The sequence below is a fragment of the Herbaspirillum sp. NPDC101396 genome (genome assembly GCF_044767365.1).
Lineage (GTDB): Bacteria > Pseudomonadota > Gammaproteobacteria > Burkholderiales > Burkholderiaceae_D > Herbaspirillum.
The window spans coordinates 57,224-114,398 of sequence record NZ_JBIWNT010000001.1; the positions used below are offsets into that span (position 1 = coordinate 57,224).

The 57,175-nt window shown below is 60.1% G+C and carries 50 protein-coding genes and 2 tRNA genes (2 of these 52 cut by a window edge); 37 read left to right on the forward strand and 15 right to left on the reverse strand.

Annotated elements, in window-relative coordinates:
* From ACIROY_RS00275 to rlmD, 6 genes are all read left to right on the forward strand, one after another.
* Positions 1-617: the 3' portion of a flagellar brake protein gene (locus tag ACIROY_RS00275; RefSeq protein WP_402338862.1), read on the forward strand. Its footprint begins 334 nt before the window's first position; only the last 617 of its 951 coding nucleotides appear in the window; its start codon lies beyond the left edge, outside the window; its stop codon occupies positions 615-617.
* Positions 618-728: 111 nt separating this feature from the next.
* Positions 729-1,466: a 5'/3'-nucleotidase SurE gene (gene surE / locus ACIROY_RS00280; protein ID WP_402338864.1), complete on the forward strand. Its 738-nt coding sequence runs from the start codon at positions 729-731 to the stop codon at positions 1,464-1,466.
* Positions 1,463-2,380: a protein-L-isoaspartate(D-aspartate) O-methyltransferase gene (locus ACIROY_RS00285; protein ID WP_402272307.1), complete on the forward strand. Its 918-nt coding sequence runs from the start codon at positions 1,463-1,465 to the stop codon at positions 2,378-2,380. Before surE ends, ACIROY_RS00285 begins: the two co-directional genes overlap by 4 nt.
* 124 nt (positions 2,381-2,504) lie before the next feature.
* Positions 2,505-3,515 (forward strand): peptidoglycan DD-metalloendopeptidase family protein, encoded by a 1,011-nt coding sequence (locus ACIROY_RS00290; protein ID WP_402338865.1) that lies wholly within the window; start codon positions 2,505-2,507, stop codon positions 3,513-3,515.
* Between the two features lie 3 nt (positions 3,516-3,518).
* Positions 3,519-4,544 (forward strand): RNA polymerase sigma factor RpoS, encoded by a 1,026-nt coding sequence (rpoS, locus tag ACIROY_RS00295; protein WP_402272303.1) that lies wholly within the window; start codon positions 3,519-3,521, stop codon positions 4,542-4,544.
* Positions 4,545-4,621: 77 nt separating this feature from the next.
* The gene (gene rlmD / locus ACIROY_RS00300) at positions 4,622-5,980 is read left to right on the forward strand and encodes a 23S rRNA (uracil(1939)-C(5))-methyltransferase RlmD (RefSeq protein ID WP_402338867.1); all 1,359 of its coding nucleotides are present in this window, start codon (positions 4,622-4,624) and stop codon (positions 5,978-5,980) included.
* A 72-nt stretch (positions 5,981-6,052) separates the two neighbouring features.
* Here rlmD and ACIROY_RS00305 read toward each other — a convergent pair whose 3' ends face one another.
* On the reverse strand, positions 6,053-6,745 hold the full coding sequence (locus ACIROY_RS00305; protein WP_402338869.1) for a Bax inhibitor-1/YccA family protein: 693 nt from the start codon (positions 6,743-6,745) through the stop codon (positions 6,053-6,055).
* A 225-nt stretch (positions 6,746-6,970) separates the two neighbouring features.
* Here ACIROY_RS00305 and ndk point away from each other — a divergent pair, with 225 nt between their 5' ends.
* The 16 genes from ndk to ACIROY_RS00385 all read left to right on the forward strand — a co-directional run bounded on the left by ndk (position 6,971) and on the right by ACIROY_RS00385 (position 23,697).
* Complete coding sequence (gene ndk / locus ACIROY_RS00310) at positions 6,971-7,396, forward strand: nucleoside-diphosphate kinase (RefSeq protein WP_016834972.1); 426 nt, start codon at positions 6,971-6,973, stop codon at positions 7,394-7,396.
* 67 nt (positions 7,397-7,463) lie between these two features.
* Positions 7,464-8,645 (forward strand): 23S rRNA (adenine(2503)-C(2))-methyltransferase RlmN, encoded by a 1,182-nt coding sequence (rlmN, locus tag ACIROY_RS00315; protein WP_402338871.1) that lies wholly within the window; start codon positions 7,464-7,466, stop codon positions 8,643-8,645.
* 20 nt (positions 8,646-8,665) lie between these two features.
* Positions 8,666-9,460, forward strand: a complete 795-nt coding sequence (gene pilW / locus ACIROY_RS00320) for a type IV pilus biogenesis/stability protein PilW (protein WP_402338872.1) — start codon at positions 8,666-8,668, stop codon at positions 9,458-9,460.
* Positions 9,461-9,542: 82 nt separating this feature from the next.
* Positions 9,543-10,511 (forward strand): helix-turn-helix domain-containing protein, encoded by a 969-nt coding sequence (locus ACIROY_RS00325; protein ID WP_402338874.1) that lies wholly within the window; start codon positions 9,543-9,545, stop codon positions 10,509-10,511.
* A gap of 27 nt (positions 10,512-10,538) precedes the next feature.
* On the forward strand, positions 10,539-11,807 hold the full coding sequence (ispG, locus tag ACIROY_RS00330; RefSeq protein WP_402272290.1) for a flavodoxin-dependent (E)-4-hydroxy-3-methylbut-2-enyl-diphosphate synthase: 1,269 nt from the start codon (positions 10,539-10,541) through the stop codon (positions 11,805-11,807).
* Between the two features lie 75 nt (positions 11,808-11,882).
* Positions 11,883-13,229, forward strand: coding sequence for a histidine--tRNA ligase (gene hisS, locus ACIROY_RS00335; RefSeq protein ID WP_402338876.1), 1,347 nt, complete (start codon positions 11,883-11,885; stop codon positions 13,227-13,229).
* Between the two features lie 27 nt (positions 13,230-13,256).
* The gene (locus ACIROY_RS00340) at positions 13,257-13,907 is read left to right on the forward strand and encodes a YfgM family protein (RefSeq protein ID WP_402338877.1); all 651 of its coding nucleotides are present in this window, start codon (positions 13,257-13,259) and stop codon (positions 13,905-13,907) included.
* A 54-nt stretch (positions 13,908-13,961) separates the two neighbouring features.
* Complete coding sequence (bamB, locus tag ACIROY_RS00345; RefSeq protein ID WP_402338879.1) at positions 13,962-15,134, forward strand: outer membrane protein assembly factor BamB; 1,173 nt, start codon at positions 13,962-13,964, stop codon at positions 15,132-15,134.
* Positions 15,135-15,140: 6 nt separating this feature from the next.
* Complete coding sequence (gene der / locus ACIROY_RS00350) at positions 15,141-16,481, forward strand: ribosome biogenesis GTPase Der (protein ID WP_402272280.1); 1,341 nt, start codon at positions 15,141-15,143, stop codon at positions 16,479-16,481.
* Positions 16,482-16,600: 119 nt separating this feature from the next.
* Entirely contained in the window at positions 16,601-16,840 is a 240-nt protein-coding gene (hfq, locus tag ACIROY_RS00355; RefSeq protein WP_034297704.1) for an RNA chaperone Hfq, read from the forward strand.
* A 39-nt stretch (positions 16,841-16,879) separates the two neighbouring features.
* Complete coding sequence (gene hflX / locus ACIROY_RS00360; protein WP_402272278.1) at positions 16,880-18,052, forward strand: GTPase HflX; 1,173 nt, start codon at positions 16,880-16,882, stop codon at positions 18,050-18,052.
* A 102-nt stretch (positions 18,053-18,154) separates the two neighbouring features.
* Complete coding sequence (gene hflK, locus ACIROY_RS00365) at positions 18,155-19,477, forward strand: FtsH protease activity modulator HflK (protein ID WP_402338881.1); 1,323 nt, start codon at positions 18,155-18,157, stop codon at positions 19,475-19,477.
* Entirely contained in the window at positions 19,477-20,361 is an 885-nt protein-coding gene (hflC, locus tag ACIROY_RS00370) for a protease modulator HflC (protein ID WP_116435657.1), read from the forward strand. Before hflK ends, hflC begins: the two co-directional genes overlap by 1 nt.
* 295 nt (positions 20,362-20,656) lie before the next feature.
* The gene (locus ACIROY_RS00375; protein ID WP_402272271.1) at positions 20,657-21,808 is read left to right on the forward strand and encodes an ATP phosphoribosyltransferase regulatory subunit; all 1,152 of its coding nucleotides are present in this window, start codon (positions 20,657-20,659) and stop codon (positions 21,806-21,808) included.
* Between the two features lie 3 nt (positions 21,809-21,811).
* On the forward strand, positions 21,812-23,125 hold the full coding sequence (locus ACIROY_RS00380) for an adenylosuccinate synthase (protein ID WP_402272269.1): 1,314 nt from the start codon (positions 21,812-21,814) through the stop codon (positions 23,123-23,125).
* A gap of 35 nt (positions 23,126-23,160) precedes the next feature.
* Complete coding sequence (locus tag ACIROY_RS00385; protein ID WP_116435660.1) at positions 23,161-23,697, forward strand: phosphoribosyltransferase; 537 nt, start codon at positions 23,161-23,163, stop codon at positions 23,695-23,697.
* 105 nt (positions 23,698-23,802) lie between these two features.
* Here ACIROY_RS00385 and ACIROY_RS00390 read toward each other — a convergent pair whose 3' ends face one another.
* Both ACIROY_RS00390 and ACIROY_RS00395 read right to left on the reverse strand, forming a co-directional pair.
* A complete protein-coding gene (locus ACIROY_RS00390) occupies positions 23,803-24,858 on the reverse strand; it encodes an SDR family oxidoreductase (RefSeq protein WP_402338884.1) in 1,056 nt (351 codons plus the stop codon).
* A 48-nt stretch (positions 24,859-24,906) separates the two neighbouring features.
* The gene (locus ACIROY_RS00395; RefSeq protein WP_402338886.1) at positions 24,907-26,091 is read right to left on the reverse strand and encodes an MFS transporter; all 1,185 of its coding nucleotides are present in this window, start codon (positions 26,089-26,091) and stop codon (positions 24,907-24,909) included.
* A gap of 102 nt (positions 26,092-26,193) precedes the next feature.
* Here ACIROY_RS00395 and ACIROY_RS00400 point away from each other — a divergent pair, with 102 nt between their 5' ends.
* The 3 genes from ACIROY_RS00400 to pbpC all read left to right on the forward strand — a co-directional run bounded on the left by ACIROY_RS00400 (position 26,194) and on the right by pbpC (position 35,209).
* A complete protein-coding gene (locus ACIROY_RS00400; protein ID WP_402338888.1) occupies positions 26,194-27,075 on the forward strand; it encodes a LysR substrate-binding domain-containing protein in 882 nt (293 codons plus the stop codon).
* Between the two features lie 122 nt (positions 27,076-27,197).
* A complete protein-coding gene (locus tag ACIROY_RS00405) occupies positions 27,198-33,008 on the forward strand; it encodes an MG2 domain-containing protein (protein ID WP_402338890.1) in 5,811 nt (1,936 codons plus the stop codon).
* Entirely contained in the window at positions 33,008-35,209 is a 2,202-nt protein-coding gene (gene pbpC, locus ACIROY_RS00410) for a penicillin-binding protein 1C (RefSeq protein WP_402338891.1), read from the forward strand. Before ACIROY_RS00405 ends, pbpC begins: the two co-directional genes overlap by 1 nt.
* Positions 35,210-35,297: 88 nt before the next feature.
* On the opposite strand, the gene ACIROY_RS00415 is transcribed toward pbpC, so the two are convergent.
* The 3 genes from ACIROY_RS00415 to ACIROY_RS00425 all read right to left on the reverse strand — a co-directional run bounded on the left by ACIROY_RS00415 (position 35,298) and on the right by ACIROY_RS00425 (position 35,709).
* Positions 35,298-35,382 (reverse strand) — tRNA-Leu (locus ACIROY_RS00415).
* Positions 35,383-35,413: 31 nt separating this feature from the next.
* Positions 35,414-35,605 (reverse strand): hypothetical protein, encoded by a 192-nt coding sequence (locus tag ACIROY_RS00420; protein WP_402338893.1) that lies wholly within the window; start codon positions 35,603-35,605, stop codon positions 35,414-35,416.
* Between the two features lie 19 nt (positions 35,606-35,624).
* Positions 35,625-35,709 (reverse strand) — tRNA-Leu (locus ACIROY_RS00425).
* Between the two features lie 270 nt (positions 35,710-35,979).
* On the opposite strand from ACIROY_RS00425, the gene rnr reads away from it, so the two are divergent.
* The 3 genes from rnr to cysE all read left to right on the forward strand — a co-directional run bounded on the left by rnr (position 35,980) and on the right by cysE (position 40,182).
* The gene (gene rnr, locus ACIROY_RS00430; protein WP_402338895.1) at positions 35,980-38,463 is read left to right on the forward strand and encodes a ribonuclease R; all 2,484 of its coding nucleotides are present in this window, start codon (positions 35,980-35,982) and stop codon (positions 38,461-38,463) included.
* 79 nt (positions 38,464-38,542) lie between these two features.
* Complete coding sequence (rlmB, locus tag ACIROY_RS00435) at positions 38,543-39,280, forward strand: 23S rRNA (guanosine(2251)-2'-O)-methyltransferase RlmB (RefSeq protein WP_265213077.1); 738 nt, start codon at positions 38,543-38,545, stop codon at positions 39,278-39,280.
* A 152-nt stretch (positions 39,281-39,432) separates the two neighbouring features.
* Positions 39,433-40,182, forward strand: coding sequence for a serine O-acetyltransferase (cysE, locus tag ACIROY_RS00440; protein ID WP_402272251.1), 750 nt, complete (start codon positions 39,433-39,435; stop codon positions 40,180-40,182).
* Positions 40,183-40,241: 59 nt separating this feature from the next.
* Here the strand turns inward: cysE and ACIROY_RS00445 are convergent, their stop codons facing one another.
* The 5 genes from ACIROY_RS00445 to ACIROY_RS00465 form a co-directional block, all read right to left on the reverse strand.
* Positions 40,242-41,036, reverse strand: a complete 795-nt coding sequence (locus tag ACIROY_RS00445; protein WP_402338897.1) for a UDP-2,3-diacylglucosamine diphosphatase — start codon at positions 41,034-41,036, stop codon at positions 40,242-40,244.
* A gap of 23 nt (positions 41,037-41,059) precedes the next feature.
* Positions 41,060-41,548 carry a peptidylprolyl isomerase gene (locus tag ACIROY_RS00450; RefSeq protein WP_402272247.1) on the reverse strand — a complete coding sequence of 163 codons (489 nt, stop codon included), beginning with the start codon at positions 41,546-41,548 and terminating at the stop codon, positions 41,060-41,062.
* 74 nt (positions 41,549-41,622) lie between these two features.
* Positions 41,623-42,207 (reverse strand): peptidylprolyl isomerase, encoded by a 585-nt coding sequence (locus ACIROY_RS00455; RefSeq protein ID WP_402338899.1) that lies wholly within the window; start codon positions 42,205-42,207, stop codon positions 41,623-41,625.
* A gap of 95 nt (positions 42,208-42,302) precedes the next feature.
* Entirely contained in the window at positions 42,303-43,559 is a 1,257-nt protein-coding gene (locus tag ACIROY_RS00460; protein ID WP_402272242.1) for a murein L,D-transpeptidase family protein, read from the reverse strand.
* Positions 43,559-44,809, reverse strand: a complete 1,251-nt coding sequence (locus ACIROY_RS00465) for a tetratricopeptide repeat protein (RefSeq protein WP_402338901.1) — start codon at positions 44,807-44,809, stop codon at positions 43,559-43,561. Before ACIROY_RS00465 ends, ACIROY_RS00460 begins: the two co-directional genes overlap by 1 nt.
* Before the next feature lie 207 nt (positions 44,810-45,016).
* On the opposite strand from ACIROY_RS00465, the gene cysS reads away from it, so the two are divergent.
* The 4 genes from cysS to tilS all read left to right on the forward strand — a co-directional run bounded on the left by cysS (position 45,017) and on the right by tilS (position 49,771).
* Positions 45,017-46,420 (forward strand): cysteine--tRNA ligase, encoded by a 1,404-nt coding sequence (gene cysS / locus ACIROY_RS00470; protein WP_402272237.1) that lies wholly within the window; start codon positions 45,017-45,019, stop codon positions 46,418-46,420.
* A 5-nt stretch (positions 46,421-46,425) separates the two neighbouring features.
* Positions 46,426-47,070 carry a DNA-3-methyladenine glycosylase family protein gene (locus tag ACIROY_RS00475; protein ID WP_402272234.1) on the forward strand — a complete coding sequence of 215 codons (645 nt, stop codon included), beginning with the start codon at positions 46,426-46,428 and terminating at the stop codon, positions 47,068-47,070.
* A 111-nt stretch (positions 47,071-47,181) separates the two neighbouring features.
* Positions 47,182-48,162, forward strand: a complete 981-nt coding sequence (locus ACIROY_RS00480; protein WP_053197449.1) for an acetyl-CoA carboxylase carboxyltransferase subunit alpha — start codon at positions 47,182-47,184, stop codon at positions 48,160-48,162.
* Between the two features lie 172 nt (positions 48,163-48,334).
* Positions 48,335-49,771 (forward strand): tRNA lysidine(34) synthetase TilS, encoded by a 1,437-nt coding sequence (gene tilS, locus ACIROY_RS00485; protein WP_402338903.1) that lies wholly within the window; start codon positions 48,335-48,337, stop codon positions 49,769-49,771.
* 129 nt (positions 49,772-49,900) lie between these two features.
* Here the strand turns inward: tilS and ACIROY_RS00490 are convergent, their stop codons facing one another.
* Both ACIROY_RS00490 and ACIROY_RS00495 read right to left on the reverse strand, forming a co-directional pair.
* Entirely contained in the window at positions 49,901-50,182 is a 282-nt protein-coding gene (locus ACIROY_RS00490; RefSeq protein ID WP_402272229.1) for a hypothetical protein, read from the reverse strand.
* A 158-nt stretch (positions 50,183-50,340) separates the two neighbouring features.
* On the reverse strand, positions 50,341-50,496 hold the full coding sequence (locus tag ACIROY_RS00495; protein WP_083457757.1) for a DUF3096 domain-containing protein: 156 nt from the start codon (positions 50,494-50,496) through the stop codon (positions 50,341-50,343).
* 132 nt (positions 50,497-50,628) lie between these two features.
* Here ACIROY_RS00495 and ACIROY_RS00500 point away from each other — a divergent pair, with 132 nt between their 5' ends.
* On the forward strand, positions 50,629-51,264 hold the full coding sequence (locus ACIROY_RS00500) for a LysE family transporter (protein WP_402272227.1): 636 nt from the start codon (positions 50,629-50,631) through the stop codon (positions 51,262-51,264).
* Positions 51,265-51,380: 116 nt separating this feature from the next.
* Here the strand turns inward: ACIROY_RS00500 and ACIROY_RS00505 are convergent, their stop codons facing one another.
* The gene (locus ACIROY_RS00505) at positions 51,381-51,686 is read right to left on the reverse strand and encodes a PsiF family protein (protein ID WP_402272225.1); all 306 of its coding nucleotides are present in this window, start codon (positions 51,684-51,686) and stop codon (positions 51,381-51,383) included.
* Positions 51,687-51,836: 150 nt separating this feature from the next.
* On the reverse strand, positions 51,837-52,241 hold the full coding sequence (locus tag ACIROY_RS00510) for a lysozyme inhibitor LprI family protein (RefSeq protein WP_402272223.1): 405 nt from the start codon (positions 52,239-52,241) through the stop codon (positions 51,837-51,839).
* A gap of 187 nt (positions 52,242-52,428) precedes the next feature.
* Here ACIROY_RS00510 and ACIROY_RS00515 point away from each other — a divergent pair, with 187 nt between their 5' ends.
* The 4 genes from ACIROY_RS00515 to rmuC form a co-directional block, all read left to right on the forward strand.
* Entirely contained in the window at positions 52,429-52,785 is a 357-nt protein-coding gene (locus ACIROY_RS00515) for a hypothetical protein (RefSeq protein ID WP_402272221.1), read from the forward strand.
* A 141-nt stretch (positions 52,786-52,926) separates the two neighbouring features.
* The gene (locus ACIROY_RS00520; RefSeq protein WP_402338905.1) at positions 52,927-55,437 is read left to right on the forward strand and encodes an ABC transporter permease; all 2,511 of its coding nucleotides are present in this window, start codon (positions 52,927-52,929) and stop codon (positions 55,435-55,437) included.
* 53 nt (positions 55,438-55,490) lie between these two features.
* A complete protein-coding gene (locus tag ACIROY_RS00525; RefSeq protein WP_402338907.1) occupies positions 55,491-55,892 on the forward strand; it encodes a group II truncated hemoglobin in 402 nt (133 codons plus the stop codon).
* Between the two features lie 15 nt (positions 55,893-55,907).
* A protein-coding gene (gene rmuC, locus ACIROY_RS00530; RefSeq protein ID WP_402338909.1) for a DNA recombination protein RmuC crosses the window boundary here: on the forward strand, positions 55,908-57,175 show its 5' portion. 208 nt of this gene lie beyond the right edge of the window; the window shows 1,268 of its 1,476 coding nt (coding positions 1-1,268); its start codon is at positions 55,908-55,910; its stop codon lies off the right edge, out of view.

A 57,175-nucleotide genomic window follows, 5' to 3' on the forward strand; every position in this document is an offset into this window, starting at 1 on the left:
GCTGGCAGATCGGCGATGCCGTCACGCTGCAGCTCAAGGAAGCACCCGAGCTGCGTTACAACATCAGTCTGATCGGCAGCCTGGCGGGCAAGAGCGTGCTGGTGTCGGCGCCGGTCAAGGACGGCAAGTACATTCATTTGCGCGACGGCCAGATCGTGATCGTGCGCGCCTTGTCAGGCCGACGCGCCTACGCCTTTGCAACCAGCGTGCTCAAGTATCAGAACCTGCCTTATCCCTACCTGCATCTGGCCTGCCCGCGCGAAGTGCGCTGCACCGTGATCCGCCAGGACGCGCGCGTGGAAGTCGACCTGGATGCCTTCCTGACCATTGGCACGGCGCCGCCGGCAAAGATCAGCCTGCTGGATATCAGCGTCGGCGGCGTATCCGGCATCGGCACCTTTCTTGGCAGCGGCAAGGATGCCAGCGGTCGTTTGCGCTTCATCGTCAATGTCGCCGGCGAAGAGCGCGGGCTGGATCTTGATGTGGTGTTGCGAATGGTGGAGGCCGACGCTGATCCTCACTACGCCAAATACGGTCTGGAATTCGTCGACGTGTCGGCGCGCGACCGTGTCATCCTGTCGGCGTTCGTCTATCAGACCGCCAGCGAAACGGACTGACGTCGTGCCTGCAAAGCAGGTTTCTCTGCAAGGCTGGAGATGCTGCTTTTTTGCGTCGAACGGTCGCATTTCTCCCTGAATTGAGCCGGGCGCTTCGGGTAAAATGGCGGGATGAAAATTCTCATCAGCAACGACGACGGTTACCTTGCTCCAGGCCTCATTGCGCTGGCTGACGCCTTGTCCGCCATCGCCGAAATCACCGTGGTCGCGCCCGGCAGCAACCGCTCCGGCAGCTCCAATTCGCTGACGCTGGACCGGCCGTTATGGGTTGAGCGCGCCGGCAATGGTTTTTATTACCTTAACGGCACGCCGTCCGACTGCGTGCACGTCGCGCTGACCGGTTTGCTGCCGGATCGTCCCGACCTGATCGTCTCCGGCATCAATCAGGGCCAGAACATGGGCGACGACACCTTGTATTCCGGCACGGTTGCCGCAGCGACCGAAGGTTTCCTGTTTGGCATCCCGGCCATCGCGTTTTCGCAATTGCACAAAGGCTGGGAACATCTGGATAGCGCCGCACGCATCGCCCGCGAAGTGATTGAGCGCCAGTTCGACGCCATCGCTAAACCGTATCTGCTGAACGTCAACATTCCCAACCTGCCGTATGCCGAACTCAAGTCCTGCGTAGCGACGCGACTGGGCAAGCGCCATATGTCGGAGCCGGTCTACAAAATGCGTGATCCGCACGGCAAGGACATTTACTGGATCGGCCCGCCCGGTGGCGTCAAGGATGCCGGTGAGGGCACCGACTTCCATGCGACCGCGAACGGCCACGTGTCGATCACACCGTTGCAGATCGACCTGACGCACACCAGTCAGTTGGCCGACCTGAAGAAAGCGCTCGTATGACCGGCAAACCTAGCCGCTTCCCGCTGTCCTTGTCTTCCGTGGTGGAGAAGAAGGGCAAGACCGCCTCTGGCGCACCTGCGCGCACCGTGGTGACGCCGCAAACGGCAACGCGCAATGCCGCACTGGACTCTGGTCGCCTGGCTGCGAAGGCGCAGGCGGCGCGTGCTGCGCAGCAGCCGACGCCAGCTTCGCAAGCCGGCAAGCCTGCTGCAACGCCAGTCTCGCGCACGGCATTGCCGACGCCGATTGCCACGTCCAATCGCTCGGCGCCGCTGGTGTCCGAAGCGGTCCGCAAGGCCATGGTGGCGCGCGTGGCAAAGCAGGGCGTCAGCGATCAAAAGGTATTGGCGGCGATGGAGGCAGTGCCGCGCCACATGTTCATGGAGCCGGGCCTGTCGAGTCAGGCCTATATCGATGCCTCGTTGCCGATTGGACATCACCAGACCATTTCACAGCCGTATATCGTGGCGCGCATGATCGAGATCATGCGCGACAATAATAAGGGCAAGGTGCTCGATCGCGTGCTGGAAATCGGCACCGGTTGCGGCTACCAGGCGGCCGTTCTTTCGCTGGTCGCGAAAGAGGTATTCTCGATCGAGCGCATCAAGCCTCTGCACGAACTGGCCAAAACCAATTTGCGGCCGCTGCGTATCGCCAACATCCGCTTGCATTACGGAGATGGTATGCTAGGCCTGCCGCAGGTGGCGCCGTTCGACGGCATCATTCTGGCGGCGGCCGGACTGGAAGTGCCGCAGGCGCTGCTGGAACAGCTGGCGATCGGCGGGCGCCTGGTGGCGCCGGTCGGGGGGCGTCAGCAGATGTTGCAGCTCATCGAACGTATTAGTAAATTCGAGTGGACCAGCGAAACCCTGGAAGAATGCCATTTTGTGCCGCTGCGTCCGGGCACGGTGTAACAAGAAATAAAACAAGCTATTCAGAATACGGCGGCGAGCGGTTTTTTGCCTCGCCGATCCCGATGAACTTCTCGCGCAGGACGCGGGTCAACGTTATCGTTGTACAAAATTTAATGTAATGAGCATGAAAAATAATCGTCTGGTCTGGTTGGGGATTGTCGTGAGTCTGCTGGCAGGGTGTACTACCACTCCGCGCACTGCAGCTCCTGTGGTGGAACGTACGACCAGCTCGGCCAAGCCGGCGGTAGACCCCACCAAGATCGCAGCAGCGGCACCGGCGCGCCCTGAGGGAAAAGGCTATTACACGGTGAAGAAGGGCGATACGCTGTATCGCATCGCGCTGGAATCGGGGCAGAGCTATCGCGACATCGTGGCCTGGAACAATCTGACCAACGCGAACGACATCAAGGTTGATCAGGTGCTGCGCGTCTTGCCGCCTGACGGCGTTCAAACCGGCGCCGTGGTTGCTCCGGCGGCAGGCGCATCGGGTATTGAGGTCCGTCCATTGGGTGCGTCGCCTTCTGCCGGTGCTGCGCCTGCAGCGGCTGGTACAGGCGCCGGTGCCAACAAGACGGGTCCGCGCGGCGACAAGCGCGCCTATTCGGACAGCACGCTGGCCGAGCTCGAGAAGCCGGACGCCGCGCCGTCGACTGCGTCGACGGCTCCGGCAGCAGCGCCTGCTATCGCTTCTACTGCCCAAACTCCGGCCAAGGCCGATGTTGCGCATCCGGCCGAGAAGCCGGCTGCTGCTGCGGCGGCTGGTGACGACGAAGCCGTATCATGGATGTGGCCCGCCGAAGGCAAGGTTGTCGGGACTTTCGACGGTGGCAAGAAGGGTGTCGATATCGCCGGCAAGAGCGGCCAGCCGGTCATGGCGGCGGGTGCCGGGAAGGTCATGTATGCCGGCGCCGGCATCCGTGGTTACGGTAACCTCGTGATCGTCAAGCATTCCAATAATCTCTTGTCGGCTTATGCGCACAACAAGACGATACTGGTGAAGGAAGGGCAAGCTGTAACCAAGGGACAGAAGATTGCCGAGATGGGAAATTCGGATAGCGACAGCGTCAAGTTGCACTTCGAGATTCGCCAGCAGGGCAAGCCTGTCGATCCGTCGAAATACCTGCCGCCACGTTAGCGTATGAGCCCAAGCCCTCGCGATCACCTGCCAGATGATGAGTCCCGATCGGACGATCCGGTCGAGCCGTTGGAAGCAGTCGACGATCTGGAAGTCATTGACGAGGGTGAAGAGGCTGATGCCGAGGGCGAAGCAGAAGTCGTCGTCGTTGCCGAGGGCGTAGAAGAGCTCAAGAAGGTGCTGGCAGCCGAGCTGTCCACCGACACCACCCAGCACTACCTCAACCAGATCGGCACCCGGCCGCTGCTGACCGCGCCGGAAGAGCTGTATTTCGCCACGCTGGCAAAGCAGGGCGATTTCGCTTCGCGCCAGAAGATGATCGAGCATAACCTGCGCCTGGTCGTGTCGATCGCCAAACACTACATCAACCGCGGCGTTGCCTTGCTCGACCTGATCGAAGAGGGCAATCTCGGCCTCATGCGCGCTATCGACAAGTTCGAGCCTGAACGCGGATTCCGTTTCTCGACCTACGCCACCTGGTGGATTCGCCAGAGTATCGAACGCGCCATCATGAACCAGGCACGCACGGTGCGGCTGCCGGTGCACATGGTGCGCGAGCTGAATCAGATCCTGCGGGCGAAATACCATCTGGAAGCACAGCATCACGATGGCCGCGACGCTACTGCCGAAGACATTGCCCATCTGGTCGATCGCCCGGTCGAAGACGTACAGGACGTGCTGGCACTGTCCGAACATGCGGCTTCGCTGGACACGCCACTCGACAACGATCCGCAGGCCAGCCTGATCGACCTGTTGCCGGGCTCGCTCGACGAGAGTCCCGACACCAAGGCCGAATACCACGAAGTATCAATACTGATCCGCGACTGGCTTAAAAATTTGCCTGACAAGCAACGAATCGTCATTACCCGGCGCTTCGGCCTCGACAACGACGATCCCTCCACGCTGGAACAACTCGCTTCGGAGATGGGCATCACCCGTGAACGCGTGCGCCAGGTTCAGCAAGAAGCCCTTATCAAGCTCAAACGCAGCCTGCTGGCCCGTGGCGTTGGCAAGGACGCGCTGTTTTAGCTTCCCTCCGCCGACGGTATCGCCGACAATAGCGTTTTTGGTCTTTTGGCCGCGACGGCGGTCGCATCTATTTTTCTATGCAGCAAAATATCATCAATATCAAAGCCCTCGACATGGATGGGCGCGGCGTCGGTCATCTGGCGAACGAAGACGGCACCCAGGGCAAGGTGATTTTCGTCGAAGGCGCATTGCCCGGCGAACAGGTCAGCTTCCAGTCTTATCGGCGGAAACCAAAATGGGAAGCCGCCACCATGACCGCTCTGCACCGTGAATCGTCCTTGCGCGTCAAGCCGCAATGCGACTACTTCGGTCTCTGCGGCGGCTGCGCCATGCAGCATCTGGAGCCGTCGGCCCAAGTCGCGATGAAACAGCGCGTGCTCGAAGACAATCTCTGGCATCTCAGCAAACTCAAGGCGGAAACCATGTTGCGGCCGATTTACGGGCCGACCTGGGGCTACCGTTATCGCGCGCGGATTTCAGTCAAGAACGTGGTCAAGAAGGGCACCGTTCTGGTCGGTTTCCATGAAAAGAAATCGCCGTTCGTCAGCGACATGAAGACGTGCGAAATTCTGCCGCCGCACGTCTCGGCAATGCTGATGCCGTTGCGCGCGCTGATCGGTTCGCTGAGCATCATCGACCGTCTGCCGCAGATTGAACTGGCCATCGGCGAGGGCGACAACGGCGTGAAAACCACGGTCATGGTGTTGCGCGTGATGGAGCCGCCCAGCGCCGACGACGAGCTCAAGCTCAAGGCTTTTGCTGACGAGTACAAGGTTGAGTGGTGGTTGCAGCCGAAAGGTCCGGACACGGCGCATCCGTTCTATCCACCACAATCGAACTTGCACTACACGCTGCCGGAATTCGGCATCCGCATGCCGTTCAAGCCTACCGATTTCACTCAGGTCAATCACCAGATCAACCGCGTGCTGGTCGCCCGGGCCCTGCGTTTGCTCGATGTGCAGCCGGAAGATCGCGTTGCCGATCTGTTTTGCGGCCTGGGTAATTTCACCTTGCCGATCGCGACACTGGCCAGGGAAGTCGTCGGCATCGAGGGCAGCACCGCCTTGACCGAGCGCGCCGCCGAGAATGCCAAGGTCAACGCCGTTGCCGGCAAGACGGCCTTCTACTGCCGCAACCTGTTCGAGGCAAGCACGGAAGACTTCGTCGCACTGGGTAAATTTGATCGCATGTTGATCGATCCTCCACGCGAAGGTGCGCTGGAAGTCTGTAAGGCGATTGCGGGACTAGCCGGGGAGCATGCCCATCTGAAGCCGAAGCGCATCGTCTATGTTTCCTGCAATCCCGCCACGCTGGCGCGTGATGCCGGTGAGTTGGTCAGTCTGGGCGGTTATCGTCTGACACTGGCGGGCGTGGTGAACATGTTCCCGCACACGGCGCACGTGGAATCCATGGCGGTGTTTGATTTGCCCGAATGAGTTTTCCCGGAGACGCCATGAAAAAAGCCGACCTGAAGGTCGGCTTTTTATTTGAGGCTGTCTGCTGCGCGATCAGTCGCGATTGCCGCCCACGATGCCAAGGATCGAGAGCAGGTTGACGAACACGTTATAGACATCCAGGTAGATCGCCAAAGTGGCCGAAATGTAATTGGTTTCGCCGCCGTTGATGACTTGTTGCACATCAAACAGGATATACGCCGAGAAAATCGCGATGGCCACCACCGAAATGGTCAGTTGCAGCGCCGGCAGTTGCAGGAAGATATTGGCCAGGGATGCAACGATAATCACCAGCACGCCGGCGAACAGCCATTTGCTCATGCCCGAAAAATCACGTTTGGACACGGTCGCCACCGTCGCCATAACGCCGAAAATCAGCGCGGTGCCGCCGAATGCAGTCATGATCAGCTGGGCTCCATTGGAGTAGCCCAGCGTGTATTCGATCAGGCGCGACAGCATCAGGCCCATGAAGAAGGTGAAGCCGAGCAGGACGGCGACGCCCAAACCGGAATTCTTGGTCTTTTCGATTGCGTAGAAGAAACCGAAGGCCACCGCCATGAACACCACGAAACCGATCATCGGGCTGCCGGCGAACAGGCTCAGATGGAACTGTACTCCCAGCCATGCGCCCAGAACGGTCGGGATCATCGACAATGCGAGCAGCCAGTATGTGTTGCGCAGCACGCGATTGCGGGCCACGGCGCCTGTGTTCAGGTTTTCAAGTGTGTTTTGCGAGTAATTGTTCATTCGTCCTCCGGTAGCGTTAAATGCGAACAGAGCATAGCACGACGCTCACCGCATGAGACATCGCCGCAAGAGTGAAGTTCGGCAGTGGAAGCGGGTAATTTTTGTCAGTTTGTCATGCTTTAACGCGAATTAGGCTGATAAATGGTCGTTTCGTGGTAGAATTAAAGGTTGATTGAATTGTTAATTAACGGCTTTAACCCTTTCTTTTTATTGGAGTTTTTACACATGGCAATTGAACGCACCCTGTCGATTATCAAACCGGACGCAGTTGCGAAAAACGTGATCGGTCAGATTTATACCCGTTTCGAAAACGCCGGCCTGAAAATCATCGCTGCGCGCATGATTCACTTGTCGCGTGCCGAAGCTGAAGGTTTCTACGCGGTTCACCGCGAGCGTCCATTCTTCAAGGATCTGGTCGACTTCATGGTCTCCGGTCCTGTGATCGTGCAAGCCCTGGAAGGCGAAAACGCCATCCTGAAGCACCGCGACCTGATGGGCGCAACCGATCCGAAGAAGGCAGAAAAAGGCACAATCCGCGCCGATTTCGCTGATTCGATCGACGCCAACGCAGTGCACGGTTCCGACGCAGCAGAAACAGCCAAGGTTGAAATTTCGTATTTCTTCCCAGCGCTGAACATCTACTCGCGTTAATTTGTAGCAAGTTGTCCTTGATGTTTAGTGATCTATGCATCAAGGTTAACGAAAAGTGGTACATGTCATGACAACAGCTCTCACCAATCTGCTGGATCTGGATCCCGCGCAACTCGTCGCTTACTGTGGCGAGTTGGGTGAGAAGCCGTTTCGCGCCAAACAATTGCAACGTTGGATACACCAATACGGCGTTGCCGATTTTGCCGAGATGACCGATCTCGCCAAGTCGCTGCGTGAAAAGCTGTCGACGCGGGCCCATGTGACCGCTCCGGCCATCATCAGCGACCATACTTCTACCGACGGCACTCGCAAATGGCTGGTGGATGTCGGCAACGGCAATGCCGTTGAAACCGTATTCATTCCCGAAGAAAACCGCGGCACCCTGTGCATTTCGACCCAGGCCGGCTGTGCGGTCAATTGCCGTTTCTGTTCGACTGGCAAGCAAGGCTTCAACCGCAATCTGAGCGTCGGCGAAATCATCGGCCAGTTGTGGATGGCCGAGTTTGAGCTGCGCAAGACCAAGGGTGTCGAAGCGGGCCCCAAAGGCGAGCGCCAGATCACCAACGTGGTGATGATGGGCATGGGTGAGCCTTTATTGAATTTTGAACCTACCGTTACCGCCTTGAAGCTGATGCTCGACGACAACGCGTACGGTCTTTCGCGCCGCCGCGTGACCTTGTCCACCAGCGGCGTGGTGCCGATGATCGACAAGCTGTCGCAGGAATGTGCGGTGGCGCTGGCGGTGTCGCTGCATGCGTCCAACGATACATTGCGCGACGGCCTGATCCCCTTGAACAAGAAGTACCCGCTGCATGAATTGATGGCGGCGTGCAAGCGCTATCTCGAATTCGCGCCGCGTGATTTCGTGACGTTCGAATATTGCATGCTGGACGGCGTCAACGACAGCGACGCGCATGCGCGCGAACTGGTGGCGCTGGTGCAGGGCGGCGGCGACGCCAAGGCTGCAGTGCCATGCAAGTTCAATCTGATTCCGTTCAATCCATTCCCTGAATCGGGATTGAAGCGCTCGCACAATCCGCGTATCAAGGCGTTTGCCCAGATCCTCATGGATGCCGGTATCGTCACGACGATTCGCAAAACCCGCGGCGATGATATCGATGCCGCATGCGGTCAGTTGGCCGGCGAGGTCAAAGATCGCACCCGCGTGCAGGAGCGTATGCAGAAGATGACCGAATATCAGCAAAAATTCGGCAAGGATTTTGGCCGCATCGTGGAGATATCCGAGTGAGGAAACACTGGCAGACCAGCGTGATTGTCTTGCTGCTGGCGCCTGCTTTGCTGCTGACCGGATGTGCTTCTGCCAAAACGGACAAGACTGCTGCCGGCGACGATATGCCAGTGTCGCCGTACCGTGCAAACGTTCAGGCTGACGCTCAGAAGCGTGCCGATATTCGTTTGCAACTGGCGATCGGTTATTACGAGCAGCGCCAGTTTGCCGTGACGGTTGAAGAGGCCGGCCTGGCATTGCAGGCGGTCCCCGATTTTGCCGAGGCCTATGGCATGCGCGCGCTGGCGTTCATGGAAATGGGCCGCAGCAGGCAGGCTGAAGCCGATTTCCGCCAGGCGCTGAATCTCTCGCCCGGCAATCCGGATTTCGCCAATAATTACGGCTGGTTCCTTTGCAATAATGGCCGCGCAGCCGATGCGATACCGTACTTCGAGGCGGCAGTCGCGCAGCCGGCTTATCGTTCGCCGGGCAAGGCGCTCGCCAATGCCGGTGCATGCAGCCTGAAGCTGCAGAATGCCGCAGCGGCAGAGCGTTATTTTGCACAGGCGTTCCAGTATGAGCCGGCCAGTCTGGCGACCAATGTGAATTTGACCAGGATTTACTTTGACCGGAATGAGTTCGAGCGTGCGCGCTTCCACATCGGTCTGGCGGCAAAAAATGATGTCTTGAATGTCGATGCACTATGGCTAGCCATCAAGATTGAACGTAAACTAGGCAATCAATCAGCCGAAAATGAACTGGCGGTGCAGTTGCGCCGTCGCTATCCGTCTTCGTCAGAATACGCGGCTTATCAACGTGGAGCATTTGATGAGTGATCAGCAGGGAAATGAAGCGCCAATCTCCGGTTTCGGATCGGAGGCAGAAGAGGTAAGGCAAGTGGCATTACCCGGAGCGCTATTGGCTGCGCAACGTCAGGCCAAGGGGTGGTCTGTGGAACACGCCGCGAGTCAGTTGAAATTCGCCACGCGTCAGGTGATCGCGCTGGAGGACGACAATTATGCGGCGTTGCCGGGGCCGGTCATCGTACGCGGCTTTGTGCGCGCCTATGCCAAGCTGCTGGGGCTGGACGCCAACGCGCTGGTGGCATTGTTGCCGCAGGACGGTCCTGCACACACAGGACATATAACACCACAGCGCACACTGTCGACGCCGTTTTCGGAGTCGCCGCTTCCGCTGGGTAATCGCAGCAGGGTGTCGCCAGGTCTGGTGATTGGGGGTGTGCTGGTGGTATTGCTGGTCGGCGCTGCCGCAGTAATCCATCGAACCGATGCGTTCAACGATGTGCCGCAATTGGCATGGTTGAAGCAGGTCCCCAAGACAACTTCGGAAGAGCCGGCGGCAGCGCCGGTGCAAGCCGATGCCCAGCAGGACTTGCCGCCTGAAGTACAGGATGGTTCCGACAAGAGCAAGCTCGAAAAGGTTGAATCGGCCGTGACGAGTGCTGCCGGCTCGGCCAGTTCGGCGATTACCAATGTTTCCGAGCGCGTGGCCAGCGCGGTGGCGCCAAGTGCGCCGCAGCCGGGGCCGGCCGCTGTCAAGCCGGTCGCCGAGTCGGCACAACCGAAAGTCGCGGTAGCGCCGGTAAGCTCCGGATCGCCGGTGACCGGAAGCCTGAACATCAGCAACAGCAAGGATTTGCTTCGCCTTACCTTCCGCGAGGATTCGTGGGTGGAAATCCGCCGTGGCGACAAGTCGACCATGATTTCTCGCCTGCTCAAGGCCGGCACCACCGAGTCGTTTGATATCAACGAGCCGGTGACGCTGGTGGTCGGTAATGCGGCCGGCGTCGACGCCAGTCTGCGTGGTTCCAGACTGGATCTGGAAACCGGCAGCAGCAGCAACGTGGCTCGTCTGAGCCTGAAATGAATTTGAAGAATTTGAAATAACGCACGTATGTCATCTTCGCCTTTCCCGATCGCATCCGGCCCGTTGGGTCGCCGTCAAAGTCGCCGCGCCGTCATCCGGTACGGTGAGCGCGAAGTGGCGGTCGGCGGCGGTGCGCCGGTCATGGTGCAATCCATGACCAATACGGACACCGCCGACGCCATCGGCACGGCGATCCAGATCAAGGACCTGGCCCGCGCCGGCTCGGAAGTGGTGCGCATCACCGTCAATTCGCCGGAAGCGGCAGCGGCGGTGCCGGCGATTCGCGAGCAACTTGATCGCATGGGCGTGGACGTGCCGCTGGTGGGCGATTTCCATTACAACGGCCACACGCTGCTCAACGACTATCCCGATTGCGCCAAGGCGCTGTCGAAGTACCGCATCAACCCCGGCAATGTCGGTAAGGGCGCCAAGCGCGACAGTCAATTCGCGCAGATGATCGAAGCGGCTTGCCGCTACGACAAGCCGGTGCGCATCGGCGTCAACTGGGGCAGCCTGGATCAGGCGCTGCTGGCGCGCATCATGGATGAAAATGCCGGACGCGCGGAACCATGGCCGGCGCAGGCCGTGATGTACGAAGCGTTGGTGACTTCGGCTATCGAAAACGCCCAGCGTGCGGAAGAACTGGGCTTGGCTGGCGACAAGATCATCTTGTCGTGCAAGGTATCAGGCGTTCAGGATCTGATCGCGGTGTACCGCGAACTGGCGCGTCGTTGCGACTATCCGCTGCATCTCGGTCTGACCGAAGCAGGTATGGGCAGCAAGGGTATCGTCGCCTCGACGGCGGCCCTGTCGGTGTTGCTGCAAGAAGGCATCGGCGACACCATCCGCATTTCGCTGACGCCGGAACCGGGCGGCGACCGCACCCGTGAAGTCATTGTCGGCCAGGAAATCCTGCAGACGATGGGCTTGCGCAAGTTCACGCCGATGGTAATCGCTTGCCCCGGCTGCGGTCGTACGACATCGACCGTGTTCCAGGATCTGGCGGACAAGATCCAGACCTACCTGCGTGAGCAAATGCCGCAGTGGAAGGGCGTGTATCCCGGCGTCGAAAGCATGAACGTCGCCGTCATGGGCTGCATCGTCAACGGCCCCGGTGAATCCAAGCATGCGAACATCGGCATCAGCTTGCCCGGCACCGGCGAATCGCCTGCCGCGCCGGTATTCATCGATGGTGAGAAGCGCATGACCTTGCGCGGTGAACGCATCGCCGAAGAATTCCAAACCATTGTGCTGGATTACGTACAAACGCATTACGGCAAGCAAACCGCGGCCTGAGCTGTTATCGGAGGCGCCGCCTGGACAGGCTGCCGCCGGCTGGCCTGTGACTGAATAAACCTGAAAATCATTAGCATGTCTGAAAACAAGAAAATCGAAAAAATTGTCGGCGTCAAAGGAATGAACGACATCCTCCCGGCTGACGCGCCGCTGTGGGAACTGTTCGAGAACACCGTGCATTCGGTGCTCAAGAGTTACGGATTTCAGCAGATCCGCACGCCGATCGTCGAACCGACCGCCTTGTTCTCGCGGGGCCTCGGAGAAGTCACCGACATCGTCGAGAAAGAAATGTATTCCTTCACCGATTCGATGAACGGCGACAACCTGACCCTGCGTCCGGAAAGCACCGCCAGCGTGGTGCGCGCGGCGCTCGAGCACAACCTCACTTACGATGGTCCGAAGCGTCTCTGGTACGCGGGTCCGATGTTCCGCCATGAACGCCCGCAGCGCGGACGCTATCGTCAGTTCCATCAGGTCGGTGCGGAAGCGCTCGGTTTCACCGGTCCGGACATCGACGCCGAACTGATCATGATGTGCCAGCGCCTGTGGGATGACCTTGGTCTGGAAGACATTCGTCTGGAGCTGAACTCCATCGGTGACGCCGAAGAGCGCAGCAAGCATCGTGCCGACCTGATTGCTTATTTCGAGCAGCACCAGGAGCTGCTTGATACCGATGCCCAGCGTCGCCTGCATTCGAACCCGCTGCGCATTCTCGACACCAAGAATCCGACCATGCAAGACATGGTCAACGGAGCGCCCAAGCTGCTCGACTATCTCGGTGAGGAATCGCGCGCGCACTTCGAAGGCGTGCAAAAGATCCTGAATCACAACAACATTCCGTTCACGATCAATCCGCGCCTGGTGCGCGGCATGGACTATTACAACCGCACGGTGTTCGAGTGGGTCACCGACCAGCTCGGTTCGCAAGGCACGGTATGCGGCGGCGGACGCTACGATCCGCTGATCGAAATGTTCGGCGGCAAGCCGACGCCGGCCTGCGGTTTCGCCATGGGCGTGGAGCGTTTGCTGGAACTGATGAAAGCAAGCGGCGAGCAATACGCACCGAACCAATGCGACGTCTACATGGTCCACCAGGGCGACGAAGCACAGCTGCAATCCTTCGTGCTGGCGGAAAGATTACGCGGTGCCGGGCTGGATGTTGTGCTACATTGCGCATCGGCGAGCGCGGGCGGCAGCTTCAAGTCGCAGATGAAGAAAGCCGACGCCAGCGGCGCGGCATTTGCGGTCATTCTCGGTGAAGACGAGGTCAATAACGCGACGGCCACCGTCAAGACCCTGCGTGCAGTCGAAGGCGAAAGCAATCAGGTCACGATTCCATTTGACGGCGTGACCGACTATGTCGTTGAACAAATCGTCGGCGACCACGACCACGATCATGATCACGTGCATTACCACCCTTAATTTCTGAACCACTTTTAGACTTATTTCATGGCATACGATCTCGAAGAACAAGAACAGCTTGCTTCCATCAAGGCATGGTGGAGCAAGTACGGCAATCTTCTGACCTGGGTGTTGATCGTCGCGCTGGCCGCCTACGGTGCCTGGAGCGGCTGGAATTTGTATCAACGCAAGCAATCCCAGCAAGCTTCGCAGCTCTATGAAGAGCAGCAAAAGGCGGCCGAGGCCAAAGACGGTGCCAAAGTGCTGCGCGCAGCGACCGACATGCAGGACAAGTTCAGTGGTACGGCTTACGCACAGATGAGCGCGCTGGTCGCCGCCAAGTCAGCTTTCAACGCCAACGACACCCAAACCGCCAAGAAACAATTGCAATGGGTCATCGACCATGGTCGTGACGCCGAGTACAAGGCGATCGCATCGATCCGCCTGGCCGGTTTGCTGCTGGATGCAAAGGCTTATGATGATGCGCTCAAGCTGCTGGCGGGTGATTTTCCGGTGCAGTTTGCCGGTGCCGTTGCCGATCGCAAGGGCGACATTCTGGTGGCACAGGACAAGCGCGACGAAGCACGCGTCGCTTACCAACTGGCGCTGGACAAGACCGATGAGCGCAATCCGGGCCGCCAGTTGATTCAACTGAAGCTCGACGCCATCGGTGGTACGCCGGCCAAGGCTGCAGCCTGAGCATCGCCATAAAAACACTCCAACATCGTGAAATCCGGTAAGAGGAAAAACCATATGCGTCGTGAGTCACAAGTCGTATCCAAGCGCACAGCGTCCCTGGCGATCAAGCTGAGCGCGCTGGCGGCTGTAGCCTTGTTGTCGGGCTGCTCGCTGTTTTCGAGCAAGAAGGAAGTCAATCCGCCTGCAGCGCTGGTCGAGTTCAAGCAAACCTTACGTACGCAAACCGTCTGGACTGCATCCGTCGGAAAAGCCGGCGTGTTCCAGTTCAGCCCGGTCTTCGCCGGCGGCAGCGTGTTCGCTGCAGGCGCCGATGGCGCCGTGGTACGGCTGAATGCATCCACCGGTCAGACTGTGTGGCGCGTCAATGCCGGTTCGTCCCTGACGGCCGGTGTCGGCAGCGATGGCAACGTGATTGCGGTGGTGGGTGAAAAGGGCGTTGTACAGGCCTTTGACGGCAACGGCAAGTCGCTCTGGAAAGCCCAGGCGCCCAGCGAAGTCCTGTCGGCGCCAGTCGTAGGTTCGGGGCTGGTGCTGGTGCGCAGCATCGACAATCGTGTTACCGCATTTGACGCCGAAAACGGCGCCCGTCGCTGGACCGTGCTGCGTCCTTTGCCGGCGCTGACACTGCGCACTGCGCCGGGCATCGTGCTCGATTCGCAAACCGCCTACGTCGCATTGCCGGGCGGCCGCTTGTCGGCGCTGGCACTGAACAACGGCGGCCCACGCTGGGAAGTCGCCGTCGGTGATCCGAAGGGCACTACCGAACTTGAGCGTATCGCTGACGTGTCGGGCGTGCCGGGATTGGGCGTGCGCGATGTCTGCGCGGTGGCTTATCAAGGTCGCATCGGCTGCTTCGATGTCGCTAACGGCAATGTACGCTGGGTCAAGGATTTCTCCAGCGAATCGGGTCTGACGCTGGATGACCGTTTCGTGTTTTCGGCCGATGACAAGGGTGGCGTGACGGAGTTTGCCCGTGACACCGGCGCCGCGCTGTGGCGCAACGCCAAACTGGCCTATCGACGCCTGTCGCCGCCGATTGCAGTTGGCAAAGCAGTCGCAGTAGGCGATTATCAGGGTTATATCCATTTCCTGTCGCGCGATGACGGTTCGTTCGTCGCCCGTACAAGCACCGACGGCAGCCCGATTCAGGTGACGCCGATTGCCGCTGGGCAAGCCGTCGTTTTTCAAACTCAAGCAGGAACAGTCGTCGCCTTGGCGGCAGAATAATATTTAATGAAGCCGGTTATTGCACTTGTTGGTCGTCCCAATGTCGGTAAGTCGACATTGTTTAATCGGCTCACCCGTTCACGTGATGCGCTGGTCGCAGACATGCCCGGGCTGACCCGGGATCGTCACTACGGCGAAGGCCGGGTCGGCGAACGCCCCTTTTTGGTGATTGACACCGGCGGTTTCGAGCCGGTGGCCAAAGAGGGCATCATGTTTGAAATGGCCAAACAGACCAAGCAGGCGGTGGTCGAGGCCGATGTCGTGATATTCATTGTCGATGGTCGTCAAGGCCTGACGCCGCACGATAAAACCATTACTGATTTCCTGCGCAAGTCGGGCCGTTCGGTCATGCTGGTGGTCAATAAGGCCGAGGGCATGAAGTACACGTCCGTCACCGCCGACTTCTACGAGCTGGGCCTGGGCGATCCGTATGTGATTTCCGCTGCGCACGGCGATGGCGTCGCCGACTTGGTGGATGAAGCACTGGATATCGCGCTGGCCCAACGTCCGGATCTCGGCGAAGAAGTCGATACCGCGCGCGGCATCAAGATCGCCATTGTCGGTCGTCCGAACGTGGGAAAATCGACGCTGGTCAATACCTTGCTTGGCGAAGAACGCGTCATCGCTTTCGACATGCCGGGGACGACTCGCGACTCGATCGAAATTCCCTTCGAGCGCGATGGCAAGCAATATACGCTGATCGACACCGCCGGTATCCGCCGGCGCGGCAAGGTGTTCGAAGCAATCGAGAAATTCTCGGTGGTGAAGACCCTGCAATCGATTTCGGAAACCAACGTGGTCTTGCTGCTGCTCGATGCGCAACAGGACATTTCGGAGCAGGACGCGCATATTGCCGGCTTCGTGCTGGAGTCCGGCCGCGCACTGGTGGTGGGCGTCAACAAGTGGGACGGCCTGCAAAGCGATCGCCGCGACGAGATCAAGATGGACCTGGAGCGCAAGCTCAGTTTCCTGTCGTTCGCCAAGTTCCACTTCATCTCCGCGCTGAAGTCGACCGGCATCGGCCCGGTCATGAAATCCATCGACTCGGCCTATGCCGCAGCGATGTCCAATCTGACTACGCCGAAGCTCACGCGGGCGCTGATCGAAGCGGTCGAACATCAACAGCCGCGCCGCAAAGGCTCGATCCGACCCAAATTGCGCTACGCCCACCAGGGCGGCATGAATCCTCCGATCGTGGTGATCCACGGCAACGCCCTTGAAGGCGTGGATGACAGCTACAAACGTTATCTCGAAAAGCATTTTCGTGAAACTTTCTCGTTGGTTGGCACTCCACTCCGTATCGAGTTCCGCTCGAGCAAGAATCCTTTCGCGCGCCCAGATAAATAATCTCGAATCTTGGCGGTCGGTTGGAAATCGTTTACATTCATAACGCATAGATTGGTAAAGCACTTGAAATTTTGTCAGGTGCCTCCAAATCCTAATCACAACAACACAGTGGAGCTGCCATGAGCAACAAAGGGCAATTGTTACAAGACCCATTTCTTAATGCCTTAAGAAAAGAACACGTCCCCGTCTCGATCTATCTGGTCAACGGGATCAAGCTGCAAGGTCATGTTGAGTCGTTCGACCAATATGTCGTTCTCCTGCGCAATACAGTCACTCAAATGGTGTACAAGCACGCCATTTCTACCGTCGTACCAGCCCGCGCTGTGAATCTGAGCCTCGATTCGGCAGAAGCGGAATAATGGTTTATCCAGCCGGCGCCACGCCGTGTGCATACTGATATGCGTGCCGCGCTAGTCGGCCTGGATTTCGGCAAAAGTGATTTTGCCGCGAGTCTGGATGAGTTATTCCTGCTGGCCAAGTCCGCTGGCGCGGAGCCTGTTACCACCGTAACAGGCAAACGCGCCAGTCCGGATGCCGCCCTGTTTGTCGGGTCCGGCAAGGCGCAAGAGATTGCGGATGCAGTCGCTGATCTGCAATTGGACATCGTCATCTTCAATCACGCCTTATCGCCTGCGCAACAGCGCAATCTCGAACGGGTGCTGAAAACACGGGTGCTTGATCGCACCAGCCTGATCCTCGATATTTTCGCCCAACGCGCCAAGAGCCATGAAGGCAAGGTGCAGGTTGAACTTGCCCAGTTACAGCATCTGGCGACGCGCCTGATTCGCGGCTGGACTCACTTGGAGCGACAAAAGGGCGGTATCGGCTTGCGCGGCCCGGGCGAAACCCAGCTCGAAACCGACCGTCGCCTGCTCGGCGATCGCGTCAAGGCCTTGCGCGCGCAACTGGCCAAGTTGCATCGCCAGCATGCCACACAGCGACGGGCCCGTGGCCGCAATGACACCTTCTCGGTGTCGCTGGTCGGTTACACCAACGCCGGCAAATCCACGGTGTTCAATGCCATGGCCAAAGCCGGTGTCTATGCCGCCAATCAGCTGTTCGCGACGCTCGATACGACGTCGCGCCGGGTGTATCTTGGTGAGGTAGGCCATGTTGTCATTTCCGATACGGTCGGTTTCATTCGTGAGTTGCCTCACCAACTGGTGGCGGCGTTTCGCGCCACGCTCGAAGAGACCATTCACGCTGATCTGCTGCTGCATGTTGTCGATGCGGCAAGCCCGGTGCGCATGGAGCAAATCGAGCAGGTGAATCTGGTTCTTAAGGAGATCGGCGCTGATCATATTCCTCAGATTCTGGTCTGGAACAAGATCGATGCCGCTGAGCTGGAACCGGCAATTGAGCATGATGAGTATGGTAGAATCCACCGGGTTTTTGTCAGTGCAAAAACCGGTGCCGGCCTGGATTTGTTGCGGCAGGCAATTGCCGACTCACTCAGGTCGTCGATCGAGGCACGCAGGGGCGCCCGGTCTCAGATTCCCGATTCTCAAGATGTGCGTGACGTGTACGATGTGCGCGATACACACGACACAAACGATACGCACGCGCATTAATCTGTTGGCTTGAACCGCCACAGCTGGTCGTCCAGGCGGTTCTCGAAGTTGGCGGGCATTCCCTCTTTTGATTTTTTCAATTACTAAGCCGGATCGCAACGCATGCTCGTTTCTCTATTCAAAAAACTCGGTATAAAGTTTTCGTTGAACGACCCTCAATGGGGGCGCGGTTCACAAGACGACAACAACCGTCAAAATCAGAACAACGGCAACAATGGCAAAAAGCCGGAAGATGGTCCTCCCGACCTCGATCAGCTATGGCGTGATTTCAATCAACGCCTGAGCCGGCTGTTTGGCAAACGCGGTGGCGGCGGTTCGGATAACGGCGACGGCGGCGGCTTCAATCGCGGCGATATCAAGGGCGCCGGTATCGGCGCCGGCGTGATCGCCGTCATCGTCGCATTCCTGTGGCTGGCCAGCGGCTTCTTCATCGTGCAGGAGGGGCAGACCGCAGTCGTCATGACCTTCGGCAAATACAGCCACACCACCTTGCCGGGTTTTAACTGGCGCTGGCCTTATCCGGTGCAAAGCCACGAGATCGTCAACGTCTCGCAGGTGCGCACGGCGGAAATCGGCTATCGCAGCAACGCCAAGAACAAGCAGTTGAAGGAAGCGTTGATGCTGACTGACGATGAGAACATCATCGACATCCAGTTCGCCGTTCAATACAAGCTCAAGAACGCCGCAGAATGGCTGTTCAACAACCGCGACCAGGACGAGACCGTACGTCAGGTCGCCGAGACCGCGATTCGCGAGATCGTCGGCCGCAGCAAGATGGACTTCGTGTTGTACGAAGGCCGTGAAAAGGTGGCGCTCGACGTTGGTCAACTGATGCAGCAAATCCTTGATCGCTATAAATCGGGTGTGCAGATCACCAACGTCACTATGCAGGGTGTGCAACCGCCTGAACAGGTGCAGGCGGCATTCGACGACGCCGTCAAGGCAGGGCAGGACCGCGAGCGTCAGAAGAATGAAGGCCAGGCCTATGCCAACGATGTGATTCCGAAGGCTAGCGGCGCGTCTTCACGCCTGTTGGAAGAAGCCGAAGCCTACCGTTCGCGCATCGTCGCCAACGCCGAAGGCGATGCCGCGCGCTTCAAGCAAGTGCTCGAGGAATACCAGAAAGCGCCGGCTGTGACGCGTGACCGTATGTATCTGGAAACCATGCAGCAGATCTTCTCCAACACGACTAAGGTCATGGTGGATGCCAAGAGCGGCAACAACTTGCTGTATCTGCCGCTGGACAAGCTGATCCAGCAATCCGATAACGCCGCCGCGGCAGCAAAGCCTGCGACTGCGCCTGCAGGATCATCATCCGCTGCTTCGCCAACACTTCCAGGAACAGATCCAGTGTATTCCACAGATGCCCAACGTGATTCCCGCAACCGGGATGCGCGTGATTCCCGCGATCGGGAGGTACGCTAATGAGCCGCCTGATTACCAGCATCATCGTCGCCGTCATCGCCATCTGGCTGGTGTCGACCACCGTTTTCATCGTTGAGCAGCGCCAGTCGGCCATCGTCTTCGCCCTTGGTGAAGTCAAGCAGGTGGTGACCGAGCCGGGTCTGCACTTCAAGCTGCCGCCGCCGTTCCAGAACGTGATCTACATCGACAAGCGCATCCAGACCCTGGATACGCCTGACGCCGACCGTTTTATCACGGCCGAAAAGAAAAACGTCCTGGTGGACTCCTTCGTCAAATGGCGCATCGTTGATCCACGCCTGTACTTCATCAGCTTCGGTGGCGATGAGCGTCGCGCTCAAGATCGCCTGTCGCAAATCGTCAAGGCTGCATTGAACGAAGAAATCACCAAGCGCACCGTGCGCGAAGTGATCTCTGGTGAGCGCGGCAAGGTGATGGACGCGATCCAGCGCAAGGTCGCTCTTGAGGCCAAGCAGATCGGCGCCGAGATTATCGACGTGCGCCTGCGCCGCGTCGACTATGTCGACCAGATCAATAATTCGGTGTACGACCGCATGAAATCCGAGCGTGCCCGCGTTGCCAACGAATTGCGTTCCACCGGCGCCGCCGAGTCGGAAAAGATTCGCGCCGATGCCGACCGCCAGCGCGTGGTTATCCTGGCTGAAGCTTATCGTGATGCGGAAAAGATCCGCGGCGCAGGCGATGCCAAGGCTTCGCAGGTCTACGCCCAGGCATTCGGACAGAATCCCGAGTTCTTCAAGTTCTATCGCAGCCTCGAGGCTTATCGCGCCAGTTTCAAGAACCGTCACGACCTGATGGTAGTGGACCCCAACTCCGAGTTCTTCAAATATTTCAAGGGCGTGGGAGGCGTGAGCGCCAAGAAATAAGCCACGACCCGTTCGTGGTATACAATATCGGGTTGCGCGAACAGAAAAACGGATGCCGCCGGCATGGGGTGTCCTTCTGTTTTTGTTGACCTGAATTGTTGTCTGCTGTTTCTGTCGTTTCTTTTCGTTTCTTTCGAGTATTTGTTTCCCCAGCATTGATGTGATGTGCTCCAGGCATACGCTTCTTCGGACGCGTGTGCCTTGCCGCGTGTGGCGGGGTTTGCCTGGTTTTGCCTGAGTTCACCCTGAGCATGCCGGGGTTTGTTTCAGATATATTTTTTGATTGAATTGTTTTATGCCTAACTGGCTTCTTCCTGAAAACATTGCCGACGTCCTGCCGTCCGAAGCGCGCAAGATTGAAGAGCTGCGTCGCCGCATGCTCGACAATTTCCGCCTGTACGGCTACGAGATGGTCATGCCGCCGCTGCTCGAATACCTTGAGTCGCTGCTGACCGGCGCCGGTCAGGACACCGACTTGCGCACCTTCAAGCTGGTTGATCAGCTGTCGGGCCGCACGCTCGGGATTCGTGCCGACATGACCACGCAAGTCGCGCGCATCGACGCGCATTTGCTCAACCGCGATTCCGTCACGCGCCTGTGTTATGCCGGCAGCGTGTTGCATACCCGTCCTTCCGGCTTGCACGCCACGCGCGAACCGCTGCAGATCGGCGCCGAAATCTACGGCCACGCCGGCCTCGAAGCCGATGCTGAAATCCAGGCACTGGCGCTGGCGTCGCTGGCACTCGCCGGCATCGGCAAGGTGCGCCTGGATCTGTGCCACGTCGGCGTGCTGCGCGCCATCATTGCCAACGACGAGAAGGCGGCCAAGCAGGCGGCGCAATTGTTCGGCCTGCTGGAAGCCAAGGACATTCCTGGTCTGCAGATATTGACAAAAGACTATCTGCCGGCCACGCGTGACGCCTTGCTGGCACTGCCGGGCCTGTACGGCGACATCGAGGTGATCGCACGTGCACGCAAGGCCTTGCCGGCGCTGCCGGGCATCGCCCAGGCGCTCGACGAACTGCAGGCGCTGGCGCAACTGGCCGGCGAAGCCAACGTCACCATCGACCTGGCCGACCTGCGCGGTTACCACTATCACAGCGGCGTGATGTTCGCGGCGTATGTGCCGGGCCTGCCCAATGCAGTGGTGCGCGGCGGCCGTTACGACCATGTCGGTGAAGCATTCGGACGCGCCCGCCCGGCGACCGGTTTTTCCATGGATTTGCGTGAACTGGCTCGCCTGATGCCGGGTGCGGAACGAAAAGCTGCAATTCGTGCGCCATGGGGTACCGAGGCAGGTTTGCGTGAGAAAATAGCGGAATTGCGCCGCGCCGGGGAAATCGTGATTCAAAGTCTCCCGGGACACGAGAACGACCAGGACGAATTCGACTGCGACCGTGCAGTGGAACTCAGCAATGGAAATTGGATTATCAAAAATTTGGGTTAAGCCATGTTACAGAAAAGCAATGCAAAGAATGTCGTCGTCATCGGTACGCAGTGGGGCGATGAAGGTAAAGGTAAGATCGTCGATTGGCTGACCGATCACGCCCAGGGCGTGGTGCGTTTCCAAGGCGGCCACAATGCGGGCCATACGCTGGTCATCGGCGGCAAGAAGACTGCGCTGCAATTGATTCCGTCCGGCATCATGCGTGCCGGCGTGGCTTGCTACATCGGCAATGGCGTGGTGTTGTCCGTGCCTGATCTGCTGCGTGAAATCGACAAGCTGGAAGCTGCCGGCGTCGAAGTCGCGTCGCGTCTGAAGGTGTCCGAAGCCTGTCCGTTGATCCTGCCTTATCACGTGGCACTCGACGTGGCGCGTGAAGCTGCACGCGGCGCCGCCAAGATCGGCACTACCGGAAAGGGCATCGGCCCGGCCTACGAAGACAAGGTCGCCCGTCGCGCCATCCGCGTGGCCGATCTGCTCAACGAAAAGCGCTTCGCTGAAAAGCTGCTGGAAAACCTGGACTACCACAACTTCGTCCTGACCCAGTACCTGAAGACCCAGCCGGTCGACTTCCAGAAGACTCTGGACGATGCGCTGGCCAATGTGCCGCGCCTGAAGCCGATGGTCGCCGACGTCTCCAACGATCTGCATATCGCCAACCAGAACGGTTCCAACCTGCTGTTCGAAGGCGCGCAAGGCAGCCTGCTGGACGTTGACCACGGCACCTATCCGTTCGTCACCTCGAGCAACTGTGTGGCCGGCAACGCCGCCGCCGGCGCAGGCGTCGGTCCCGACATGTTGCACTACGTCATGGGTATCACCAAGGCTTACACCACACGCGTCGGTTCGGGTCCGTTCCCGGCTGAACTGCCGACCGATGAAGGCGTCGGCAAGCATCTGGCTTCCGTCGGTCACGAATTCGGCACCGTCACCGGTCGTGCACGCCGCTGCGGCTGGTTCGACGCCGCGTTGCTGAAGCGTTCGGTACAGATCAACGGCGTGTCCGGCATGTGCCTGACCAAGCTGGACGTGCTGGACGGCCTCGAGTCGCTCAAGCTGTGCACCGGCTACACACTGAACGGCAAGACCGTCGATATCTTCCCGGTCGGGGCTGAAGAAGCCGCTGCCTGCGTGCCGATCTACGAAGAAATGCCGGGCTGGAAAGAATCGACCGTCGGCGTACAATCGCTGGACGGCCTGCCGAAGAACGCTCGCGCATACATCGAACGCATCCAGGAACTGGTCGGTGTGCCTATCGACATGATTTCGACCGGTCCGGATCGCGAAGAGACCATCGTCCTGCGCCATCCGTTCAAGTAATCCAGTCAAGCAACTCCGTACGACGAGTATCAATAATGAAAATATCCGACGACAAAGACCTGTGGGTCTCCTGGGATGACTACAACCGCAGCATCGAAAAGCTGGCCCTGAAAGTGCACGAATCGGGCTGGCAATTCGATCAGGTCCTGTGCCTCGCGCGTGGCGGCCTGCGCCCGGGCGATGTGTTCTCGCGCATCTTCGATGTGCCGCTGGCGATCCTGTCGACCAGCTCCTACCGTGAAGCTGCTGGCACCATCCGCAGCAGCCTGGACATCGCCAAATACATCACCATCACCAAGGGCAGCCTGTCGGGCCGCGTCTTGCTGGTGGACGATCTGGTCGATTCCGGCGTGACGCTGCAAAAGGTGCAGATGCACCTCAAGGAGCACTATCCAGCCGTGACCGAGATCAAGTCCGCAGTGCTGTGGTGGAAGGCCTGCTCAATCGTCGAGCCGGACTATCACCTCGACTACCTGCCGACCAATCCGTGGATTCATCAGCCGTTCGAAGACTACGACGGCCTCGGTCCGCATCAGTTGGCGGCATGGATCAAGAAGGGCGAGACGAAGTAATTCGTCGTTCTGCTGGATTGCGAGTTCAGCGATCCACAATGAAAAAGAGCTTACGCATCAACGTAAGCTCTTTTTTTATGTCCGGCCTGAAGCTTCCCGCAGCTCTTAAGGAATCACTTTGCGGCGACGGAAGTCGTCGAAGATTGCCATGAACATGTCCTCCGTCTCGACATACTCATGAAAGCCGAAGCGCCGCGCCTTCGATCCGTCGCCGAACATGTCGTAGTCCCAGGAGAACACGAAGTCGCTGAACTCCCACGACGACAATTCGGCCAGGCCATGGCGGGCCAGATCATGCTTGTCGACAATGCGCTGCCACACCTCGGCCTTGTCCGCCATCACGGTGGTCAGCGACAGGGGCAGAGGCGGCGCTACCTCGAGATCGAAATAACGCGCAATCTTCGGCCACATTTCGCTCCAGCGGAACAAATCGCCGTTGCCGATGTTGAAGGCTTGGTTGCCGCAACGCGGATCGGTCGCCGCCCACACCGTGGCCTTGGCCAGCAGGCCCGCATCGGTCATCTCCACCAGCTTGTCATAAGCGCCAGGCTTACCCGGAAAGCGCAGCGGCAAGCCCAGCTCTTTCGACACCGACGCATACACCGCGATCGCCAGCGCCAGGTTCATCGGATTGCCCAGGGCAAAGCCGCCGACCACCGCCGGGCGGATGCCCGACCAGGTCCATGCCTTGCCCTGCTGGCGCTGCTCGAGATAAGTCTGTTGATCGAACATGAACTCCGGCGGCATGAAATGTGCATCGGTTTCGCGCGCCGGCGTCTTGAACGGACCGAGATGGCCGCCGTAGACCTTGTAGCCCTGCATCAGGCTGACGTGTTGCAGATGATCGGCAACGGGCTCGACACTTTCCAGCGTGTTGACCAGCATCGCCAGATTTGGCGCGACTAACTCCGCCCAGCTCGGACGATGCTGGTAGGCGGCGTAGAAGATGTGCGTAACCTGCTTCAGACCGTCCAATTTGGCGCGGGAGTCTTCCTGGTCGAGAAGGTCAACCGCGATGTGTCGTACACGCTCGTCCGACTCGCCGCCGCGGCGCGACAGTCCGATAATGTTCCAGTCTTTGAGGCCGCGCAGATGATCGATCAGGTTGCGGCCAATGACGCCTTGGGCGCCGACTACCAGTGCTACTTTTTGAGTGTTCATGGTGGTGGATTTCCGGACAAGAGTTAAGGTGGAAAATGGATCAGGGAATCAGCAAGCTTCGCTGGCCGCCTTCAGTGAACCCGCAGGCGCTTCTTTGCGGTCCAGCTTCCAGCTAATCAGCGCAACCACCAGGCCACCCGTCGTGATCAATGCGGCGACCAGCGACACTGCGTGCAAACCGGGCCCGTGATCGATGGTGACTCCGCCCAGCCATGCGCCCAAGGCATTGCCCAGATTGAAGGCGGCGATATTGACGGACGAGGCCAGGTTGGGCGCGCCGGTGGCTTTTTCCAGCACGCGCATTTGTAGTGGCGGCACGGTGGCGAACGCAGCGGCGCCCAGCAAGCCGACCGTGATTACGGCGGCCAGCTTGTAATGGCTGGTGAACGAGAACAGCACCAGTACGCCACCGAGCAGCACCAGACTGACGATCAATGTCGGCATCAGGTACTTGTCGGCGAACTTGCCGCCCAACAGATTACCGCCCACCAGACCGACGCCGAACAGCAACAGGATCGGCGACACCGCGCCAGGCTGGAAGCCGGTGATGTCGGTCAGGATCGGTGCGATGTAGGTGAATGCAGCAAACACGCCGCCGAAACCCAGCACCGTCATCAGCAGGCCCAGCAGCACTTGCGGACGGCCCAGCACGCGCAGTTCACTGCGGAAGTCGGCGTCCTGCTGGTCATCCGAGCGCGGCACCAGATAAGCGGTCGCCAGCAAGGCCACGACGCCGATGGCGCTGACTGCCCAGAACGTCGAACGCCAGCCGTACATCTGGCCGAGCCAGGTGCCGAACGGCACGCCGAGCACGTTGGCCACGGTCAGGCCGGTGAACATCAGGGCGATCGCGGAAGCCTGCTTTTCCTTCGGCACCAGGCCGGTGGCGACCACCGAGCCGACACCGAAGAAAGCGCCATGCGAGAACGAAGCGACGATGCGCGAGATCATCAGCGTGGTGTAATCCGGCGCGATTGCACAGCCGACGTTGCCGATGACGAACAGCACCATCAAGCTGACCAGCAAAGTCTTGCGCGGCAGCTTGCCGGTGGTGGCGGTGACCAGCGGGGCGCCGACGAACACGCCCAGCGCGTAGCCGGTGACCAGCAAGCCGGCCGAGGACAAGGTGGTGCCCAGATTGGCGGCGACTTCGGGCAACAGGCCCATGATGACGAATTCGGTGGTTCCTATCGCAAATGCGCTGATGGCCAGCGCCCATAAAGCAATCGGCATGATGCAACTCCCAGAGGTTTGTTTGACGTGTGACATTGTGCCGACTATCTTTGTTGAGAAAAATACCGTTAAAATCAAAAAATATTTGAATTGGAGTCAACAATGACCATGCAATCGGATGAAATGCGAATCTTTATCGCGGTGGTCGAGGCCGGCAGCCTGAGCGCCGCAGCCGAAGTGCTGGAGCAGACCACATCGGGCGTCAGCCGGGCATTGACGCGGTTGGAGGAAAAGCTCGGCACCAGCCTGCTGACGCGCACCACGCGGCGCATGGACCTGACCGAAGAAGGGCAGGTGTTCCTGGCGCAGGCGCGCGAGATCGTCGCCGCCATGGAGCGCGCGGAAGAATCGATCCGCATCCGCAGCCAGAAGCCGGTCGGCAAGCTGCGCGTGGATGCCTCGGCGCCGTTCATGCTGCACTGTATCGTGCCGCATGTGGGCGCCTTCCGCGAAGCCTATCCCGATATTGAACTGGACCTGACCACCAATGACCGCTTCATCGACCTGGTCGAGCAGCGCACCGACATCGCCATCCGCATCGGCGAGCTGCAGGATTCGACGTTGCACGCCAAGGCGCTGACCTCGGCCCGGCTGCAACTGCTGGCCAGCCCGGAATACCTGCGCCGGCATGGTACGCCGAAGACCGTCAAGGATCTCGACAAGCACCAGCTGATCGGCTTCACGCAGCCGGAAGGACTCAACAACTGGCCGCTGCAGCACGAAGACGGCGACCGTTATCCGATCCGGCCAGCGCTGCGCGCCTCCAGCGGCGAGACCATCCGGCAACTGGCGCTGCACGGGCAAGGCATTGCTTGCTTGTCCAATTTCATGTCGGATGCCGATGTGGCGGCGGGACGTCTGGTTCGCTTGCTGGAAAAGTCACACACGGCATTCCGCCAGCAGATCCACGCCGTGTACTACCGGAATACCCAGATTTCGAGACGCATCAGCTGCTTCCTCGATTTTTTGCAATGCAAGCTGTAATGCCTGCCTTGGAAGAGAACCATTCGACGCGTCATTTGTCTTGATCGTGTCACGACGATTCGTCATCATGAAGCGTCGCTGCAACATTGCTGAATACTGATTAAAAATATAACGGAGCAAGCATGTCCCTGATTTCCCGGAACGCGCGTTGGATCTCGCCACTGCAACTGGCATTGGCTTTACTCTTGTCGCCGGCTATTGACGCCATGGCCGCCGGCGTTGCCGGTTTTTCACCGCAAGGCGAGGTGGCCCAGATCCGTCAGGCGCGGGCTACATTCTCCGAGCCGATCATCAAGTTCGGCGATCCCAAGGCGGCGGCGCCGTTCGACGTCAATTGCGCCGTGGCCGGCACCTCGCGCTGGGCCGACGGCAAGAACTGGGTCTATGATTTCGAGCGCGACCTGCCGCCCGGCACGCGTTGCTCCTTTACCTTGAAGCCCGGCGTCAAAGCCGTCTCCGGCGCCGCGCTGAGCGGCAAGAGCGTGTTCCAGTTCAGCACCGGCGGTCCGGCGGTAGTGCGCCACATGCCGGGCGGTGAAGAAATCGAAGAAGAACAGGCCTTCATCCTGTTCCAGAACGGCGCGGCCAACCAGGACACCGTGCGCGACCATCTGTATTGCGAAGCCGAAGGCGTGCATGAGCGCATCCCGGTCAAGTTCGTCGCCGACGCCACGCGCAAGCAGTTATTGCAAGAGTTCGCCAAGAAGATCGATCCGGCCACCGTCACCATCGTGCAATGCCAGCAACGCCTGCCCAATGACGCCACGGTCCGGCTGACCTGGGACAAGGGCATCGCCACGCCGAACGGCATCGCCACCACGATTCCGCAGACCTTCAAGTTCAAGGTGCGCAAGGAGTTCACCGCCAGCCTCAGCTGCGAACGTGAAAACGCCAATGCCGCGTGTTCGCCTATCCGTCCCGTGACCGTGTCGTTTTCCTCGCCGGTGCCGCGCAAGCTGGCCGAGGCGGTGGAGCTCAAAAGCAGCAACGGCAAGCTCAAGCCTTTCTTTGAAAAAGGCAATGTCGATGAGACCGTCTACGGCCTGACTTTCAAGCCGCCGTTCGCCGAGAACGGTGAATTCACCATCAATCTGCCGTCCGGCTTCAAGGACGAAAGCGGTCGCACGCTCGGCAACGCCTCCGCCTTCCCGCTGAAGTCGCGCACCGCTGGCTATCCGCCGCTGGCGAAATTCCCGGCCGCGCCATTCGGCATCATTGAACTGAACGCCGACGCCACCTTGCCGGTGACCTTGCGTCGCGTCGAAGCCAATCTGCTGGCGCGCGGCGTCGACGGAAAAGCCTTGCCGGGCAAGGTTGCCAATCTCAAGGTCGACGGCGACAAGGGCGTGATCGCATGGCTGACGCGCCTCAATCGCTACCACGAGCGCTGGGGCGATACCTCCGGCAAGACGCCCGACACGCGCGCCATCGGGTTGCTGGCGAAAGAACCGGGCGTGAAGACGCTGAACCTGCCGGCCCTGTCCGACGCCAAGGACGGCGAACGGCCGTTTGAAGTGGTCGGCATCCCGCTGAAGGATCCGGGCTTTTACGTGGTCGAACTGGAGTCGCAAAAACTGGGCGCCTCGTTGCTCGGCAAGCCGGCGCCGATGTACGTGCGCACCAGCACGCTGGTGACCAATCTGTCGGTGCACGTCAAGCTTGGCCGCGAAAACAATGCGGTCTGGGTGACCACGCTCGATACCGCCAAACCGGTGGCTGACGCCGACGTGCGCGTCTCCAATTGCAGGGGCGAGGAAATCTGGCGCGGCAAGACCAACGCCATCGGCGTGGCGACCATCGCCAAGCCGCTCGAAGATGTCTGCGCCATGGGGCAGAATGAAGACGGCGCCATCAACGGCCTGTTCGTCAGCGCGCGCAAGACCGACGAGAAGGGGCGCGCCGACATGGCGTTCGCGCTGACCTCGTGGAACGACGGCATCGAATCATGGCGCTTCAACTTGCCGACGGATCGCTCCGCAAGCTCCAGCGCCCGCGCCCATACGATCTTCGACCGCACCTTGTTCCGCGCCGGCGAAACGGTGTCGATGAAGCATGAGTTCCGGCTTGAGAGCATGAACGGTTTTGCGCTGGCCGGCAAAGACAAGCTGCCGACGCGGGTGCGCATCATCCATCAGGGCAGCGGGCAGGAATTTCAGTTCGCGCTGAACTGGCGCAATCAGAAGAACGCGGAGACCGTCTTCACGATTCCGAAAGAAGCCAAGCTTGGCAGCTATGAAGTGCTGCTCGATCGCGGCGCCGCGAAAGCCGGCAGTGACGCCAGTGGCGACGGCGACAGCGAAGAGGGCGGCTACGCACCCGGCACCTACAGCAGCGGCAGTTTCCGCGTGGAAGAATTCCGCCTGCCGCTGATGCAGGGACGCATCACGCCGGTGACCGGCAAAGGCAAGGGCGACGCCCTGGTGGCGCCGAAGGAAGTGCCGCTCGACGTGCAGCTCAACTACATCAATGGCGGCGGCGCCTCCGGACAAACCGTGCGCGTCACCAGCCTGATGCGCGCGAAGCCGGTCAGCTTTCCCGCGTATGAGGGCTACTCCTTCGATGCCGGTAATTCCGGCGGAGAAGACGGCGCCGGCAACGACGACCAGAAAATCGTTGCCGACAAGTTGCCGGTAACGCTCGACAAGAACGGCGCTGGCCGCACCACGGTCAAGTCGCTACCGGCCTTCAGGACGCCGCGCGAGTTGCTGACCGAAATGACCTACAGCGATCCGAATGGCGAGATCCAGACCATCTCCAATGTCACGGCGATATGGCCGTCGGCGGTCGTCATTGGCATCAAGGGCGGCGATTGGGTTTCGGTGAAAAAGAAGCTGGCGCTGACCATGGTCGCGCTCAACGCTGCCGGCCAGCCGCAAGCGGACGTGCCGGTGGAAATCAGCGGTGAAAGCAAGCAGACCAATTCGCATCGCAAGCGCATGGTCGGCGGTTTCTATGCCTACGAAAATACGCGCTCGTCGCAAAACCTCGGCACGCTGTGCTCGGGCAAGACCGACAAGCACGGCGTGCTGATCTGCGAAGTGTCATTGACGGAAGCCGGTAATGTCGAACTGACCGCCAGCGGCAAGGACGCCAACGGCAATGCGGCCTTCGCCAAAACCTCGGTATGGGTCACGCGCCAGGGTGAGCTGTGGTTCGACGGCGAAAACCAGGACCGCATCGACATCCTTCCTGAGAAGAAAACCTACCAGCCCGGCGAGACCGCCAAGTTCCAGGTGCGCATGCCGTTCCGCTACGCGACTGCATTGGTTGCGGTGGAACGCGAAGGCATCATCGAGACCCAGGTGGTGCAACTGAGTGGACAGGACCCGACCATCAGCCTGCCGGTCAAGGGCGGTTTTGCGCCGAACGTGTATGTGTCGGTGCTGGCCGTGCGCGGCCGCATGCGCGAAGTGCCGTGGTATTCCTTCTTTACCTGGGGCTGGAAAGAGCCGATCAACTGGTGGCATGAATTCAAGGAATACCAGGCGCCCGGCACCATGGTCGATCTGGCCAAGCCGGCCTACAAATTCGGCGTAGCCGAAATCGCCGTCGGCAGCGGCGCCCATGTGCTGAAAGTCGCTGTGACCGCAGACAAGACGAGCTATCCGATCCGCTCGGTCGCCAAGGTCAATGTGCAGGTGACGCAACCCGACGGCAAGCCCGCCGCCGGCGCCGAAATCGCGCTGGCCGCAGTGGACGAGGCCTTGCTGGAACTGCAGCCGAACAACAGCTGGAATCTGCTTTCCGCCATGCTTCAACGGCGTAGTTACGGTATCGAGACCGCAACTGCACAAATGCAGGTGATCGGCAAACGCCACTACGGCAAGAAGGCCACACCGGCCGGCGGCGGCGGGGGCAAATCGCCGACGCGTGAGCTGTTCGACACGCTGTTGCTGTGGAAACCCTATGTGGTGCTCGACGCCAACGGCAGGGCGCAGATCGACGTGCCGCTCAATGATTCGCTGACCTCGTTCCGCATCGTCGCGGTTGCTGAAAGCGGCGCCGGCTTGTTCGGCACCGGCACGGCGAGCATCCGCTCGTCGCAGGACGTGCAAGTGATCTCCGGCCTGCCCCCGCTGGTGCGCGAAGGCGATCAGTTCAGCGCCATGGTCACGGTGCGCAACACCACGACACGCGCCATGCAGATTCGCCTGAATGCGAAGGCCAGTGGTGGTGCGCCGACATCCACGATTGCCTTGCAGGACAAGGATGTCGCGATTCCCGCCGGCGAAGCGCGTGAAGTCACGTGGCCGGTCGCGGTGCCTGCGGATGTTTCGCAACTGAGCTGGGAGATCGGTGCGCAGGAGCAATCGGCATCACCGGCCAAGGACAGCATCAGGTTCGTCCAGCGCGTCTTGCCGGCGATACCAGTGACGGTGCAGCAGGCCACGCTGTTCCAGCTCGACAAGGCAACCTCGATGAGCGTGGCGCAACCGGCCGACAGCCTGCCGGGACGCGGCGGTTTGAACATTTCCCTCAAGCCGTCTCTGGCCGGCGGCAGCGAAGGCATCCGCAAGTATTTCGCCGACTATCCGTTTGCCTGCCTCGAACAAAGAACGTCGAAGGCGATCGGCCTGCGCGATGACGCCCTGTGGCAAAAGATCGTCACGGACTTGCCGACCTATCTCGATGCCGACGGCCTGGCGTATTACTTCCCTCCGAGCGAGTCCAACGCGCGGCGCGGCAGCGATACCCTGACTGCGTATCTGCTGGCGGCATCCAACGAGGCGGCGTATGCGTTGCCGGTGCAGAGCCGCGACAAGATGCTGGACGGTCTTGCCGCCTTCGTCGAAGGCAAGCTCACACGCGATTTCTGGTCACCGAAAAAAGACCTCGATGTACGCAAGCTGGCGGCCCTGGAAGCGCTGTCTCGCTATCACCGCGTGCAGCCGTCCATGCTCGGTTCGGTACAGATCAATCCGAACCTGTGGCCCACCTCGGCAGTGCTGGACTGGATTGCGATCCTCCAGCGGGTGACGACGATTCCCGAGCGCGACAAGCGCCTGGCCGAAGCCGATCAGATCATTCGTTCGCGCCTGAACTACCAGGGCACGCGCATGGGATTCTCGGATGAGGCCGGTGACTACTGGTGGTGGCTGATGGCTAGCGGCGACAGCAACGCCAACCGGCTGGTGCTGACCATGCTGAACAATCCGGCCTGGCGCGAAGACATGCCCAAACTGATCAGCGGCGCCATCCAGCGCCAGCAGCGCGGTCATTGGAACACCACTACCGCCAACGTCTGGGGCAGCCTGGCGCTGGAGAAATTCAGCCGCGCCTTCGAGGCGGAGAAAGTCACCGGCACCACCCGCGTGGTGTCCGAGGCCGGCAGCAATGCCCACGCATGGAGCGGTGCAGGCACCGGCGGCGGCAAGGTGCAACTGCCGTGGGGCACGCCGGCGCCCGGCACGCTGAAGTTCTCGCAAGAGGGCAGCGGCAAGCCTTGGATCACCATGCAAAGCCTGGCGGCGGTGCCGTTGAAGACGCCATTCTCGAGCGGCTATCGCATCACCAAGACGGTCGTCGCGGTGGAGCAGAAGCAGCAGGGCGTCTACAGCCGCGGCGATGTGTTGCGCGTGACCTTGGATATCGACGCGCAGACCGATATGACCTGGGTGGTGCTGAGCGATCCGATTCCGGGCGGCGCGAGCTTGCTGGGCTCGGGACTGGCGCGCGATTCGGCGATTACGCGCAGCGGCGAGGACGACGGCCGTTCGCGCGGCAGCGCATGGCTGGCGTATGAAGAGCGCAGCTTCGAGGGCTATCGTGCGTACTACGAGCGCATGCCCAAGGGGCGTTCGAGCATTTCCTACACGGTACGCCTGAACAACGCCGGCGAGTTCAGCCTGCCGCCGACGCGCGTCGAGGCGATGTATGCGCCGGAAATGTTCGGTGAAGTCCCGAACGCCAGGATGAGCATCAAGGCGCAGTGATGCACTTCAGTTTGCGACGACATATTGTGATCGTGTCGGTGGCGCTCCTGCTGGGAGCGCCGGGCGTCGCGCTTGCCGTTCCCGGCTTCGCTGAAGTGCAGCAGTCGTTCCGCTCGTCGGACGCCTCCATGTTTGATCGCCACGGTGAACTGATCCAGCAGTTGCGGCTCAACCCCAACGAGCGCCGCTTGTCGTGGATTGCGCTGGAAGACATTTCCCCGGCGCTGCGCAATGCGCTGATCGCCTCGGAAGACCGGCGCTTCTATCAGCACAGCGGCGTTGACTGGAACGCCGTCGCGGCCTCGGCCTGGGGAAACCTGTGGAACACCAAAACGCGCGGCGCATCGACCATCACGATGCAGTTGGCGGGTTTGATTTATGACGACTTGCGGCGCAAGTCGTCGGCGCGTTCGATGACGCAGAAAGTCTCGCAAGTATTCATTGCGCAATCGCTGGAACGCAACTGGCGCAAGGACCAGATCCTTGAGGCTTACCTCAACCTTGTCAGCTTTCGCGGCGAGCTGGTCGGCGTGCATGCCTTGTCTCGTGTGCTGTTCGGCAAACATCCAAGCGGCCTGAACCAGAGCGAGGCGGCGATTGCCGTGGCGCTGATTCGTGCGCCCAACGCCAAACCGGCGAAAGTATCGGAACGCGCTTGTGCGATCCTGAAGGAGCAGCACGCGCCGCAGGAATGCAACGGCCTGCAGGGACGTACCGAACTGGTGCTGGCGCGCGCGACGGCGAAGGGCGAGGTCAGCGGTGCCGCGACTGCACCGCAGCTGGCGCCGCATCTGGGGCGCAAACTGCTCAAGGATGCCGGCAAGCCGGTGTATTCGACGATTGACGCGGCGACTCAACGCTTCGCCAGCGATGCCTTGCGGCGGCAATTGTCGGCGCTGGTCGAGCGCAACATCGAGGACGGCGCGGTAGTCGTGATCGACAACGCCAGCGGCGACGTGCTAGCCTGGGTCGGCTCCAGCGGTTCGCTGTCGGGGGCGGCGCAAGTCGATGGCGTACAGGCGCTGCGCCAGGCCGGTTCGACGCTGAAGCCTTTCTTGTACGAGCTGGCGATCGAGAAAAAATGGCTGACGGCGGCGTCGCTGCTCGATGACTCGCCAGTCAATCTGGCCACGTCTGCCGGTTTGTACATCCCGCAGAATTACGACAAGCAGTTCAAGGGCCTCGTCAGCATGCGCACCGCACTCGGCTCGTCGCTGAACATTCCTGCCGTGCGCACATTGGTGACGGTGACACCGGAGCGCTTCTTCCGGCGCTTGCAGTCGCTCGGTTTCAACCTGCGTGAGTCCGGTGATTACTACGGCTACAGCCTGGCGCTCGGCAGCGCCGACGTCAGTTTGCTTTCGCTGACCAATGCGTACCGCGCGCTGGCGAACCAGGGACGCTACAGCAGCGTGCGCACAACGACGAGCGATCCGCGCGCGGCCTATCAACAGGCGATGGACGGCAGCGCGTCGTTCATCATCAGTGACATCCTGTCGGACCGCAGCGCGCGGGCGCGCACCTTCGGATTGGAGAGTGCCTTGTCGACGCGTATCTGGACCGCGGTCAAGACCGGCACGTCGAAGGACATGCGCGACAACTGGTGCGTCGGCTATTCTTCTCGCTATACGGTCGGCGTGTGGGTCGGCAACGCGTCCGGAGCACCTATGTGGGATGTTTCTGGCGTCACGGGGGCTGCGCCGGTGTGGCAGGAAGTGATGCAGTACCTGCACCGGCAATCTGGTTCGCAGGAACCATCCCGGCCGGCATCGGTGATCGCGCAGCCGGTGCAGTTCGAGAATCAGCTTGAGGCAGCGCGCACCGAGTACTTCCTGCCCGGCACGCAGCAATCCCTGCTGCGCGTGGCGAAGTCGAATGACATTGCACCGACTATCTCGTATCCGACGCCCGGCATGCTGGTGGCGATTGATCCCGATATCCCGCCGGCGCACCAGCGTTTGCGTTTCAGCGCGCAGGGTGTGAAGCAGGGGACCTGGGTGCTCGACGGCAAGCTGTTGGTGCGGACCGGGGGAAAGAAGACGGGCGACCTGGGTTACGACTGGATGCCGTGGCCGGGCAAACACAAGCTGGTATTGCAGGATGTGAACGGCGTATTGCTCGATCAGTTGCAGTTTGAAGTGCGGGGGGCGCTGGTGCGGCCGCCTGAGGGCAAGGCGGTGAAGGCGAAAGAGGGCAGGTAGTGCGATAAGGTAGGCGCGCGGGCGCCTTGCTCGCGTGCCCCAAAACGCAAAAGGTCGATTGATTTTCATCAATCGACCTTTTATGTTTTGGTGCCCACGGAGGGACTCGAACCCCCACACCTTGCGGCACATGGACCTGAACCATGCGCGTCTACCAATTCCGCCACGTGGGCCTAAAACGTTGTCACATCATCTGTGCAGCGCTTAGAAGGGCTGAATAATACTGGCATTGTGTCTGATGGTCAACAAAATAATGCCGGAAAATTCCGACGATTTGAAGACGATGACGACGACGGAAATGGTGCGCGTGAAGGAAAGATTTGCGACCGGAGATTCGAGAAGAGGGCAGGAAAATTTTAATGGCCCAGAAAACGCAAAAGGCTGGTTGATTTTCATCAACCAGCCTTTCATGTTTTGGTGCCCACGGAGGGACTCGAACCCCCACACCTTGCGGCACATGGACCTGAACCATGCGCGTCTACCAATTCCGCCACGTGGGCTTCACGCTGTAAAAGCGAAAGAACGAGATTATAGCGCAATTTTTGCGGATGTCAATCACTTGGGAGCATATGCCTGAATTATTTCCTGCGACATTCCGCCCGGTAGCCTTTCGTCGCCTCACGTTAGGCAACGCGTTAGGTAAATCGCGGCAACCTCCGTTACACTAGGGCATGTTGCGCCGTGCCATAGCCCGGACAACGGTATTCCAACAGCGCGTCCGGTAATTCGCCAGGCGCTGCTGACGAATAACAATTTACGCGAATATACTTTTGAGCCAATTTCCCTATTCCATCCCCAGCCGTGAGGAAATTCTCGGCATCCTGCGCACCTCTTCCGGCGCGCAAAACACGATGACACTGGCCGCTGCGCTCAGCGTCAAGCCCGAAGAAATGGATGGCCTCACGCGCCGGCTGAATGCAATGGAGCGCGATGGCCAGATCAAGCCCGACCGCTCCGGCAATTACCAGCTCACGCATTCTGACAGTTTCATCGAAGGCCGCGTCAGCAGCCATCGCGACGGCTTCGGTTTCCTGCTGCCGGAAGACGGCAGCGCCGACATCTTCCTGCCCGAGAAAGAAATGCAGAAGGTCTTGCACGGCGACCGCGTCCAGGCCCGCATCATCGGCACCGATCGCCGCGGCCGCCCGGAAGGCACCATCGTCGAGGTCGTGTCGCGCGCCAATACCCACGTCATCGGCCGCCTGCTCAACGAGAACGGCGTCTGGGTGGTGGCGCCTGAAGACAAGCGCATCGGCCAGGACGTCATCCTCGCCGGCTCGCCCGGCAAGGCCAAGGCAGGCCAGGTGGTCAGTGTTGAACTGACCGAGCAGCCTTCGCGCTACACGCAACCGGTCGGCAAGATTGCTGAAATCCTCGGCGACATAGACGATCCGGGCATGGAAATCGAAATCGCCGTGCGCAAGTACGGCGTCCCGCATGAATTCTCCGAAGCCGCCAAGAAATTGGCATCGAAACTGCCGAGCGAAGTCCGCGGCGCCGATCTCGACGAGCGCGTCGATTTGCGCGACGTACCACTGGTCACCATCGACGGCGAAGACGCGCGCGACTTCGACGATGCGGTGTATTGCGAACCGGTCAAGATCGGACGCTCCAACGGTTACCGCCTGATCGTCGCGATCGCCGACGTCAGCCACTACGTGAAGCCTAACGATGCGCTGGACGTCGATGCGCTGGAACGCAGCACCTCGGTGTATTTCCCGCGTCGCGTGATCCCGATGCTGCCGGAAAAGCTGTCGAATGGCCTTTGCTCGCTGAACCCTGATGTTGATCGTCTCACGCTCGTGTGCGATGCGGTCATCACGGCCAAGGGTGAAATCAAGGCGTACCAGTTCTACCCCGCGGTGATCCATTCGGCGGCACGCCTGACTTACGCTGAAGTCGCCGCCGTGCTGGCCAACACCAAGGGACCGGAAGCCGCCAAACGCGCCGGCGTGGTGCCGCATCTGCTGCATCTGTATGAAGTATTCCAGGCCTTGCTGCAGGCGCGTCATGCGCGCGGTGCGATCGATTTCGAGACCACTGAAACCTACATCGTCTGCAACGCCGCCGGCAAGATCGAAAAGATCCTGCCGCGCACGCGCAATGATGCCCATCGCCTGATCGAAGAGTGCATGCTGGCCGCCAATGTCTGCGCCGCCGACTTGTTGCACCGTCATGAGCATCCCGGCCTGTACCGCGTCCACGCGGGACCGACCAAGGAAAAGCTCACGCAACTGCGTACTTTCCTCAAGCAGATCGGCCTCAATCTCAACGGCGGCGATAAGCCGAGCGCGTCCGATTACGCCGAGCTGATGCCGAAGATCAAGGCGCGCCCCGATGCCTTGCTGGTCCAGACCATGCTGTTGCGCTCCATGCAGCAAGCCGTCTACAGCCCCGAAAACATCGGTCACTTCGGTCTGTCGTATGAGTCCTACGCCCACTTCACCAGCCCGATCCGCCGCTATCCCGATTTGCTGACGCATCGCGCCATCAAGGCAATTTTGCAGGGCAAGCGCTACGAGCCCAAGGGCATGGACACCAGCGTGCTCAACACCATGCTGTCGCCGGCCGCACGCAAGGCGCAAGCGGTTGATCGCGCCAATGGCAAGAAGAAATCCGAAAGCAGTATCGCCATCTGGGAAGCCCTTGGCATCCACTGTTCCGCCAATGAGCGCCGCGCCGACGAGGCGTCGCGCGACGTTGAAGCATGGCTCAAGTGCTACTTCATCCGCGACAAGCTGGGTGAAGAGTTCACCGGCACGATTTCCGGCGTCGCCACCTTCGGCATCTTCGTGCAACTGGATGCGCTCTACATTGAAGGCATGGTGCACGTCACCGAGCTGGGTGCCGATTACTTCCAGTACGACGAAGCGCGCCATGAATTGCGCGGCGAGCGCACCGGCATCCGTTATCAGCTGACCGATCGCGTCACGGTGCAGGTCAGCCGCGTCGATCTCGACGCGCGCAAGATCGACCTGCGTCTGGTGACTGAGCCGGGCATCCGCACGATTCTCAAGAACGAGGCGCGTCGCGCTGACAACGCCCAGCAAGCACGCAGCAAGGGTGGCGCTGGTGCAAAAGCCGGTGGCGCCCGGAAAGCAACTCCTGAAGCCGCGGCAGCTCCGGCGAAGGGGGGCAAGGCGGCTGCCAAAGGCAAGACGGCAGCACGCAGCGGTACTGCGAAGGGCGCGCTAGAGTCGGAGCGCAAGCGTCCGGCGAAAGGTTTTTCCCGCCCCAGCAAGAAAAAGCGCTAATCCGGCTGAACCGGCATCAGGCAATTCAAGTAACTGAAGTAATCAGTAATTTGGCAAGATAAGGCAAGAAGTAGAGCACATGAAAAGTAAAATGATTTTTGGTTTCCACGCCGTCACCTCGCGGATCCGCCACGAGGCGTCGTCGGTGGAAGAACTGTATGTCGACGCGGACCGCAACGACGCCCGCATGCGCGATCTGCTGCATGCGGCGAAAGCGGCTGGCGTGCGCATCATCCAGGCGGATGACCAGCGCCTGTCGAACATCGTCGGTACGCGCCGTCACCAAGGCGTGGTGGCCAAGGCCGGCGAACTGTCGCTGGCGCGCAATCTGGACGAGCTGCTCGACGTTGTCGAAGGCCCGCCATTACTGCTGATCCTCGACGGCATCACCGATCCGCACAATCTCGGCGCCTGCCTGCGGGTGGCCGACGGTGCCGGCGCACATGCCGTGATCGCACCGAAGGATCGTGCAGTCGGCCTCAACGCCACGGCCGCCAAGGTCGCCAGCGGCGCCGCCGAAACCGTTCCCTACATCACCGTGACCAATCTGGCGCGCACCATGCGTGACCTCAAGGATCGCGGCGTCTGGCTGATCGGCATGGCTGATGATGCGGACAAGGATTTGTACGCGGGCGATTTCTCCGGCCCAACCGCGCTGGTGATGGGCTCGGAAGGCGAAGGCATGCGTCGCCTGACGCGTGAAACCTGCGATATCCTGGTCAGTATTCCGATGTTCGGCTCGGTCGAGAGCCTGAATGTCTCCGTCGCCTCCGGCGTCTGTCTGTACGAAGCCCGCCGGCAGCGCCTGCCCAAGTAGTTTTTGGGCCGCCTGCCGGGATCCCGGCAGGCGATTCTTCCTCTGTACTGCCTCCGTGTGATCCCGTTATTGACGCCAGGAAAGCCGATGCCTGCTCGGCAAGACTGGCGGTAAACGATTAAGATTGCACATTCCGCATTGACACCGACATTATGTTCAGCCGACTCCGAGAAGACATCTCCAGCATCATCGAACGCGATCCTGCAGCGCGCAATGCTTGGGAAGTCTTGACCTGTTACCCGGGCCTGCACGCGGTGGTGTTGCATCGCATCGCGAACAGGTGCTGGGTGATCGGCCTGAAGTGGCTGGGACGTTTCATCTCGCAGCTGGCGCGCTGGTTCACCGGTATTGAAATCCATCCGGGCGCCACTATCGGTCGCCGGGTCTTCATCGATCACGGCTTCGGCGTGGTGATCGGCGAAACGGCGGAAATTGGCGACGACTGTACGATTTACCAGGGCGTTACGCTTGGCGGGACTTCACTCAACAAGGGCGCCAAACGCCATCCGACGTTGGGACGCGGCGTCATCATCGGCGCCGGCGCGCAGGTGCTGGGCGGCTTCACCGTCGGCGACGGCGCCAAGGTCGGTTCCAATGCCGTGGTGGTCAAGGAAGTGCCGCCGGGCGCCACCGCGGTGGGCAATCCGGCGCGCGTGGTGCGCAAGGAAGCGTTGGACCCTCGCGAACATGCCGCCGCACGGATGTTCGCCGCCTATGGCGTTACGCCGAATGGCGATGATCCTTTGTCGAAGGCTTTGCACGGCTTGATCGATCAGGCCGCGGCGCAGGAACATCAGATCGAAGTGATGCTTGCAGCCCTCAAGAGTGCTGGCATCGGATGTCAGAAGCTGGAGGAGTTGGAGAAATTCGATCCCGCCCGGCTTAACAAGCTGGTGGAATAAAAAAAGAGGAGCTTGTCGCTCCTCTTTTTATTGCGCGCGGTCTTTGTCCCGAATGCTGTTCAATGCAATTCAACGCCGGCTGCATCGAAGCGATGCAACACACCATCCGCAGTCAGGCTGATCCAGCCGCCGCGAACTGCTTCGACGTCGTATTCCCAATCGGGCAGCACATAGCGCAGGCGGGTCTGCCCGCTTGCTTCCAGCGTATGCAGGGCAGGGCGATGCGTGTGGCCGTGGATCAGCACTTGCGTGCCTGTGCTGTCGTAAAGCGCAGCAATGGCGCCGGCGTTAACGTCCATGATCTCCGTGGATTTTTCCTTGTTGGCATCCTTGCTGTTCTGGCGCACGCCTTCGATGATGGCCTTGCGCTGAGTCAGTGGCATGGCCAGGAATTGCTGTTGCCACGCCGGTTGCCGCACTTGTGCGCGAAACGCCATGTAGGCTGTGTCGTCGGTGCATTGGGCGTCGCCATGCGCCAGCGCGATCTCGCGTCCGGCCAGATGGATCACGTGCGGATCGCCGAGGATGGTCAGTCCGGCAGCTTCGGCGAAAGCCGATGCGACCAGGAAATCGCGGTTGCCGGCAATCCAGAACAGTTGCACGCCACGCTCGCTCAATTGACGCAAGGCGTCGACGATGGCGCGGTTGTAGGGCGTTTCCAGATCGTCGTCGCCGGCCCAGTATTCGAAGATATCGCCGAGCAGGTAAAGCTGTTGCGCGAACGCAGCGTGTCTGCTCAGGAAATCGAAGAACGCCTGCGTCGTGCGCGGCAGCGCGGCCTGCAGGTGCAGGTCGGAAATAAAAAGCGCAACCGCCTGGGGTTGCGCTTCTTGTACGGATGAAGTGTCGGTCATCGCTGAAGATCGAGGCAGGACGATCAGATCACTTCAGCCTTTTCGATCACCACGTCTTCGACCGGCACGTCGGCGAACATGCCCGAACGGGTGGTCTTGACGTTCTTGATCTTGTCGATCACGTCAGTGCCTTCGGTGACCTTGCCGAATACGCAATAGCCCCAGCCGTCCTGGCCCGGGAAGTCGAGGAAACTGTTGTTCTTGACGTTGACGAAGAACTGGGCGGACGCCGAGTGCGGCGCCGATGTACGGGCCATGGCCAGTGTATACGGCTCGTTCTTGAGGCCGTTCTTGGCTTCGTTTTCGACCGGATCGTTGGTTGGTTTTTGCTTCATGCCCGGCTCGAAACCCCCACCCTGGATCATGAAGCCATCGATTACGCGATGGAAAATGGTGCCGCTATAGTGACCGGAATTGACATAGGCCAAAAAGTTTTCAACCGTCTTCGGCGCTTTTTCAGCCTCCAGTTCGACTGTGAAGGTGCCGTGGTTGGTAGTGAAGAGAACTGCCATGAGAATTCCTTTGCGTGAAAAATGAAATGATGCGAAAAATTATACGGTAATGCGTGCTGCAGTCCGGCCGTGGCTTACTTGACCAGCGTCGCCGACTGGATCACCACAGGGGTGACCGGAACGTCGTCGTACATGCCGCTACTGCCGGTGCGGACCTGCTTGATCTTGTCGACTACGTCCGCGCCTTGCACGACCTTGCCGAACACGGCGTAACCCCAGCCGTCGCGGCTAGGGTAATCCAGCGGCTGGTTGTTGTTGACGTTGATGAAGAACTGGGCTGCGGCGGAGTGCGGATTCGAGGTACGCGCCATGGCGATGGTATACGCATCGTTTTTCAGGCCGTTCTTGGCTTCGTTCTTGATCGGAGCGTCCGTCGGCTTTTCGCGCATGTCCTTGTCGAAGCCACCGCCCTGGATCATGAAACCCTTGATCACGCGATGAAAGATGGTGCCGTTGTACTGGCCCTTCTTGACGTATTGCAGGAAGTTGGCCACGGTGACCGGCGCCTTGTCGGCGTCGAGTTCCAGCGTGATGTCGCCCATGCTGGTTTTGAGCAGCACGCGCGGCGCGTCGGCGGCATGCGCCAGCACGGCGGCGCCGGACAGGGAAATCGCGGCGATGCATTGCAGCAGCTTGCGGCGGGACAGGGCTTGAATCATGAAAAGTTTCCTTGCTTGAAAACGACTGAAAATGGACGGCTGAAACAGATGGCTTGAATAGACGGATAAAACGCGGACGGGAAGGCCGGTTTCGCTCAGGCTGCGCCTTCGTAGACGATCTTCCATTGCGATCCTTCTTTTTGCCAGTACTGGCGCTTGCGGACCGCATTCTTGTTTTTTCCGACGGCTGTTTCCTGAACGAAAGTACTGACGATCAGTTCATCCTTGCCGGGGTAGCGGTACAAGCTGAGGTCTCGCACTTTGACACTGGAAGGACGGGCGCCGTTCAGGCTTTTTTGCTGGCGGCTGAACCAGGTGCTGAGGCTTTCACCGAGATTGGAGCGGAAGGCCGGTGAGTAATTCGCCAGCACCTTGTCGGCGTCGGTGGCTTCCATGTCCTGCTGCCACTGATCCATGAATTTGCCGGCCGAGCCGCGATCCTTGTCCCATTCGATTTTGTTGACGAATTGGATGCCGTCGCTGATCACGACCACGGTCTTGCCGACTTCGGCGGTGGAATACAGGCTTTGCAGGTCGGGATTGGCCAGCACCACGCAGCCGTCGGAGGACAGCGGCGGGCGGCTGAAATTGTCTGAAGGCGTACCGTGCAGCCAGATGCCGGAACCGCTGCGGCCGTTGCGCTTGTCCCATTCATTGGGATAGTTGAGCGGCAGCGCGCCGGTGCCGTAGAAGTCGGGCAGCTTGGGGCCCGGAATGCGGGCATTGACGTAGTACACGCCGATCGGCGTGCGCTGGTCGCCTTCACGCGATTTGTTGACGCCGTAGCGGCCTTGCGAAATGTAATAGTCGGTGATGAAGCGCAACTGGCCGCCCTGGTTCTCGTAGACGTACATGCGCGAACGGCTGGTGTCGACCACCAGCACGTTCTTCTGGTCGTCGCCGACTTGCAGCACCGGCTTGGGAATCAGGTTGGGGTTGGGACGTTCCTGCAACGACTTGATGCGCACCATGGCTTCGGCGCGCAAATCCTTGAGTTTGTCGGCCGGCGCGTCGGCCATGGCGCCGAATCCCCTGACCGGACGCGCGTGCATCATCAGCAAATCGCCGCGCACCAGGTGGCCGAGGCGGAAATGCGGATATGCCGCCACCAGGGCATCGGCCTTGGCTTGCGCTTCCTGCAGGCGGTTGTTGCCCAGGTCCTTGTAGATCTCGATCAGCAATGCCTCGGGATCCGGCTTGCGGATTTCCGATTGCAGGGTCTGCGGCGGAATGGCGGAAGAGGAGGCGACACTGGTTGCGACCGGCACGCAGGCCAGACAACTCAGCATCAGTCGTCCGAGGACCGATCGCAAGGGCAATCCCTTGCGTGTATTAGCAGCAAAACGAACCATCAGCCTCCCGAGCGCTCCTGTTTGATCAGCCACTTGTTGCCCTGTTTGGTCAGGATCAGTGTCTTGCGGCTGTTAACTGTCAGACGGTTCGAATTATATATCTGCCGGAAGCGGACCGTTGCGGTGTCGTTCTTGATGGCGATTTGCGGCGCCTCGACCTTGACGGTGATATGGCCTTTTTCCTCAATGCGGGCACGGCGCTCGTCAGCCCATTCCTTGCGCGATTCGCCCTTCGGCGTCTGGAAATCGTTGCCGTAGGCGGCCAGATAGGACTTCACGTCCAGGTCGCTCCAGGCCTTGGCCCAGTTGTTGACGGCGGCCAGAACGGCGGTCTTGTCTTTTTCTTCACGTGCGGATTCAGCGGCCTTTGCGGCGGCTTTGTCAGCCTTTTCTGCAGCCTTGTCGGCCTTGCTTGGCTTCTCGGCCGGCTTTTCAGCAGGCTTGTCGACTGGTTTTTCAACTGGCTTTTCAACTGGTTTCTCAACCGGTTTTTCAGCTGGCTTCGGCGTCGGCTTTTCAACCGGCTTTTCGGCCGGCTTCGGTTTTTCGACCGGAGCAGCAGGTTCCGGCTTGGGTTCTGGCTTCGGCTTGGTTTCCGGGGCAGGCGTTGGCGTAGGGACCACAGCCGGGGTGGCCGGCGTCGACGGCTTGCTGTTGGCGGTGTTCGCGCTTGCCAGTTTCGGGATGGTGCCGCCGGTGATGTTGCCCGACAGCGTGCGCACCAGCGTCAGCTTGGGTTGCGGTACGTTGCTGCCGGGGTCGATCTGCAGCGCCTTGTCGTAGGCCTGGCTGGCCAGCTTGGCGTAAATGTCGCCGAGGTTCTCCAGCGCGGTGGCGTAGGTCGGATTGGTGCGGATGGCCATGTCGAGCGTGGTGCGCGCCTTGTCATATTGACCATTGGCGGCGTACAGCACGGCCAGGTTGTTGTACGGCTCGGGCAGGTCGGGGAAGTCTTCGGTCAGTTTGCTGAAGATGGCGATGGCTTCGGCGGACTTGTTCTGTTCCGCCAGGATCAGGCCCTTGACGAAGCGCATCTGGGCGTCGCGCGGATGCTTGGCGAGGACCGCGTCGGTCTTGACCAGGGCGTCGGCGTACTGACCGTTGCGCATGAGTTTGCTGATGTCCGAAACTTCGCTGGCCTGCACCGAGTAGATTGCGGCGATCAAGCCGGATAGAATAACGGTCTTGCTCAAAATGCCACGCAATGCATTGCGATAAGTGTGCGGAGATGCAAGAGGCATGGTTTTCATCAATGCTATACTCAAACGAAAAGACGCATTTTATCAAAGAAGCACTATAAAAAGGGTTTTGGCAATCGTGTTGTATTCATGTTGTAGACCGCTATAAAACAACAAGCGCGGACGCACTGAAAAACGTGCTGGCAGATGGCAACCCGCGCCTCTTGCTCAGCATTGAAACACCACACGAACCATTGCCGGAACCGATATTTCCCATTCATGAGCACTCTGAAAATCTATAACACGCTGGCGCGTGATAAGCAGGCTTTTTCCCCAATCGAACCGGGCAAGGTCCGCCTCTACGTATGCGGCATGACCGTGTACGATTATTGCCATCTTGGCCACGCCCGCGTGATGGTGGTGTTCGACATGGTGCAGCGCTGGTTGCGCGCGACCGGTTTCGAGGTGACATATGTGCGCAACATCACCGATATCGATGACAAGATCATTCAACGCGCGATTGAAAACCGCGAGTCGATCGGCCAGCTGACGCAGCGGTTCATCGACGCCATGGACGAGGATTCCGCCGCTCTCGGCGTGCAGAAGCCCGACCATGAGCCGCGCGCCACCGCCTATGTGCCGCAGATGCTGGACCTGATCGGCAAGCTCCAGGCCAACGGCCTGGCGTACCAGGGCAGCGACGGCGACGTCAATTATTCGGTGCGTGATTTCCCCGGCTACGGCAAATTGTCAGGCAAGTCGCTCGACGACTTGCGGGCCGGCGAGCGCGTCGACGTCAACACCGGCAAGCGCGACCCGCTCGACTTCGTGCTGTGGAAAGCCGCCAAGGAAAGCGAACCGGGCGAAGTCAAATGGGATTCGCCGTGGGGCAAGGGGCGTCCGGGTTGGCACATCGAGTGCTCGGCCATGGCGAGTGATTTGCTGGGCGACCATTTCGATATCCACGGTGGCGGTCAGGACTTGCAATTCCCGCATCACGAAAACGAAATCGCCCAATCGGAAGGCGCGCACCAGCACACCTTCGTCAATTATTGGATGCACAACGGTTTCATCCGTGTCGACAACGAAAAGATGTCGAAGTCGCTGGGAAATTTTTTCACCATCCGCGACGTCCTGAAAAAATATGATCCCGAAGTGGTACGCTTCTTCATCCTGCGTGCGCACTATCGCAGTCCGCTGAATTATTCGGATGCGCATCTGGACGACGCTCGCGTTGCCTTGACCCGTCTTTATACGGCGTTGAAAGATGTGCCGGCCGAAGAGGGTGTGGCAGCGGTGGTGGATCAGAACGATGTCCATGCGCAGCGTTTTTTCGAAGCGATGAACGACGACTTCAATACGCCGGTAGCAATTGCGGTGCTGTTCGATCTGGCCAATGAAGTCAACAAGAGCAAGTCGCCGGCGCAGGCGCGGCAGTTGAAGGCGCTGGCAGGTGTGATCGGATTGCTGGAGCGGCCTGCCGGAGTTTTCCTTCAAGGCGGTCAAGGCAGAGAAGCCGAAGGACTGTCTGCAGCAGAGATCGAAGCAAGAATCGCGGCGCGCGTCGCCGCCAAGCAAGCAAGGAATTTCGCCGAAGCAGACGGCATCCGCGCGGAACTCGCTGCGGCCGGCGTGATTCTGGAAGACAAACCGGGCGGTTTGACCGAGTGGCGACGAGGCTGACGAGAATGATAAAAAACAATCCCGCTGATCCGTCGATCAGCGTACCGGCATATTGGGAGCAAGCCAAAGCGGAGTTGATGAAGCGCGACCGCATCATGCGCAAGCTCATCCCGCAATTCGGCGACCTGCAACTGACCGGCCGTGGCGATGCCTTCACCACGCTGGCGCGATCCATCATCGGCCAGCAGATTTCCACCAAGAGCGCACAAGTCGTCTGGCAACGTTTCCTCGAAGCATGTCCGAAATGCATGCCGGCACAGGTCATCAAGACCGGTCCGGAGAATCTTGTTGCCTGCGGGCTGTCCAAACGCAAGGCCGAGTATATTCTCGATCTCGCCAATCACTTCAAGGCAAAGACGGTACATCCCGACAAATGGGCGGAGATGGAAGACGAAGATGTTATTGCCGAGATGTTGCAGATACGCGGGATTGGTCGCTGGACAGCCGAGATGTTTTTGATATTTAATCTGCTGCGCCCGAACGTGCTGCCCCTGGACGATCCGGGCCTGCTCAAGGGCATTAGTGACAGTTATTTTTCGGGTGAACCGGTATCGCGCAGCGATGCGCGCGAGGTCGCCGCGAACTGGGAGCCGTGGCGCACCGTCGCCACCTGGTATCTGTGGCGCAGCCTGGACGGCGCCACTTCCTGAAGATTGAAAAGCTTGCCGTCTGTGACCCATGTTGGCAAGGCGGCAATACGAATAGAAGGTATGCGGGCTGTTATACTCGCGCCTGTTCATGAAAATGCGTAAAGGAATACGATGAGCAAGTCGACAACGACATTTCTGGGTTTCGAGCAGGCAATCGCCGAGCTGGATGCCAAAATTGAAGAGTTGCGCTTTGTGCAAGACGACTCGGCAGTCGATATCTCGGAAGAGATCGAGCGCCTGGTCAAGAAGAGCCAGCAACTGACCAAGGATATCTACGCCAAGCTCACGCCGTGGCAAGTGTCGCAAATCGCCCGTCATCCGCAACGTCCGTACACCATGGACTATGTGAATGAAATCTTCACCGACTTCCACGAACTGCACGGCGACCGCACCTATGCGGACGATCTGTCCATCGTCGGCGGTCTGGCGCGCTTCAACGGCCAGGCCTGCATGGTGATCGGCCATCAGAAGGGCCGCGACACGAAGGAACGCGCGCTGCGCAATTTCGGCATGCCGAAACCGGAAGGCTATCGCAAGGCCATGCGCCTGATGAAAGTCGCCGAGAAATTCAATTTACCCATCTTTACCTTCGTCGACACGCCGGGCGCATTCCCCGGCATCGACGCGGAAGAGCGCGGCCAATCCGAAGCGATCGGCCATAACCTGTACGTCATGGCCGAACTCAAGGTGCCGCTGATTGCCACCATCATCGGTGAAGGCGGTTCCGGCGGCGCGCTGGCGATCGCCGTGGGCGACTCGGTGCTGATGCTGCAATACGCGACCTATTCGGTGATCTCGCCGGAAGGCTGCGCCTCGATCCTGTGGAAGACCGCCGACCGCGCATCCGATGCCGCCGAAGCGCTGGGCCTGACTGCGCATCGCCTCAAGGCCATGGGTCTGATCGACAAGATCGTCAATGAACCGCTGGGCGGCGCCCATCGCGATCCGAAGCAAATGGCCTCGCTGCTCAAGCGCGCGCTGGCTGACACACTGCGTCAGTTCCAGGGCGTGAAGACCAAGGAACTGCTGGCCGCACGTCATGAAAAGCTGATGAGCTACGGCAAGTTCAAGGAATTGAATACGCAGGAATAAACCTGACGCCGGGATCGTTTCCTGAATTTAGCGATCCCGGCTTGCAGTTCCCGCTTTCCGCAGATGGCCTCCTTCGAGGCCATTTTTCTTTGGTGTCATATGTCGACGGCGAGTGCGGTCATCGGCGCTGAATTTCACCTCATGACCTATCACTCGCGCGCAGGAAAATCACATGTCCGCTTCAGGCGCCGTTTTCAGTTTGCAAGAACAATTCTCCCAAGCCATTGAGGCGCTGAGCATCCCGTATCGCGTCGACAACGATCGCACGCTGGTCGAAGCGTTTCCCGTCATTGCGGTGGCTTACAGCGGCGGACTTGATTCGTCGGTGCTGCTGCATCTCGCCTCCGCCTTTGCGCGCGAGCAGGGTGTGCGGCTGTTGGCTTTCCACATCCATCACGGCATCAGCGCCAACGCCGATCAATGGCAGGCGCATTGCCGTGCGCAATCCGAACGTGTCGATGTGCAGTTCGATACGCGCAACGTCACGCTCGCGGCGAAGGACAAGAGCGGTGTCGAGGAAGCGGCGCGCCTGGCGCGTTACCGGGCGCTCGGGCAACTGTGCCGGGAGCATGGCGCCCGCTTGCTGTTGACCGCGCATCACCTCGACGACCAGGCTGAAACCGTGCTGCTGCAGATGCTGCGCGGATCGGGCGTGGCCGGGATTTCAGGCATGGACGGCGCCAACAAGGCTGCGGAATTGCTGGGCGACGTCGGCCTGCTGATGGCGCGTCCCTTGCTCGGCGCATCACGCGGCGAGCTGGAACAATATGCGCAGCAGGAACAGGTCTCGTTCGTCGAGGATGAATCCAACAGCGATACGCGCTATGCGCGCAACGCCTTGCGCCATAAGGTGATGCCGGTGCTGGCGGAATTTTTCCCCGGCTTCCAGGAGCGCTTTGCGCGCGCAGCCGGACATGCGCAAGCGGCGCAGCGGCTGTTGACGGTGTTGGCGGATCAGGATCTTGCCGCTTGCCTGGAGGGTGAATATCTCAGCGTGCCGGCATTGCGCCGGCTCGATCCTGAACGCGTCGACAACCTGTTGCGTCACTGGCTCGGACTGCGCGGATTACGCATGCCGTCGTCGGCGTGGCTGTTTGAACTGCGCACGCAGTTGCTCGATGCGAAATACGACGCCCAGTTGTGCGTGACGCATCCCGATTGCCACGTGCGGCGTTATCGCGATCGCGTTTTCCTGACGCCGCGCCGGCCGCCATTCGACGAAAACACCGGGCCGCAACCGTTCACCTGGCGTGGTGAAGACAAGCTGCATTTCCCGCAGTTTTCCGGCAGCCTGTTTTTCGATGTCGCCGACACCGGTTTCAACGCGGCGTGGTTGCGCGGGCAATCCTTGTCCGTGTGTTTGCGCAGCGGCGGCGAACGCGTCCGCCTGGCGTGGAATCGTCCCGCCAAGAGTCTCAAATATCATTTCCAGAACATGGATATCCCGGCGTGGGAACGTCCGTATCTGCCGCTGGTTTTTGCACAGGAGCAGATCCTGTACGCGGCGGGCATCGGCATGGATTGCCATGCGCAACCGAAGCCTGGCGAGGAGGGAGAGGAGGGCGACGGGCCCCGGATTGCCTTGCGCTGGCAGGCTGATCTGGGCTGACTGCTAAAGCCGATTTTTTTCGGATCGCAATGAAAAACGGCTTGCCATGTTCAATGGCAAGCCGTTCTTTTTTGCGCTCCCTGAGCGTGTTTTTACATACTGCCTTTACTTCACTTCAGGCTGCCTGAATTACTTTGCCTTGGCAGGTGCTGCTGGTGTGGCGGGAGTAGCTGGTGTTGCCGGTGTTGCAGCAGGTGCTGCGGTTGTCTTTTCAGCCTTGGCTTCCTTCTTGGTGTGCTTCACGGCCTTGTGCTTGGCGGCGTGCTCTGCCTTCGGCGCTGCTGTCGCGGCCGCAGGAGTTGCAGCTGCAGGTTTTGCAGTTGCTGGTGCTGCAGGTGCGCCGGTTTGAGCGAACACTGGCAGGGTCAGGGCGGAGAACAGAGCTGCAACGACGATGGATTTCGAGTTCATGGCAATTTCCTTAAAGAGAAGTTTTTTTCAGTCTCGGCGCTGATTGTTGCGCCTTACTTCCATTAACGAGCCGTGAACCAAAGCGACGACATCAGAGTGTTTCAAAAGATGTCATATTTGTAAGCATCTGTTGCAGTTCCTTTGCACCTGTCAGATCGCTATGCGAACGGCCAGCCATGCGAGCCGAACAAGCCCACCAGGCCGATGACGATCAGATAGATCGCGATGATGAAGTTGAGAAGGCGCGGCATCACCAGGATCAGAATGCCGGCAATCAGGGCGACCAGGGGGCCGAAGGAAAGATGAAGGTTCATGTGATGCTCCTTGTTGGTTGATCTTGATCGGAACAGCTATCACCGTCAGATGGCATTCGGGTGACAGAGTTCAGCACATGGATTCGCTAATCCTTATAATGGCGATCCCGGTTCATCTGCAGAAAGTACGGCATGGCTTTTCAATCCTGGTTTGCATTTTTCCTGGCGGCTTGTCTGATCGCCATCTCTCCCGGTTCCGGCGCGGTCTTGTCGATGAGTCACGGCCTCAGCTACGGCGTGCGCCGCACCAGCGCCACCATCCTCGGCCTGGAAGTCGCATTGGTGCTGATCCTGGTGATTGCCGGCGCCGGTGTGGGTTCGCTGCTGGTGGCCTCGGAAGCCGCCTTCAATACGATCAAGATCCTCGGTGCGGCCTACCTGATTTACCTCGGCTGGTCGCAATGGCGCGCGCCGGTGCATGTCGACGAAGCGCAGGCGGCGCGTCCGGCGGCGCCGACGGCCTGGTGGCAGCGCACGGTCACCGGTTTCCTGACCAACGCCACCAATCCGAAGGGCATCGTCTTCATGGTGGCGGTCTTGCCGCAGTTCATCAACCATGATCGCCCGTTGTGGCTGCAGTTGTTGCTGATGGCGATCACCATGGTGGTGGTCGACCTGGTGGTGATGCACGGTTATGCATTCGCGGCGAGCCGCATGCAGCGCTTCTTCCGGGATGCGAAAGCGGTGCGCATGCAGAACCGCTTCTTCGGCGGTGTGCTGATGCTGGTCGGCGCCGGATTGTTTTTCTTCAAGCGCAGCCAGCAATGATGTTACGCCGACAATAAATCGGCAAACGTAAAAAAAGCCCGCATCGGCCATAGGTCGCCTGCGGGCTTTTTGCTGCGGCGCTGATGCGCTGCTGCGTTGATGCATCAGTGACGGGATTACTTGTCCTTCTTCAGGCATTCTTTCATGAAAGCTTTTCGGTCGTCGCCTTTCTTGCCGGTGGCGTCCTTGTTGCAGCTCTTCATCTTGTCTTGCTGGGTGACTGGTGCGGCAGGGGCGGCCGGCTTGTTGGAGAGGCAATCCTTCATGAAGGCCTTGCGTTCGTCACCTTTTTTGCCGGTGGCGTCCTTGTTACAGGTAGTCATCTTGCTTTGCTGGGCGGTCTGGGTTTGCGCCATGGCGGCCGGGGCGAGCATGACGGGAGCGATGAGGGCGAAGGCCAGGGTTGCGAGCAGTTTTTTCATGGGTTTCTCCATTCAGGGATAACGTGGGTTGTGCGGCTTGGATGCCGCGTTCTTGCCTAGTTCTGCGCTTGGCACGACGATATGGCCGTCTGCTTGCCCTTGAACGTTTGCCAAACCGGCCGCGTTGACAGCGCCGTTACGCCATTTTTGTCAGCGTGGACAGGTAACGTCGCCCTCGGGACACGCGGACAGCGCCTTGAGCTCCTTGGTGCGTTCCAGCGTCTTTTCCGTCAGGCAGGATTGCAGCGCCATGTTGTGCACCGAGCCGCCGGCACTGCGCGAGGTGGCATACTTGCAGGACAGGTCGCGGTATTTGATCCAGGCCAGCTGGACGTCGCGGATCTGATTCTGCTGGGCCTTGTCGAGGCGCTTGCGGTAATCAACGTAAGTCTGGTTCAGCTCGGCGTCGGCCTTGTTGAGCGCCTGGCTGGCGCATTCGTCGATGTCGGCCTGAGTCTGGGCACTTTGGGCATTGCTGCAGTCCACGGCCCAGGCGCTGCTGCCGGCGAGGGAGAAAGAGAGCAGCGCGGCGATGCGCCATAGGGATGATTTCATGTTTTCCTCAACTTTATCTGGTGGCGAGTGTCTACTCTGCGGTAGGCAAAAGCAAGCGCTTTGCACGGCAAGATTGTTGCGAAGTGTTACGAGGTGTTGGCAAGGCGCTGCATTTTTTTAGAAGTATCGCCCGGCACCTAGTTCAATCGAAAATCGATCAACATTCAAACGAAGGCGGGACACATTCATGGCGCTCAACTGGATCGCAGCTTTCAAACTGATACCGTGGGCCGACGTCGTCCAAGCCACGCCGACGGTGGTGCGCGGCGCCAAGGACTTGTGGGCGCGCACGCGGGCGGGCAAGGCCAAATCGGCGGCCGTGGAGGATGGCGCAGCGCCGGCGCCCGGCAGCCCCGAGCAGTTGGCACAGCGCATCACGCAGCTGGAAGGGGAGCAGCTCGATGCCTCGGCGCTGATCAACACGCTGGCGGAGCAGAACGCGCAACTGGTGGCGGCGCTCGACAACGTGCGCAACAAGGTCAAGCTGCTGGTCGCGGCGTGCGTGCTGCTGGCGTTGAGTAGCGCGGCCTTGTGGTTGCGTTAGCCGTGACGGGACAGTGTCGTTTTCTGCATAAAAAGTAAGCTTCGCCGGCATGCGCTATGCTGTCGGCAATGGACGCGCTTGTTTGCTGATATAACCTGAGACAGGTGCGTCGTTTTCTTCTGATTTCCCGCCTGGAGTTGCATGTTCCTTCTATCGTTGCGCATGACGCGCCGTGACTGGCGCGCCGGTGAATTGCGCTTCCTGCTGATTGCCCTGATCGTCGCCGTGGCGGCGTTGTCCTCGGTTGGCTTCTTCGTCGACCGCATGCGCGCCGGCCTCACGCGCGACGCGCACCAGTTGCTCGGCGCCGATCTGCTGGTCGGCGCGGACCAGCCTCTCAATCCGGCGTGGCTCGAGCAGGCCGGGAAAAGCAAGTTGACGATGGCGCAGACGGTGGTGTTCCCGAGCATGGCGCTTGCCGGCGAAGGTGAGGCCGGCGCCAATGCGGCGCGCTCCATTCTGTCGTCGATCAAGGCGGTCACCAGCGCTTATCCGCTGCGTGGACAATTGAAGTTAACCGGAACCGATGGTGCCGACCTTGCCGCCGAAGGCGTTCCGCAAGCAGGCACGGTATGGGTTGATCCCAACATCCTCTCGGCCCTGCAAGTCAGACAGGGCGATCCGCTCAAGCTGGGCGACAAGAGCTTCCGCATCGCCGGCGTGATCTCGGTCGAACCTGATCGCGGCAGCGCCTTCGTCAATTTCGCTCCACGCGTCATGCTCGGCATGGATGATCTAGCCGCCACCGGCCTGGTGCAATTCGGTTCGCGGGTGACCTACCGCCTGCTGTTGGCGGGTACGCCGGAGCAGATCAGGGCTTACCAGCAATGGCTGCAAAAGACCATCGACGACGGCAACGTCAAGGGCGTGCGCATCGAGTCGCTCGAATCGGGCCGTCCGGAAATGCGCGCCACGCTCGATCGTGCCGAACAATTCCTCTCGCTGGTCGGCTTGCTGTCGGCCTTGCTGGCGGCGGTCGCGGTGGCGATGGCGGCACGTCGTTTCATGCTGCGGCATCTGGATGCCTGCGCCATGCTGCGCTGTTTCGGCATGACGCAGAATCAGGTCACGCTGATGTACCTGCAGGAGTTCATCGTGGTCGGACTGGCCGGCAGCGTGCTCGGCGTGCTGCTCGGTTTCGCTGCGCACTTCGCGCTGCTCGAATGGCTCGGTCGATTCATGCCGACTACGCTGCCGGCGGCGAGTTGGTGGCCCGCGCTGCAAGGCGTCGCGATCGGCTTGCTGTTGCTGGTCGGATTCGCCTTACCGCCGCTGCTCCAGCTGCGCAACGTTCCGCACAACCGCGTGATCCGGCGCGAAGCCTCGGCGCCCAGGGCGATGGGCATCGCCACCTATGCGCTGGGCATGCTGGTGTTCGCCGGATTGCTGCTGTGGCAGGCCGGCGATATCAAGCTCGGCGCCATGACGGCCGCTGGATTCCTCGGCGGGTTCGCGTTGTTTGCGTTGATCGCCTGGGCATGCCTGCGCAGCGTGCAATCGCTGCGCGGCCTGTTCAACAACCAGAGCTGGCGTTTCGCCATCGACGGTTTGCAGCGCCGCCCCGGCGCCACCACGATGCAGATCGTGGCGCTCGGCCTCGGCCTGATGGCCTTGCTGTTGCTGACCGTGATTCGCGGTGACCTGATCGGCGCCTGGCGCCAGGCCACGCCGGCCGATGCGCCGAACCGCTTTGTCATCAACATCCAGCCGGACCAGAAAGATGTGGTCGAGCAAAAGCTGAAACAGGCAGGCTTGCAGCAGGCGCGTCTGTTCCCGATGATTCGCGGCCGCCTGGTGCAGATCAACGGCAAGCCCGTCACCAACGACACCTATCAGGAAGACCGCGCCAAGCGCCTGGTGGATCGCGAATTCAATCTCTCGACCATGCGCGACCTGCCGGCGCAGAACACCATCGTCGGCGGCAAATGGTATGACGACAGCCGTCCCGAAGCGTCGGTGGAAGAAGGTCTGGCCAAAACGCTCAAGCTCAGCCTCGGCGACCAGCTGCAATTCGACATCGCCGGCCAGTTGGTCAGCGTGCCGGTCACCAGCATCCGCAAGCTCGAATGGGGTTCGCTGCGGGTCAACTTCTTCGTCATCATCAATCCGGCGGCGATGCGCGAGATGCCTCAAACCTGGATCACCGCTTTCCACTTGCCCGTCGCCAAGGCCGGGCTCGGCAATGCACTTACGCGCGATTTCCCGAACCTGACGGTGGTGGATATCGGCAGCGTGCTGAAGCAGATCCAGGACATTGTCGATCAGGTGATTTCCGCAGTGGAATTCCTGTTCCTGTTCACGCTGACGGCCGGCGTGCTGGTGTTGTATGCGGCATTGGTCGGCACCCAGGATGAACGGGTGCGCGAAGCCGGCCTGCTGCGTGCGCTCGGCGCCACGCGACAGGAGTTGGCAAGGGCGCAACGCATCGAGGTCATGCTCATCGGCAGCGTGGCCGGATTGCTGGCCGCCAGCGGTGCCGCGGCCATCGGCTGGGCGCTGGCGCATTACGTATTCGACTTCGAATGGCGCTTCAGTCCGTGGCTGTGGCTGGCGGGCGCCGGCATCGGCATGGCGTGCGCCGTGTTCGGTGGCTGGGCCGGCTTGCGCAACGTGCTGTCGAGGCCGCCGCTGCAGACTTTGCGCGAGGCATAGAGAGGGCATAACCGGGAGACATACCGGCGCCGAAGCGGGTATCATCTCGGTCTATGCAAATCGAAGACCTCAATCAGCCGACCGTCTATGACATGATCGGCGGCGCGGAAAAGCTGCGCGCCATGGTGGATCGTTTCTACGATCTGATGGACCTCGAGCCGGAGTTCGCCGGCATCCGTACGCTGCATCCGCCGTCGCTCGACGGCTCGCGCGACAAGACCTACTGGTTCCTGTCCGGCTGGAGCGGCGGTCCCAATCTGTACATCGAACGCTTCGGCCATCCGTTCCTGCGCGCGCGCCATCTGCCGTTTGCCATCGGCATCTCCGAGCGCGACCAATGGCTGCGCTGCATGGCGTGGGCAATGGAAGACACCGGCCTCGACGAAGCGCTGCGCACGCGCCTGATGCAGTCGTTCTTCCAGACGGCCGACTGGATGCGCAACAAGCCTGAATAACCAAAAAACACCGACATGACCCTGACTGAAATAATTCTCCTCGCCCTGATCGCCATCGGCATTGTGCTGCAGATCGTGATCCTCCTGCGCGGCCGCGGCGGCATCGATATCGGCACACCGTTGCAGCAACTCAAGAGCGAATTGCAACGCCACCAGCAGGATCTGGCCGAACGCAGCGAACGCGAATTGCGCGACCAGCTGCAATCCAACGCGCAAAGCACCCGCCAGGAACTGGGCGGCAACTTCGGCCAGTTGCAGCAGACTTTGGCGGCGCAGATGACCAGCGTTGCGACCCTGCAGAACAACCAGATCGACAGCTTCGCCCAGCAACTGGTCAAGCTCAACGAGACCAACGCTCAGCAACTCGACGGCATGCGCCAGACCATGAACCTGCAGGCGCAGGCCAGCCGCGAAGAGCAGGCCGCTTCACTCAAGCGTTTCGGCGACACGCTCAACCAGACGCTGACCACGCTGACTGAATCTAACGCCCAACGCATGGCCGAAGTGCGCGCCACGCTGGAAGCCAAAATTAAAGATTTGCAGCTGGACAATGGCAACCGCCTCGAAGAGATGCGCAAGACCGTCGATGAAAAGCTGCATGCGACGCTGGAGCAGCGTCTCGGCGAATCGTTCAAGCTGGTCTCGGATCGCCTCGACAAGGTTCATCAGGGCCTGGGCGAAATGCAGCAGCTGGCGATCGGCGTGGGCGACCTGAAACGCGTGCTGACCAACGTCAAGACGCGCGGTACCTGGGGCGAAGTCCAGCTGGAAATGCTGCTGGAACAAATGCTCACGCCGGACCAGTACGCCAAGAACGTCGAGACCGTCCCCAACACCGGCGAGCGCGTCGAGTTTGCAATCAAGCTGCCGGGCAACGACGACGGCGGCACGCCGGTATGGATGCCGATTGACGCCAAATTCCCGAAGGAACAATACGAACGCCTGGCCGAAGCCGCCGACCGTGCCGATGCCGAAGGCGTGGCGCAGGCCGGTCGTGAGCTGGAACGTGCGGTGCGCGGTGAAGCCAAGACCATCGCCGAAAAATATTTGTCGCCGCCCTTGACGACCGATTTCGCCATCCTGTTCCTGCCGACCGAAGGTCTGTACGCGGAAGTCATGCGTCGTCCGGGTTTGTCGGACGACCTGCAGCGCACGCATCGCGTGAGCATTGCCGGACCGTCGACCTTGTCGGCGCTGCTGAACAGTTTGCAGATGGGATTCCGCACGCTGGCGCTGGAAAAGCGGTCGTCGGAAGTGTGGCAAGTACTGGGTGCGGTGAAGAC

What these genes read in the sequence shown, in the direction of transcription:
- ACIROY_RS00390 (WP_402338884.1), bottom strand. Translation starts at nt 24,858, where the DNA reads ATGAACACTCAAAAAGTAGCACTGGTAGTCGGCGCCCAAGGCGTCATT.
- ACIROY_RS00445 (WP_402338897.1), bottom strand. Translation starts at nt 41,036, where the DNA reads ATGACCGACACTTCATCCGTACAAGAAGCGCAACCCCAGGCGGTTGCG.
- ACIROY_RS00515 (WP_402272221.1), top strand. Translation starts at nt 52,429, where the DNA reads ATGGCGCTCAACTGGATCGCAGCTTTCAAACTGATACCGTGGGCCGAC.
- ACIROY_RS00395 (WP_402338886.1), bottom strand. Translation starts at nt 26,091, where the DNA reads ATGCCGATTGCTTTATGGGCGCTGGCCATCAGCGCATTTGCGATAGGA.
- ACIROY_RS00385 (WP_116435660.1), top strand. Translation starts at nt 23,161, where the DNA reads ATGAAAATATCCGACGACAAAGACCTGTGGGTCTCCTGGGATGACTAC.
- ACIROY_RS00405 (WP_402338890.1), top strand. Translation starts at nt 27,198, where the DNA reads ATGTCCCTGATTTCCCGGAACGCGCGTTGGATCTCGCCACTGCAACTG.
- hfq (WP_034297704.1), top strand. Translation starts at nt 16,601, where the DNA reads ATGAGCAACAAAGGGCAATTGTTACAAGACCCATTTCTTAATGCCTTA.
- ACIROY_RS00480 (WP_053197449.1), top strand. Translation starts at nt 47,182, where the DNA reads ATGAGCAAGTCGACAACGACATTTCTGGGTTTCGAGCAGGCAATCGCC.
- ACIROY_RS00375 (WP_402272271.1), top strand. Translation starts at nt 20,657, where the DNA reads ATGCCTAACTGGCTTCTTCCTGAAAACATTGCCGACGTCCTGCCGTCC.
- ACIROY_RS00475 (WP_402272234.1), top strand. Translation starts at nt 46,426, where the DNA reads ATGATAAAAAACAATCCCGCTGATCCGTCGATCAGCGTACCGGCATAT.
- ACIROY_RS00500 (WP_402272227.1), top strand. Translation starts at nt 50,629, where the DNA reads ATGGCTTTTCAATCCTGGTTTGCATTTTTCCTGGCGGCTTGTCTGATC.
- ACIROY_RS00505 (WP_402272225.1), bottom strand. Translation starts at nt 51,686, where the DNA reads ATGAAAAAACTGCTCGCAACCCTGGCCTTCGCCCTCATCGCTCCCGTC.
- hisS (WP_402338876.1), top strand. Translation starts at nt 11,883, where the DNA reads ATGTCTGAAAACAAGAAAATCGAAAAAATTGTCGGCGTCAAAGGAATG.
- ACIROY_RS00510 (WP_402272223.1), bottom strand. Translation starts at nt 52,241, where the DNA reads ATGAAATCATCCCTATGGCGCATCGCCGCGCTGCTCTCTTTCTCCCTC.
- cysS (WP_402272237.1), top strand. Translation starts at nt 45,017, where the DNA reads ATGAGCACTCTGAAAATCTATAACACGCTGGCGCGTGATAAGCAGGCT.
- ACIROY_RS00490 (WP_402272229.1), bottom strand. Translation starts at nt 50,182, where the DNA reads ATGAACTCGAAATCCATCGTCGTTGCAGCTCTGTTCTCCGCCCTGACC.
- ACIROY_RS00520 (WP_402338905.1), top strand. Translation starts at nt 52,927, where the DNA reads ATGTTCCTTCTATCGTTGCGCATGACGCGCCGTGACTGGCGCGCCGGT.
- ACIROY_RS00290 (WP_402338865.1), top strand. Translation starts at nt 2,505, where the DNA reads ATGAAAAATAATCGTCTGGTCTGGTTGGGGATTGTCGTGAGTCTGCTG.
- ACIROY_RS00465 (WP_402338901.1), bottom strand. Translation starts at nt 44,809, where the DNA reads ATGAAAACCATGCCTCTTGCATCTCCGCACACTTATCGCAATGCATTG.
- surE (WP_402338864.1), top strand. Translation starts at nt 729, where the DNA reads ATGAAAATTCTCATCAGCAACGACGACGGTTACCTTGCTCCAGGCCTC.
- ispG (WP_402272290.1), top strand. Translation starts at nt 10,539, where the DNA reads ATGTCATCTTCGCCTTTCCCGATCGCATCCGGCCCGTTGGGTCGCCGT.
- der (WP_402272280.1), top strand. Translation starts at nt 15,141, where the DNA reads ATGAAGCCGGTTATTGCACTTGTTGGTCGTCCCAATGTCGGTAAGTCG.
- ACIROY_RS00525 (WP_402338907.1), top strand. Translation starts at nt 55,491, where the DNA reads ATGCAAATCGAAGACCTCAATCAGCCGACCGTCTATGACATGATCGGC.
- rpoS (WP_402272303.1), top strand. Translation starts at nt 3,519, where the DNA reads ATGAGCCCAAGCCCTCGCGATCACCTGCCAGATGATGAGTCCCGATCG.
- hflC (WP_116435657.1), top strand. Translation starts at nt 19,477, where the DNA reads ATGAGCCGCCTGATTACCAGCATCATCGTCGCCGTCATCGCCATCTGG.
- ACIROY_RS00400 (WP_402338888.1), top strand. Translation starts at nt 26,194, where the DNA reads ATGACCATGCAATCGGATGAAATGCGAATCTTTATCGCGGTGGTCGAG.
- ACIROY_RS00340 (WP_402338877.1), top strand. Translation starts at nt 13,257, where the DNA reads ATGGCATACGATCTCGAAGAACAAGAACAGCTTGCTTCCATCAAGGCA.
- ACIROY_RS00285 (WP_402272307.1), top strand. Translation starts at nt 1,463, where the DNA reads ATGACCGGCAAACCTAGCCGCTTCCCGCTGTCCTTGTCTTCCGTGGTG.
- tilS (WP_402338903.1), top strand. Translation starts at nt 48,335, where the DNA reads ATGTCCGCTTCAGGCGCCGTTTTCAGTTTGCAAGAACAATTCTCCCAA.
- rlmB (WP_265213077.1), top strand. Translation starts at nt 38,543, where the DNA reads ATGAAAAGTAAAATGATTTTTGGTTTCCACGCCGTCACCTCGCGGATC.
- bamB (WP_402338879.1), top strand. Translation starts at nt 13,962, where the DNA reads ATGCGTCGTGAGTCACAAGTCGTATCCAAGCGCACAGCGTCCCTGGCG.
- rlmN (WP_402338871.1), top strand. Translation starts at nt 7,464, where the DNA reads ATGACAACAGCTCTCACCAATCTGCTGGATCTGGATCCCGCGCAACTC.
- pbpC (WP_402338891.1), top strand. Translation starts at nt 33,008, where the DNA reads ATGCACTTCAGTTTGCGACGACATATTGTGATCGTGTCGGTGGCGCTC.
- ACIROY_RS00420 (WP_402338893.1), bottom strand. Translation starts at nt 35,605, where the DNA reads ATGAAAATCAACCAGCCTTTTGCGTTTTCTGGGCCATTAAAATTTTCC.
- rlmD (WP_402338867.1), top strand. Translation starts at nt 4,622, where the DNA reads ATGCAGCAAAATATCATCAATATCAAAGCCCTCGACATGGATGGGCGC.
- ACIROY_RS00455 (WP_402338899.1), bottom strand. Translation starts at nt 42,207, where the DNA reads ATGATTCAAGCCCTGTCCCGCCGCAAGCTGCTGCAATGCATCGCCGCG.
- ACIROY_RS00305 (WP_402338869.1), bottom strand. Translation starts at nt 6,745, where the DNA reads ATGAACAATTACTCGCAAAACACACTTGAAAACCTGAACACAGGCGCC.
- ACIROY_RS00450 (WP_402272247.1), bottom strand. Translation starts at nt 41,548, where the DNA reads ATGGCAGTTCTCTTCACTACCAACCACGGCACCTTCACAGTCGAACTG.
- ACIROY_RS00460 (WP_402272242.1), bottom strand. Translation starts at nt 43,559, where the DNA reads ATGGTTCGTTTTGCTGCTAATACACGCAAGGGATTGCCCTTGCGATCG.
- ACIROY_RS00380 (WP_402272269.1), top strand. Translation starts at nt 21,812, where the DNA reads ATGTTACAGAAAAGCAATGCAAAGAATGTCGTCGTCATCGGTACGCAG.
- ACIROY_RS00495 (WP_083457757.1), bottom strand. Translation starts at nt 50,496, where the DNA reads ATGAACCTTCATCTTTCCTTCGGCCCCCTGGTCGCCCTGATTGCCGGC.
- cysE (WP_402272251.1), top strand. Translation starts at nt 39,433, where the DNA reads ATGTTCAGCCGACTCCGAGAAGACATCTCCAGCATCATCGAACGCGAT.
- hflK (WP_402338881.1), top strand. Translation starts at nt 18,155, where the DNA reads ATGCTCGTTTCTCTATTCAAAAAACTCGGTATAAAGTTTTCGTTGAAC.
- ndk (WP_016834972.1), top strand. Translation starts at nt 6,971, where the DNA reads ATGGCAATTGAACGCACCCTGTCGATTATCAAACCGGACGCAGTTGCG.
- hflX (WP_402272278.1), top strand. Translation starts at nt 16,880, where the DNA reads ATGCGTGCCGCGCTAGTCGGCCTGGATTTCGGCAAAAGTGATTTTGCC.